This is a genomic window from Campylobacter sp. IFREMER_LSEM_CL2101 (assembly GCF_025771825.1).
GTDB classification, from domain to species: Bacteria; Campylobacterota; Campylobacteria; order Campylobacterales; family Campylobacteraceae; genus Campylobacter_D; species Campylobacter_D lari_C.
The window spans coordinates 112,572-153,482 of the sequence record NZ_JAKMQZ010000003.1 but is presented as its reverse complement, the minus strand read 5'-3'; the positions used below and the strand labels follow the sequence as shown (position 1 = coordinate 153,482).

Genomic DNA, 40,911 nt, shown 5'->3' with positions numbered 1-40,911 from the left:
GCTAAACCCTTAATGGGTTTAGTTTAAGCGATTAATCATCAAATTTTTGACCTAAAATATTACCTTTAAAATCTGTATAAATTTCCATCATATTGTTTGTTCTGAATTTATAACCATTGATTTTTTTATCTACTTCTACAATAGCTGCATTTGGTTGTGCTGCTTGTACTTTAGCAATAACTTCTTTTGGGATAAATCCTGTTGGAATTGCTTTATATTTTCCATCAACTTCTTTCCAGTCTCCATTAATGATAAAATCAATTTCAGTTCCATCAACCAAATTTACTTCATAAGAATCTACATCTTGTTTTACATAACCTACATTTACGCCTTTAAAATGAGTATTTAAAAACTCTTGAGCCTTTTGAGGTAAAGCATTTGGGCTAACAACCATATCTGCAAACATAGAACTTGCACAAACTAAACTAGCTACCATTAATTTCATTTTCATTTTTTCTCCTTTAAATAAAAGTTGAAAGAATGATATTGTTTGCTTGTGAAATTTGTGTGAATTTTAATTTTTAAAGCCAACTATCTTATTTTTATCAAATGAAGATTCTATTTCCTTTTCTATAGTATGTAAAAAATCGCTCATTTTAAAAACACCATCTTTAGAAATAGCCGCTTTTAAAGCTGTGTTTTTAACTACCATTACAATTTGAGCTCCACTTAATTCATGCGAAGCTAAATTTTTTAAATCAAAACTATCATCAAATTTAGCATTTTTAGGCAAGGCTTTTTGCCATATCATTAAGCGTTGTTCATAATTTGGCTTTTTAAATTCAATTTTATACTCAAATCTTCTTGAAAAAGCCACATCTAAACTTTCTAAAAAATTAGTTGTTGCTATGATAACTCCGCTAAAACGCTCAATTTGCTCTAAAAAAATATTTTGCATTTGATTATGCATTTTATCAGCACCAGCGCTACTTTCTACTCTAGTACTTAAAAACTGATCTGCTTCATTTAAAAGCAAAATAGGACTTTGCTTACTTGTTTGACAAAGCTCTTTATAAGTATCAAAAATCTTTCTTACATTTTGCTCACTCTCGCCCACATATTTACTTAAAATTTTCGAGCAATCAAAACTCAAAATGGATTTTTTCATAGCTTTTGCCATACTTAATGCACTCATAGTCTTACCTGTACCAGCAGGACCATAGAAAATTATCTTGGCTTCTATGTTTTTATTAGTTTTTATACCCCATTTATTTAATCTTTCTAAAACCTTTTTATCTTGTTGTTTTAATATACTTTCTAACAAATCTTTAGTACTTTGGGGCATAATAACATCATCTATATTGATATTTGGCTCGATTAGCTCAAAAATATCTTGCTCTTTAACTAAATTTTGAAGTTTAATTTTTTTATTTTTCTTTGGCTCTTTAAAATTAATAATTCTTTGTAAAATATCATCACTTAAATAAAAAATCTTAGTTATATCACCCAAAGAATTAATAAATTCATCATATTCTAAAAGATTTGAACTAAGTAGCTTAGAATCTTCTTCTAGTAAAGCTTTATTTTCTTGCTTTTGAGCCTCATCCTCGCTAATTAAATGAAGTAAAAAATTAAAATCTCTACTATAAGAATTTTCAGCATTTAGCAAATACTCTTCTTTTAACAAACTAATAAATATCAAACATTCTTTATCATTTAAAGCATATTCTTTAAAAATATCTGCTAAAACATTAGAAATTTTACTTTTCTTTAAACGCTCTTTAATGTATGCTTCAAAGGTGGTTATATCTTTTTTAATATTCTTACTTTGAGAGCTTTTAGCAAAAAAACGCAATCTTTGATAAAGCTCGATTTTAAAAAATTCATCTTTTAAATACGCAATATGATCTTCATAAATTTGATCTTGCATATAATCTTGTATGGTTTTATTTTCTAAAACTTGTAAGAAAACTTCACTTAAACTTAACTCACATTGCAATAAATTTAAAAGCAAACTTGAGTTTTTACTCGATTTAAAATCAGAAAAAATTTGAACAATAAAACCTTTTTCTATAAGATTTTTAAGATCTTTTAAATGATCTAAATACTCATACTCATCATTTTTAAAAACTTCGCTAAGAAGATTATAAGCATTAATGCTTGCATTTGCCTGCAAATAATTTTTGCATAAGTGTTTTAAAATTAAAATTTCATCTTCACTGCATTGTAAGTTTTTATAAATATTGCTTTTAAAAGTATCATTAAGAAAAAGTTTTAAATCTTTCATATTTTCCTTTATATTGATTTTATGCTAAATTTGATTTTGGATTTTTTATCATTAAAACTCATATTTTTATCACAAACCTCATAAAAAATATCATAATTTTTACTTATAATCTTTTGAGTAAAACCACAAGAGGTAGCTTGTTTATTTTTTCCATAAAAAATAGGCTTTTTATAGATTAGATCTTGTAAAAAATCATCATAATATTCATTATTAAAAAATCTTTTATTAAAAAAAGTTTTTGCATAACAAACACCATTAACGCAAATTTTATCGCTAATTTTTAACTCAAGCAAGGCTTTAGAAGCGCTATAAAGCTCTAAACTTGTAAAATTTTTCCCCTCATATAAAAAGCCATAATCAGCAAATTTAAACTCTGGAGTTTTTAAAATAACATAAGCACTTTGTGCTTGTGTTTTGCTTTTTAAAGCACAAGAGCTTAAAAAAACACACACAAAACACAAAAAAACTATTTGAAGTAAAGTTTTCATTTAAGGTTTTTAAAACTAAGATTAAGTTCTAAATTGAGTTCTTTTACTATTTTCATCACGCTTTGTAAATCATCAATTTGCTTACCAACTACGCGAATTTCATTACCTCTAATGCTTGAAGTTACCTTTAACTTACTATCTTTTATAGCTTTGTTAATCTTCTTAGCACTATCAGCATCAATAGCGTCATTAACTTTTAAATTTAGTTTAAAATTTGCCCCACTTTCTCTGCTTAACTCCTTAATACCATTAGGGTTTATCCCTCTTTTAATAAGCTTTGAAATAACAATATCTTTTAACACTTCAAGCTTTGCTTCGCTAGAGCAAATAAGCTTATAAACACTTTCTTTTTCATTTAACTCTATTTCACTTTTAATGCCTTTTAAATCATATCTGCTATCAAGCTCTTTTTTAGCTTGCTCTAAAGCATTTTTTAACTCTTGCTTATCAATTTCCCCACTAATATCAAAACTATGTTCACTTGCCATTTTCTATAAACTCCTTAAGATTATTAAATACAATTTGGACTAAATTTTGTATGGATTCTTCACTTGCCCATGCCACATGTGGAGTGATGATTAAATTTTCTTTATTTTTTATACTAAGCAAAGGATGATTTTTAATCATAGGTTCTATTTCAAGCACATCAAGCCCTGCTTTGATATTTTTCTCATTCATAACTTGAGCTAATTCTGCTTCATTGATGATTCCACCACGCCCTACATTAATCAAAATAGCCTCATCTTTTAAAAGCATTAGTTCTTTTTTACTTAATAAATTTTTTGTCTTATCATTTAAAGGCGCATGTATGCTAATTACATCACAAGTTTTTAAAAGCTCTTCAAGGCTTACTTTTTCATACTCATCATTATTATTAATCCCTGAGGTAGAATAATAACAAATTTTAGAACCAAACATTTGAGAAACCCTAGCTACTTCTTTACCTATAGCTCCAAGTCCTATAATACCATGTTTTTTACCGGTTAAAGTATGCAAAGTCTTACTAAAATCACAAAACATTTTACTCTTACACCATTTGCCATCTTTACTCCATTTATCATAATATGGAATTTGATTTAAAAAAGCAAAAAGCAAGGCAAAGGTATGGCTTAAAACACTTTTTGTAGAATAACTAGCGGCATTTTTTACCACTATACCTTTAGAATTTGCATAAGCTACATCTATATTATTTACCCCTGTACCAAGTTGTAAAATAAGTTTTAGATTAGTGTTGTCAATCACTTCTTTATCAACGATGATTTTATTTATCATCACAACTTGTGCATTAGCTATTCTTGCAATAACCTCATCTTTAGAAGTTAAGTCATAACTTACAAACTCGCCAAGACTTTCAAAAACCGTTAAATCCGCTCCACCTAAGGTAGCAGCATCTAAGCATACTATTTTCATTAATCTTTTACTATATGTCCTACAAATTTAGAATAATTATCAAGCACCAAACCACCTTTTCTAAAACCTAATCCACAACCCTCATAAGCAAAGAAAACTCCTGCTTGATAATAATCATTTTCATTTTTATTAAACTCAGCAAATTCTTGATATACAAAGCGATTATTTTGATAATCTCCCTTTGTTTCAAAACTTACATCTCCATTAGCTTCTATAATGGAAACATTTGCTCCTTCTCTACCAAAAACAGGCTTTTTAACACATTTTTTACCCACTAAAGGCTTATCACTTGTTTCAAGTAATAAAGGATGATTTGGATAAAGCTCCCATAAAATTTTCATTATACCTTTGCTTTGAAAAAGTAAAGTATAAGCAGGGTTTAAAATGATTGCTTTTTGATTTTGCATGATTTGCGTTAAAAGCATAGCAAGCTCACCCTCTTCTATGGCTATACTTTCCCAAGGAATGAGTTTGAAAAAATACTCAAAATTTACATCATTTTTAAAAACACCTTCGGGCGAAAATTCTACTTCATCTATAAAAGAAAACTCACTCTCAAAACCTGCTTCACGAGCAATGTGTGCTAAAAGTTTGGTTGTAATCATATCCTCATCACTACCTGCGATTGAAGAAAATAATATCTTCCAACCCTCATAATACTTTTCAAACTCGCTTACATCTTCTTCTAAAGTGATAAGTCTTTTAAAATTATCTCTTAAGGCTTCATATATATTATTAAATTGCGAGCTTTCATCTAGGTTATTTTGCTTTAAAATAGCCCATTGTAAAATAGCACTTTCAAATAAAGATGTTGGAGTATCAGCATTAAATTCTATTAGCTTTATAGGCTTACCATCAAGCCCACCTGCTAAGTCAAACCTTCCATATAAATGCCAATGCACATCATTTTCCCAACTCATCTTAATCGCATCAACTAAATTAAAAGGAATTCCAAGCTCATCAAAACGATCATTATCAATCACTTCTTGCGCAGCAGCTACAAACATATCATAAAGTTCATTCACTGCTTCATAATATGCATTTGCTTCATTTTCTCTCACACAAACTAAATTAGAATCTAAATAATCACTCCCATCATTATCTGTATGCCATGAAAAGCCTATCTGTTCTAGGTAAGATTTTTCTAAAGGATTTACTTTTAAAAAATTCATTTTACACCCTTAAGATCCAAAAGAGCTAGAAGAACTTGAAGTGGCCTTAGAACCACCGCCAAAAAAGCCTGATTTTTTCGCGCTCGAGCTTGAAGTAGCACTTGTGCTTGCTTTATTAAAACTATTTACACTTCTTTGATAAGCGCTTTGGTTTGAAAATGCCCCCCTTTGTTGATTTGCAAAATTTTGGTTATTAAAAAGCTTTGAACCTATCCAGCTACCAAGTATAGCACCAGCTGCACTTGCAAGCAATGTTTCGCCTAAAGAAAGTCCTCCGCTACTCATTTGAGCGTTATTTGGATTTGTTAAATTTGAAGTACCATTGTCTATTTTAGCAGCTTCTTCTTGGATTAATTTATCCATTTCTTCTTTACTTAAAACTCTTTCTGTGCCATCAAGTTGTTTTAAAACTACCCTAGTTTCATCACTTGGAAATTGATCTTTGATTTTGTATTGATTTGGAGCAGTTTCTTCGATGATAACAAAAGCACCTTGAGTATTTGCTGCTTGACTTAATGCATTATTAGAATCACTTGCATTACTACTACATGCACTTAAAGCGCCTGCACTTATTGCAGCAATACCACTTATCATACTAAGTTTAAGTATAGTTTTAATGTGTTTCATAATCTTTCCTATAATTTAATAAGTTTAACTTAAATAAGATTTTAACAAAAAAAGTATTAATAAAAATTAATTGCTTTAATTTATCATAGTCATTAAATTACTACTTAAAATAAACACAGCAAAAGCAAAAAATATAAAAGCACTTAAATAATCAATGAGTTTTAAATTCTTTTGATAAATTCTTACCATGAAAGGTTTTGAAAATAATAAAGAAATTAAAGAAAAATAAATTATGGTTTCTAAAATCAAAACAAAAATTAAAACTATCAACATCCACCGCATTTGGGCAAAATCAAAACTTGCAAAAACGCTAGCAAAATAAAAAATAACTTTTGGATTAGATAAATTTGTAATCATCCCACTTAAAAATGCAGATATATGAGTTTTTTGGACTTTTATATTACCTATTTTTGCATTTTTATAAATCCCATAAGCTAAATACAAAAGATAGCAAGCTCCAAAACTTGATAAAGCAATTTGCAAAAATGGAAATTGATGAAAAATCACACTCAAACCAAGTATAGAAAGTATAATCCACACACTCATGGCCAAACTCACACCCAAACTTGCTTTTAAAGCACTCTTAATACCCTCTCTTAAGGCATAAGAACTTACTAAGAAAAAATCAGGTCCTGGTAAAATAAGTCCAAAAAAATGAATGATTAAAATCCAAAGAAACATAAAAATAATCGAAGAAAAGCCGAAAATTCGGCTTTTTGGTATTAGAGTCTTGACTCGTAGCGTCTAAGCATATAAAGTCTTTTAAGCATTTTTTTGCGAGCTGAAATTTTTTGTTTTTTGCGAATTTCAGTCATAGGCTCAAAAAATCTTCTTGCGCGAACTTCAGTAACAACTAGATTTCTATCTACTTGTTTTTTGAATTTTCTATACGCTTCATCAAAAGACTCATTAGGATGTACCTTAATTCCTGGCACGACCCTCACCACCTTTCTTAAATAAAATTAAAAAAAGGATTATATCACAATTTCACTTGAAAATAAAATTTATTTTTGTAATAATTACATAAATAAAAATTAAACATAAATTCTTAATTAAGACAAAGTTTGGTTTAATTTTTCTAGTACTACAATTAAAAAAACTTTTTTTAAGGAAAATAAAAATGAGTGCTTGTATTACCAACTATACTAAAAAAAGGTATATAGCTTATATCATTTCTATGATTATTTTCATAGCATTACCTTTTGTAAAAATCAATGGAAATCATTTCTTTTTATTAAGTTTTGATCATAAAAAACTTAATTTGTTTTTTATAGCTTTTGACACCCAAGAGCTTTATTTAATGCCTTTTGTTATCATGGGTATGTTTTTAACCATACTTTTTGTTACCACTCTAGCAGGAAGAATTTGGTGTGCATGGAGTTGTCCTCAAACTATTGCTAGAGTTATTTATAGAGATTTATTACAAACAAAAATCTTTAAAATTCACAAAAGCACTGCAAACAAACAAAAACAAGCTGAGGGATTTTTTGTTCAAAAAGCTTTAAGTATTGTGATTTTTTATCTTTTTTCTCTATTAATGATGAGTGCTTTTTTATGGTATTTTGTACCACCTGAAGATTTTTTTGTATATATTCAAAACCCTGCTGATCATTTATTGCTTTTAGGGATTTTATTTTGTGCCTCTTTGGCCTTTACTTTTGATATAGTGTATTTGGGTGAAAAATTTTGTGTTTATGTATGTCCTTATGCAAGAATTCAATCTGTAATGTTTGATAATAACACCGTTCAAGTTATCTATGATGACAAAAGAGGAGGTGTGGTTTATGATGGACATACCAAACTTTATCAAAAACCACCACAAGGTGAATGTATAGGTTGTGAAGCCTGTGTAAAAATTTGTCCCACACATATAGATATACGTCAAGGAATGCAACTTGAGTGTATTAACTGTCTTGAATGTGCTGATGCTTGTTCAAAAATTCAAGCCAAATTTGATCGCCCTAGTTTGATTAACTGGACTAGTGCAAAAGCTATTGAAACAAGAGAAAAAGTAAAATATTTTAGATTTAGAACTATCGGATATTTAGTGGTTTTATGTGGTGTTTTTGCAGCCTTAGTTTTAATGGGAAGTAAAAAGGAAAATATGCTTTTAAATATCAATCGCTCTAGTGAGCTTTACCAAATTAGAAAAGCCCATGATGGAGAATTAATCATTAGCAATGCTTATGTATTTTTATTTCAAAACACAGACAATAAAACTCATGAGTATTATTTTGATGTGAAATTACAAAGCATTGAAGATGGTTTAGAAATCATTAGACCAAAAAAACCTTTTAAATTAAAAGCTGGTGAAAAAGATAAACAAATAGTTGTTTTAAAAGCTACTAAAAAACTAGCTGATAATGATAGAAAAGATACCGTAATACCTTTAACTATCAAAGCTTATGCACTTGATGATAAAAACATCATAATCACAAGAGAAAGTAATTTTGTATATCCTAAAAATTCAATTATAGAACACAAAAAACATTAAAATGGAAAAAAGACTTTCTTTAAAATCTCAAGCAAGGCTTGAAAAAATCAAACAAATTGCTGCGGAGTCGTTTTTAGAAAACGGCTACGAAGCAACTAATCTTAAAGATATTATCAAGCAAGCTGGTGGTTCATTTTCTTGTGTGTATGAGCATTTTAAAAGCAAAGAAGGTTTATTTGAAGCAGTTTTAAATGATTTTGCAGAAAATCATTTTCTAGCTATTTTAAATAAAAATATGCGACTTTCACCCAATGCTAATTTAGAAGAATTTCTACATCAATTTGCAAAAGCTTATTTGGGAATTTTTAATGACGCTAAAACCATAGCCATAGTAAGACTTATCTATTCTGAAATTTATAATGAAAAATTTGATTTTGGCAAATGGTTTAAAGGAGATAATAGAAAAGAGGTAGAATATGTACTTCAAAAAAGATTTGAAGAAGAAAATGAAAATTTAGCCAAAAATGCTGAATTTTTAAGCTATACATTTTGCGCTATGCTTAGAGGAACCTTTTTTATACAAAGCACTTTTGAAAATAAGGTTTCGATGAGTAAAAAAGAACAAGAAAATCACGCAAAAAAAATCGTAAAGCTCTTCACTCAAGGACTTGTTAATTTTAATTAACTAAAGATTGATAAAATAGTAATCATACATTTTGTAATATAAATTACTTTTTTGTTTAGCTAAATAAATAATTTTAAGGAAACCAATGAAAACAAAACTTTTAACCCTAGCTTGTGCTTCACTTATATTTGTGGCATGCTCAGATGATAAAAACGCACAAGTTAAACAACTCCCTCCTCAACCTGTTAGCATTATGACTATGCAAAGTGCTAATTTACCTTTAGAATTTACTTATCCTGCAAGATTAAGCACTGAATTAGATGTGATAATCAAACCTAAAGTAAGTGGCGAAATCAAAGCAAAATATTTCAAAAGCGGTCAAGCTGTTAAAAAAGGCGATAAACTTTTTCTTATAGAGCCTGATAAATACCAAGCAAGTGTAAATATGGCTTATGGAGAAGCTTTGGTAGCAAGAGCTAGTTTTGATGATGCTGAAAAAAATTTCAAAAGAGATCAAATTTTAATAGAAAAAAATGCTATTTCACAAAAAGAATTTGATGCAAGTTTGGCTAAATTTAATTCTACCAAAGCTAATTTAGAAAGCGCTAGAGCAAAGCTTGCTAATGCGAGATTAGACTTAAAGTATACCGTAGTAAGCGCTCCATTTGATGGGGTTTTAGGAGATGCGCTAATGGATGTGGGCGATTATGTAAATGCTTCATCAACTGAGCTTGTGCGTATTACAAACATTAACCCTATCTTTGCAGACTTTTATATTTCTGATGTAGATAAAATCAATATGAATAAAAATATTCAAAGCGGTAACTGGCAATTAGAAAATATCCAAGTGCAAGCTAATGTTGGCGGAGAGCTTTTTAATGGAAAATTATATTTTATAGATAGCGTTATAGACACCCATAGTGGTGGGGTAAAAGCAAAGGCTATTTTTGACAATAACAGCTCAAGTTTAATGCCTGGTTCTTTTGCAAATGTTCATGTTGAAGGCTTTGTTCAAAAAGATGGTTTTGAAATTCCTCAGGTTGCACTTTTACAAGATGATAGTGCTACTTATGTTTATACTCTAGTAGATGGAAAAGTAGTTAAAACTGTTGTTAATGTTATTTATCAAACTTCTGATAAAGCAATCATTGATAAGGGCTTAAAAAATGGTGATAAAGTGATTTTAAATAACTTCAAAAAAATCCGTCCTGGTGCAAGTGTTAGCGTAATGGAGAATAAATAATGTTTTCTAAATTTTTTATAGAAAGACCTGTATTTGCTTCTGTTGTAGCTATTATCATTTCTTTAGCAGGGATTATAGGCCTTTATTCTTTGCCTGTAGAGCAATATCCTTCTCTAACTCCACCTGTTGTAAAAGTAAGTGCAAATTACTCAGGTGCTGATGCTCAAACGGTGGCTCAAACGGTGGCTATTCCTCTTGAAGATGCAATCAATGGGGTTGAAAATATGATTTATATGGATTCAACCTCAAGTTCTTCAGGTGATATGAGTTTAAGTGTGTATTTTAACATAGGTACAGATCCTGACCAAGCAACAGTTGATGTTAACAATAGAATTTCAGCTGCTATGGCAAGACTTCCTGAAGATGTTAAAAAAACCGGTGTTAGTGTAAGAAAAACCGGCTCAAGTATTTTAGAAGTTGCTACTTTATATTCCCCTGATGGTTCTATGGATTCACTTGAAGTATATAACTATGCTGCATTAAATATCTTAGATGATCTTGCTAGGGTTCCTGGCGTGGGTAATGCTGTAGCTATTGGCTCAAGAAATTATTCTATGAGAATTTGGCTTAATCCTGATTTATTAAACAAATACCAAGTTACTGCAACGGATGTTATTGCTGCAGTTAGTGAGCAAAATGCTCAATATGCTACTGGTAAGATAGGTCAAGAGCCTGTGGTAGAAAGATCTCCTTATGTGTATTCAGTAACTATGCAAGGAAGATTAAAAAACACTAAAGAATTTGAAAACATCATCATAAGAGCAAATAGTGATGGTTCTTTTTTGAGGCTTAAAGATGTAGCTGAAGTTTCTTTAGGTTCAAGAGAATATACCTTTAAAGGTAGATTAAACGGAAATGACGCTACTCCTATTTTGATTTTCTTACAAACTGGAGCAAATGCAGTAAGTACAGCTGAATTAGTGCAGAAAAAATTTGAAGAATTAGCAAAAAGTTTTCCTGAGGGTTTAACTTATAAAGTGCCTTATGATACAACCGTATTTATTAAAGCTTCTATTAAAGAAGTAGTAAAAACTTTCTTTGAAGCACTCATTTTGGTTGTGATTGTAATGTATTTATTCTTAAAAAATTTCCGCTCAACCATTATACCTATGATTGCTGTGCCTGTTTCTATTTTAGGAACTTTTGCAGGATTATATGTCTTAGGCTTTAGTATTAACTTACTTACACTTTTTGCCTTAGTACTTGCCATTGGTATTGTTGTTGATGATGCAATTATCGTGGTTGAAAATATTGACAGAATCATGCATGAAGATCCAAATATAAGCATAAAAGAAGCAGCTATTAAAGCTATGGATGAAGTTGCTGCGCCTGTTGTATCTATCGTTCTTGTGCTTTGTGCGGTGTTTATACCTGTTTCATTTATATCCGGTTTTGTGGGAGAAATTCAAAAACAATTTGCTATAACCCTTGCAATTTCAGTTGCAATCTCAGGTTTTGTAGCCTTAACACTAACCCCATCTTTATGTGCGATTTTTTTAAGAAGAAATGAGGGTGAGCCATTTTATTTAGTTAAAAAATTTAATGATATTTTTGATTGGTCTACTGAAGTTTTTGGAGCCGGTGTAGCTTATATACTTAAAAGAACCGTGCGATTTGTATTGATTTTTATAATCTTTTTAGGTGGTTTATATGGACTTTTCAAACTTGTACCTAATTCACTCGTTCCACCTGAAGATCAAGGAAACTTCTTAACTATTGTTAACTTACCTGCAGCATCTTCGCTTAATAGAACCACTCAGTCAATGGATGCCATGGCAGATGAAATTCGTAAAAATGAAAATGTAACAAATGTAGTAGGACTTATAGGTTATGATCTTTTCACAGGTTCTTTAAAAGAAAACGCCGGTGCAATGTTTGTAAATTTGAAAAATTGGAATGATAGAGATACTAGTAGTTTTGATTTAACTAGTATGTATAATAAACAATATTTCTTAAATCCAAATTTCCAAACTTTCTTTGTTAATCCACCACCAATCCAAGGTTTAAGCTTAACCGGTGGTTTTGAAATGTATGCGCAAAATCGTGGTGGTAAAAGCTATGATGAAATTCAAGTTGATGTAAATAGATTAGTTGAAGCAGCAAACAAACGTCCTGAACTTAGCAATGTAAGAACAACGCTTGATACTAATTTCCCACAATTAAAATTAGAAATTGATCGTGATAAGGTAAAACTTTATGGTTTAAATTTAGCAGATGTATTTAGCACATTAAATGCTACCATAGGAACTTATTATGTGAATGATTTTTCTATGCTTGGGAAAAATTATCGTGTAAATATTAGTGCCATTGGAGATTTTAGAAATACTCAAAATGCCTTAAAAAACATCTTTGTTAGAGCAAAAGATGGTTCTATGATAGCCCTAGATAGTGTTTTAACACTTCATAGAGGGGTTGGGCCTGATGATGTAAAACGCTTTAATATGTTCCCATCAGCACTAGTGCAAGGCGATCCTGCTCCGGGTTATACTTCAGGACAAGCAATTGATGCTATTGCTCAAGTTGCTAAAGAAACTTTGGGAGAGGATTATTCTATTGCTTGGTCAGGCTCAGCTTATCAAGAAGTTACAAGTAGTGGTGCAGGTCAAGTAGCTTTTGTACTAGGGCTTTTATTTGTATTTTTAATCCTAGCAGCTCAGTATGAAAGATGGCTTATGCCTTTAGCAGTAATCACTGCTGTGCCTTTTGCGGTGTTTGGTTCTTTGCTTCTTGTATGGCTTAGAGGCTTAGAAAATGATATATATTTTCAAACAGGACTTTTACTTTTAATAGGTCTTTCAGCTAAAAATGCCATTTTGATTGTTGAGTTTGCCATGGAAGAACACCTTAAAAAAGGAAAAAGTATTTTTGAAGCTTCTATTAGTGCAGCAAAATTAAGATTTAGACCTATTGTAATGACTTCATTAGCATTTATTTGTGGTATTTTACCTTTATATTTTGCTTATGGAGCAGGAAGCGCAAGCCGTCATGCAATAGGCACAGGTGTTATAGGGGGTATGATAGCAGCTTCTACTATAGCCATTTTCTTTGTACCTTTATTTTTCTATTTACTAGAAAGTTTTAATAAATGGCTTGATAAAAAAAGAGGTAAAACCAATGCGTAAGTTAATAATTTTTGCAAGTTGTTTTTTAATAACAGCTTGCAGTTTAAAACCAAATTTAGAAATCAAAGATGTAAATTACACTAAAAGTTTAGATCAAAACATTAGCATTAATAAACAATGGTGGAAAGCTTTTGATGATAATTATTTAAACACCTTAGTCGATCAAGCTTTAAAAAACAATAACGACTTGCAAATTGCATATATGAATTTACAAAAAGCTTATGAAACTTTAGGTATAGCAAGAAGTGATTTACTTCCTAAGCTTGATGGAAGTGCTAGCGGAGCAAGAGGAAAAACTAGCATTAATGCTCCAAGCAATAAAAGCAATGAATTTGCTTATGGTAATGATTTTAACATGGGTTTAAATTTAAGCTATGAAGTAGATTTATGGGGCAAATACAGAGATACTTATGGCGCTTCAAAAGCAAAATTACAAGCTAGTGAGTTTGACTATGAAAGTGCGAGATTAAGCTTAATTTCTAATGTAGTAAAAACTTATTTTAACCTAGCAAGCCTAAGCGAGCAAGTAAAAATTTTAGAAGAAACAACCCAAAGTTATCAAAAAACTTATGAGTTAAAATTAGAGCATTTTAAACTTGGAGTAATTAGTGAGTATGAGCTTAATAAATTTAAAGCTGAGCTTGAAAATTCAAGAGTTTTACTCACAAATGCTAAAATTCAAAAAGAAGCTAATACCAAAGCTTTAAAAATCTTAACTTCAAATGATATTGATGATATACTTTATAATAGCATAGAGTATAAAAAAATAGGACAATACGAACTTAGCATACCTGAGGGCATTGGCAGTGAAATTTTACTTCAAAGACCTGATGTACAAGCTAGTTTAAAAACTTTAGAAGAAAAAAACTATCTTGTTGGAGTAGCTAGAACTGCATTTTTACCAAACCTTTCTTTAACAGGACTTTTGGGCTTTCAAAGTAATGATTTAGATCTTTTAGTCAAACATGGAAGCAATACTTGGAATGTAGCTGGAAATTTTGCAATGCCGATTTTTCATTGGGGTGAGATTATGAATAATGTTAATATCGCAAAACTTACCAAAGATGAAGCATTTTTACAATATGAAAATACCTTAAAAACAGCCTTTGGAGAAATAAGACTTGCTTTATTTAACCGCCAAAGCTATTATGAAAATGAGCAAAATTATAAAAATTTATTTCTAGCTCAAAGTAAAATTTATGAAATTTCTACCTTAAGATATGAAAATGGTGTGATTAACTTAGCTGATTTTTTACAAGATCAAAGAAATTATTTAAATGCTAAACTTTCTTATACTAACTCATCTTATGAGCTTGCAAATTCCATTGTAGATGTTATGAAAGCTTTTGGTGGAGGATTTAATGCTAAAGAAGAATCAAAAGAAAACATCAAAGCTATGGAAGAAAACTTAAAGGAAAACTTTTATAACAACTAAGTCTTTAAGGCTTAGTTGTTAATGCATTTGAATTTGAATTCTTTGATTAAAATTATTATTTCCTCTATCTTTTGGGCTATTATGCTCAAAGCGATAACGCATACTACCTGAAACATTAACATCTTGGAAAATTTCATCTAAAGGCGCAGAATTTGACACGCTTATAAGCCCTAATAAAAATACAAAAAATGCTATAAAAATCTTTTTCATTATAAAGCCTTTGTAAAAATATGATACAATTATAGTCTTTTTAAATAACTACAAAATGAAATTTTTAGGAAAAATATGAATTTTTTACAAAACTTAGCTCTTTCTTACTCACACAAGGCTATGCAAAAATCTTTAGAGAATGGTTTTAATGTTAAACTTTTAAAAAAAGGACAAGAAAAAAAAGTTAATCCAAAAAAATCTTATATGCTTTATGCTCACATACCATTTTGTCATACTTTTTGCCCATATTGTAGTTTTCATAAGTATTATTACAATGAAGATTTAGCAAAAAGATATTTTGAAAGTTTAAGAGAAGAAATCAAACAAATCAAAGACAAAGGATTTGATTTTACTTCTATGTATGTGGGTGGTGGTACTACTTTAATCAACGAAGAAGAGCTTGCTAAAACTTTAGAACTTTGCAAAAAATTATTTAATATCAAAGAAATTTCTTGCGAGAGCGACCCAAACCATATCGAACCTAAAAAATTAGAAATGTTTAAAGGGCTAATAGATCGCTTAAGCTGTGGTATACAAAGTTTTGACGATGATACCTTAAAAAAAGTAGCAAGATATCATAAATTTGGCTCTAGCAAAGAACTTCAAGAAAAACTCTCTAAAGCCATAGGTGTGCTTCCTATTATGAGTCTTGATTTGATTTTTAATTTTCCTTCTCAAACTAAAGAGCAATTGCTCAATGATTTAGAAATAGCCAAAAGTTTAAAACCTCAACAAATCACAACTTATCCTTTGATGAAATCAAACCTCACAAAAGATAATATCGCAAAAACTTTAGGAGTAAGTTTTAAAGATAATGAATTTGAGTTTTATAAAATCATTGTAGATTTTTTCAAAGATTATGAAAGAAATAACGCATGGTCATTTTCTTTAGAAAAAAGTAGCTTTAATGATGAGTATGTAAGTAGCCATCATGAGTATTTAGGCGTTGGAAGTGGGGCTTTTAGCTTTTTAGATGGAGAACTTTTAATCAATGCTTTTAATTTAAATGATTATTCTAAACTCATCAAAGAAAAACAAAATGCAAATATTGCTAAAGCTAATTTTGGCAAAAAAGAAATCATCAAATATGTCTTTTTAACCGAAATGTTTACTGGTAAAATCGAAATTGATAAATTTAACAAAACTTTAGATTGTAATTTAGAAAAAGATCTTTTCATCGAACTTTTAGGCCTTAAACTAAGTAAAGCTATAAAAAAAGAAAACAATACTTTATATACAAGTGAATTTGGACGTTATTTGTTTATGGTCTTGATGAAAGATTTTTACACAGGTATGGATTTGGTGCGTGCTGTATTTAGAGATGATAAACGCTTACAAGATAAAGAACGCATTAATATCATGCAAGAAAATGTTGATCCACTTGATTTTAAAAGTATGGAGTTTAAAGGATAAAAAGCCTTAAAAAAAGGCTTTTTACTAAAACGGTCTTACCACCATCATAATAGCGATGATTATAAATAATATCGTTGGAATTTCATTATAAGCTCTAAAGAATTTTCCACTTTTTTGGCAAGTATCATTTTGAAGTTGTCTATAATAATAATAATTTTGCAAATGATAAATGATCAAAAGTAAAGCACAGGTTAATTTAGCATGCATATATCCACCTACCATTAACACATCTTTATTAGCCATCATCATTAAGCTTCCAGTGATTGCAGCAGCTATCATAGCAGGAGTTTGGATATAAAAATACAATTTTCTTTCTTGAATTTTCACCACTTCCACAAAGCCTTTATTGTCTTTATGCTCTGTGTGATAGACAAAAAGTCTTGGTAAATAAAACATTCCAGCCATCCATGAAACAAAAGCCAAATAATGCACCATTTTAATCCATAAATACCATTCATTCAAAAAATCTAACATTTTTCTCCTTTTTTATTAAAAATTTCTTTTATTAAAATCAAAGCTACGCTAATGTTTATCATCACATCAGCAAAATTAAACACAGCAAATTCAAACCACTTATGCCAAAATACAAAATCCACCACGCCTATATGCACAAAGCGATCAAGTAAATTTGAACAGCCAGCAGATAGCATAATAGCAAAAGCGATCAAATGCGTTTTAAAAAACTCTTTTTGATAAAGTAAATACCCAAACAAAGCCAAAATAAAAACAAGCTGTATGTATTTTAAATACTCTCCCAAAAATGCAAACATTGAAAAGGCCACACCGGTATTATAGGTTAAAACTAAATCAAAAAATTCACCCTTATACTCAAGCCCTTGTAAAAACAAATACTTGCTTGCTTGATCTAATATAAAAATCAAAGCAAAAACAAGCCAAAATTTTAAAGACAAGATTTTAAGCATTCAATGCTTTCATAAAAAAGCTTTCTACAGCTTTCATTTCTTTTTCTAAAAGCTTAATATCTTTTGCTTCAAGCAATAAGCGTATTAAATTTTCTGTACCTGAATACCTAAACAAACTAGCAATTCCTTTTTTTTCTAAATCTTTTTTCAATTCATCTAAACCTGCAAGCTTACTTAAGTCTTTTTTCTCTGAAATTTTAAGATTATGTAAAAGTTGTGGATAAGGCTTAACTTGATTTAAAATTTCACTTGCACTTTTTGCTTCACTAAGCATTAAAGCGCTAAATTGTAAAGCAGCTACCAAACCATCTCCAGTTTTTGCATAGTCACTAAAGATAATATGCCCACTTTGCTCTCCGCCAAAATTTCCACCGCATTCTTTGAGTTTTTCAAGTACATATTTATCGCCTACATTGCAAGTTTCATGTGTGATTTTGTGTTTAGTTAAAAACTCTTTTAAAGCACCATTACTCATTATAGTGCTAACTACGCTTGATTTTAGCTTGCCTTGTTTTTTTAAAAATAAAGCTAAAACACCCAAAAGACTATCTCCATGGGCTACTTCGCCTTTTTCATCCACAACAACCAAACGATCCGCATCCCCATCAAAAGCAAAACCCACATCTGCTCTAAATTTCTTTACTTCTAAAGCTAAATTTAAAGGATGTAAAGCCCCACAATTTTCATTGATATTTAAACCATTTGGCTTATCATTGATCACAATCACATCTGCACCAAGTTCTTTAAAAACCGTAGGTGCTACCTTATAAGAAGCTCCATGAGCCACATCTAATACAACGCGTAAAGATTTTAAAGTCAGTTCTTTAGGAAAAGAATTTTTTATAGAAACAATATATCTTCCTATCACATCATCAATTCTTTTTGCTTGACCAATTTGTGATTTTGTTGTTCTTGCTTCTTCTATGAGTTTATCATTAAAATAAATTTCTTCTATTTTTGCTTCTGCTTGCTCATCAAGTTTATTTCCATGTGCATCAAAAAATTTAATGCCATTATCATAGTAAGGATTATGCGAAGCTGATATCATAATCCCTGCATCACAACGCATATCTTCAGTTAAAAACGCAATAGCAGGTGTTGGCATAGGACCTATTTCTATAACATTATATCCTATAGAAGTAAGTCCTGAAACGATAGCATTTTCTATCATATAACCGCTTCTTCTTGTATCTTTTCCTACTAAGATATTATTTGTAAGGGCTTTGTCTTTAAAATAAATTCCAGCAGCCATAGCCAAACGCATAGCTAAAAATGAATCCAAAAACTCCCCTGCTTTACCGCGTACTCCATCTGTTCCAAAAAGTTTCATTTTTTTTACCTTTGATTTTAAATAGTGCAATTATAAGAAAAAAAGTTAAGTAATGTATAAATGTAAGAATTTTATAAACATTAGTTAGTAATAAAAATATATAATTTTTAAAATTTCACTTAAGGAAAATGAATGAAAAAAATCATCGCAGGGGTTGTAGTAGTAGTTTTACTAGCTATAGGGTTTTTTGCCTCAGCTTCTTACATTAACTCAATCAATGGAAAAATATTTGCTCAAATGAGCCAAGATACAGCATATTATAGTGTTGAAGATGCTAACTACACCAAAGGACTTTTAAATTCCAAAGGAAGTTTTATAGCTACACTGAATGACTTGCCTTATAGTTTTAAAGTGAATGTGGATTTTTCTAATAATTTTTTTGCAAGTAACAATGCTATCGTTTCTATTTTAAATGAAAATGAAGACTTAAAAGGCATTTTCCCAAATGAAGAAATCTTTAAAATCTTAGTTAGTGCAAAAGGTGGAGACATTAACATCAATGCAAAAATAAATGATATTAATTTTACGCGCAATGATACAAATTTAGTTTTAAATAACACATCTTTTAAGATTACAGGTTCTGAGGAATTTGTAAAAAATATGGAACTTAATCTAGGTTATGTTTTGTTAGAACAACTATCTCATGAAGAAAAATTAGAAGCAAAAAATATCAAAATTTCTGAATTTCCTATACAAAAATTAAGTTTTAGTGATATTTTTAGCCCTAGTAGAAATAGTGAGCAAAATATAAGCATTGATAGTGCTAATTTTATAAGTTCCATTGCTTTTGACTTTGATAAATTAAAAATTTTTGCAAAAACAGCTCAAAATGCTCAAAATGATTATGATAGTGTTTTAAAACTAGATTTAGCTAAATTTAACCTTGCAAATGAAAACTTTATGCTAAATAACATTAACTTAGATATGAATTTTAATAATCTTTCTAAAAAAGCTTATGATAGTTTAGTGCAAAACTCAAACACTGATATTTTCTCTATGATGCTTTTAGCAAGTCAGTTTTTAAAAGCAAACCCGCAAATCATCTTAAATAACCTAAGCTTTGAAAAAGAAGGTAAAAAATTTGACGCAAATGGGCAAACTATTTTCACTGAAAATAATATAAAATCACAATTTCACGCAAACACTGAAATTCTTCCTAGTCAATTTTGGCCTGATTTTGCAAATTTTGATACTTATTTTGTAGATAATAATGGCTCTTATGTACTTGATTTTATCTATGATGATTCTAATAAAAGTGATGTTACAACTATCATTAATGGTGAAAGACTTACCATAAATCCACAATGACAAATTTAAGCTTAACTTTTCGTCCTAAAACTTTAGATGAGGTTTTAGGACAAGAAAATTTAGTAGAAATTTTTAAAAAATTCATACAAGTTTCAAAACTCCCTCATAGTGTATTTTTTGGGCCAGCAGGTTGTGGAAAAACCTCTTTTGCAAGGGCTATAGCGTATGAGTATAAACTAGACTTTTATGAGTTTGATGGAGGAAATTTTAAGCTTGAAGAACTTAGAAAAATACTAAGTAATTATGAAAATTCTTTATATAAACCTTTGATATTTATCGATGAGGTACATAGGCTTTCAAAAACTCAACAAGAAATGCTTTTAATCCCTTTGGAAAATCAAAAATGCCTTTTCATAGGTGCAAGCACTGAAAACCCTTATTTTACTTTAACTTCAGGTATAAGAAGTAGAAGCATGCTTTTTGAATTTAAAGGTTTAGAGTATAAAGACTTAGAAAAACTTGCCACAAAGGTACAAGAAAAACTCCAATGTAAAATCGATGATGATGCCAAAGACTTTTTAATCACTTCTAGTGCAAATGATGCAAGAAGCTTTTTAAATTTATGTGAGTTTGCTTTGGCTTTAGATAGCACTCATATCACGCTTGAAACTTTAAAAAAATTAAGAGCAAATGTTTTAAGCGATGGTACTTCAAGTAAAGACACACACTATAAACTAGCTAGTTCTATGATAAAAAGCTTAAGGGGAAGTGATGTAGATGCGAGCTTGTATTATCTTGCAAGGTTGATCGATGGGGGTGAAAGTGCAGATTTCATCGCTAGAAGATTAGTGATATTTGCAAGTGAAGATATCTCAAATGCAAACCCACAAGCACTTAATCTAGCCACAAGCACACTCATAGCAGTAAAAAACATAGGCTATCCTGAAGCTAGAATCATCTTAGCTCAATGTGTGGTATTTTTAGCAAGTTCGCCCAAGTCAAACTCAAGCTATCTTGCTATAAATGAAGCGCTAAATTATGTGCAAAACAACCCCGCATTAAAAATACTCCCTTATCTTGATAATAACAACCCTCAAAGAAAAAACTACCTTTACCCGCATGATTTTGGTGGTTGGGTTAAGCAAAGATATCTAGAAAAAGATTTGAAATTTTATCATAGCAAAGGCATAGGCTTTGAAGCACAGCTAGACTTATGGCTAAATGATATGAAAAAAGTTAAAAAGTGATTTTAAGCACAATGTAAAAATATTTTTATATAATTTTCATTTTTTGGTTCCGTAGCTCAGTTGGTAGAGCACCACCTTGACATGGTGGTGGTCGTTGGTTCAAGTCCAATCGGAGCCACCATTTTTTATTTCTTTCGATTTCTTTAATTTCCAAAAAATGCTTTCAAAATGCTATATATAAACAAACTAAATGATCTTTGATTTCAATTAATTTCTTTTGTGTTATAATTATTTTCAATTAATTAAGGTCATTATTAGGGTTCTTTATAAGGAAAATAATGGCAAACATAGCAAAACAAAGCTTACAAGATAAATATATTAAAAATTTAAAATCTAGTGATAAACGATACAAAAAAGCTGTAGGTAATCCAAAAGAGCTTTATATTTTTGTATATCCTAGTGGTCAATATCGCTAATTGCTGTAATTAATTGTTCTTTATGTGTAGAACCAATCTTATCATAATTATAAATTAAAAATCTAGTATCTACTAAGAGGCCTTGAATTTCTGTGTAGCTTTTGCTGTTTTTCCATTCAATAGTAGCTTTTCCAATATTTTCAAAAATACCATTTATTTTAACTTCAAAATTATTATTTTGTTTGTTATACGGCATCAAAAAAATATTATATATCTTATTATTTTTTGTTTTATATTCTGTATATTCACCATAAGCTACCTGTTTAATTATATCACTACTTTGCGGCAATCCTTTTAATTTTACACCATATTTGTAGTATTTTGCATCTAATATATAGATTTTGCCATCATCAATCATAATAGTATCAGGTTGTAATGAGCTATTATCTTTATTATCTGTATATTTTAATTTCCACTGAGTTTTTGGAAAATATTCATCCTTATCTGTAGCACCAAATGCTCTATCTATCATCTTTTCCCAAATAGTATGAAAAGCCGTTGTTCCAAATTTAAACTCGCTCTCTTTTAAGGATTTATCACTTTGTAAAAGCATATCTCTCATAGAACTAAAAAGTAATCGTTTTTTATCATCAAATGTATTATCTAATTTACTTTGCAAAACATAAAGACATTGATTTTTATTTATTGGTAAGTTGTATTTTGGTGGCATAAATGAATTGTAAGCAAAACCAAATTTGCAAAATGCCTCATAAACACAATATCTATTTATAGCTGTAATTAACCCATTTTTATTGGCTTGATTTTTTTTAGCTTGAAACTGCATATAAATTACAGAATTATTATTTTGGATGTTAGGGCGATTTTTATTAATCGTTCTAGCAAAGTTTATCTTACCTTTTGTAGTGGTTTGATAGATATTTTCTCGCTCGGTATAGTAACCGTGAGAAAGAAAATATTCTATGATATTTTTATACGCAATAAGTGGAAATGATTGCTCGATCTGTTCGTTTTTATTATCTACAAAATAAGATTTTGTATGAGATTTGTTAAATTTTAAAAGTACAGATATTAGTTTTCTAATATCTGTTCTTATATTCTTGTCATCACAATCTAAGTTAATCCCTAGTGGAAAGCAAATTTGAAGCTTATTTTCTTTACTTCTAATACCAACAAAATTATCGTCTAATTCATTGTCCATAAAGCAATGCTCCCTTAAATTAAACATATAACATAGCCTTAACATCATCGATAAAAATATCAAATTGAGATTTTCCATCTTCATTAACAAATCTTTCAATGACTTCTTCTAGTGTGTGGTATTTATTTTTATTAAAAAGTTTATCTTTGTCAAATTTAAAAACATCATCCCAAAGATATTTTAAAACTTTGTGAGCAAATTTTTCTTTACTTTCTAGGTCATCATTTCTTACAAAAAATACACCAAGTCTTTTATCTTCCATGGAGTTAACATCATTATCGCTTTTGGATATGATCGAATTTATAGTTTTACAAAATTTTTGCCAAGTAACATCGGTATTTAAAATTTTCTTATCTATAAAATTTTTATATTCATTGTATTTTTCTTCACTTTCAAACTCTTTTTTATTTTTATCAAAAGAATTTCTAATAAGTTGCATAGAAAATCTACGCTGAAAAGCAGTATCAAGTGTAAAGACATTTTGATCACTTGTATTCATTGTGGCAATTATCCATAAGTTTGATGGAATCTTTATATGTCTTTGTGTATTACCTTTATAAACTATTTTTGCTATATTATCATTATTTATAGCATAATTACTATTTCCATCTTCATCTCTATCAAGTAGTTGAAAAACTTCACCAAATATTGCAGGAGCATTGCCACGATTTATTTCATCAATAACTAAAATATATTTACCACTTGGGTTATTGTATGCTTTTTTTAAAATATTTGTAAAAGGTCCAGGTATAAAATCATAACTTACGATTTCATCTTTTACAATAGGCATTATTTGTCCTACAAAATCACTATATGAATAGTCAGGATGAAAAACTAATTTTTCAAAGATATATTCATTTTGTGGATACTTTATTTTTATAGTATGACTTTTACCACTACCTGGCACACCATACAAGATGATATTTTCTCCACCTTTTTCTCTTAAATTTTCATCAATTTCTACACTGTTGTTATTGCTAGTATTGTTAAGAAAATTTGGCTCTTCATTATCACTATAAGCGAGTAAGTGTAAATTATCCCATCCGTTTCTAGTCTTAAATTGTGGATTATTTACCAAATCTAATAAAACTTGATATCTTGCATCATTTTTTGTAATAATTTCAAGCATATATTTTTTTGATCCAATATATGCAAACAGTAATATATCATTAATACTAAGTTGATAACTAGGCTCAGTTTGGACAATTTCAGCAACTTCTGCATTTATAATCTTTTTAATATCCCCGCCAAGTCGTGGATCTGTTGATGTTAGTATTTTTACCTCACCACTTTCGTTTGATAAAGTACCTTTCATTGATATTATTTCTTGATCTTTTGCACTACCAAAAAAACTATGTAATATATATTGCTTTATACTGATTTGTTTTTCAATACACTGTTTATCTACTTTTCTTAAATAAATTTTCACTTTTTATCCTTTTTATTTAATTCATTTTTTATAAATTTGCCCCATTGTTCAGCTATTGCCTTAGCAAATCCAGGAAAAGTTTTACTTCGCCAAATTTGTCTTTCTTTGGCTGATTTTGTTTTAGTTAATCCATCACTATACCATTTGGCTATACGTTTACCACTTTTAAACTCTATAAATTCACCTGGTTCAACTATATTTGTATATTTAAGCAGTGGTAGATTTTTTAGCCAAAGACAAGTCTTTTTACTTGCACTGTCACCAAAGTGATATGGTTGAACTATTTGGTCTGCTTTACGGTAACGAGTATTCATAATACCTATAGGATTTTCTATAGCAATATATGGGATTTCCACCTTTGTTAAGTCAATGAAAAATTTAACTGCTATTTCTCTATCTTTTGCTCTATTTGGAAATTTTGGATGTGGTCTGCGCTTTGCTATCGGTAAATCTTTATCATCAGGATGATAATACCATTTTGCACCACTAACTGCTAAAAAAGTACAAGGTGGATGTGCTATCATCATATCCCACTTTTTTACATTAATATTTATTCCACTTTGTGTTATGCCACCTTTATTTTTTATAATACTAAAAATATCATGATTAAAATGCCATTCTGGATGATTACCACTGCACTCTAAAAGGTCACAACTATAAGCATTAAAACCAAGTTTACGAAATTCGATACATACCCTTTGACTCTCTTCACAAGCCACTATTATATTAATTTCTCTCATCTAAAACCTTTGCCACTGCTAGTGCTATATGTTTTGCAAAATTCACAGGGACTGCATTACCTATCATTTTAAAACAAGATCCTTGTGAACCTATAAACTCAAAATCATTTGGAAAAGTTTGTAAAATAGCAGCTTCTCTTATCGTAATAGAACGATTTTGTTTTGGACTAGGATGAATAAACATAAAACCATCTTTTTGTAAATGTGATACAAGTGTAGGACTTGGTTTATCCCATTCTAAATTTCGATATTTATTATGTTTTGAGATTTTCCCTGTAATTTTAGTATAAAAATCAAGTTTTTCTTTTGTAGTAGCATTATTCATACTATTTTCTACCCAAAATTTCATAGCTTTTAAATCACGCTGGTTATTAAATCGAGGAAAATTTTGAGTTAAATTAAAATTACTAACTAATTCATGAGATATATTTTTACCATCTATTTTAATTGGTATTTTTAATGGTTTAAATTTAGGAAGATTTTTTAACACATCTTTTAGCATAAGTGGTGGATTTTTTGATTTTAGATTATTGAGTATTGTGTAAAAATCTGTCAGTTTTTGTTTTTTTTCATTATTTTTTTTAACACCAAAAATTATTACACGATTTCTAATTTGTGGTACATCATAATCATTACTATTGTAAATTATATCTTTCATTTGATTTGGATTTTTTATATCATAGCCAATTTTAGCAAAAGCACTATAAATTCTATGTGTTATAAATTTATTACCAGGTTTAGCACTTAACATACCAGGCACATTTTCAAAAACAAAGCACTTTGGCTTATAATAATCTACAATTTTTGCAAAACTCTCAAAAAGATAATTTCTGTAATCATTTTTCATAGAATTTTTATCTTGAGCTCGACCTGCAATAGAATAAGCTTGACAAGGTGGACCTCCAATGATTATATCAATGTTTTTACCATTTAATAAACCATTTAATCCATATTTTGCAATATTTTCATCATTATCATTAATATAATTTTTTAATGATTCTTCACTCCATGAGCCATTTATTAATTCATCAACCTTTTGAATGTCAAATCTAATAACTCTTTTTTTAGCTTCTTTTAAAGTAAAATTAAAACGCTTTACTAAATCATTTCTAAGAGTTTCAACCATAGGCTTTTCCCATTCAATGTGGGCTAATATATCAAATCTATTTGTTTGTTTAAAACCTAATGATAATCCACCAGCACCAGCAAATAAGTCGATACAAGTATATTTTTCATTTTGCTTTTCCACTATTTATGCTCTCTCATATTTAATAATAATTATCATTTTTTATTACAATAACATACTTAATACTAATTTTATAACAAGTGATTTGTTAGTTTCTACAAATACTCTTATATAAACTTTTTAAAATTCTCTTTTTTATAATATTTTTAATTCTCTTATTTTCATATACTTAATGAATTTTATGAATAATTTGTACTAAATTTTATATTTTATAATTTTGTGATTATACATTACAAATTATAAAAAAACATAAATTATGTAAATATTAGTATGTTATATCAATTTTATAACTTATTTGTTTTGTAATTATCAATTAATTGAAAACTATTATAAAAGTTATTTAAATTAATAATTTTAAAGACAAAATAGCCAACACAATGTTTAATATGATCTATGAAAATGCAAAATGATATCTAGGTAGTTTTACCAAACTACCTATTTTTACATATATTTTAACAAATTCGTAAATTCTTGAATTTCTTTTTCTTGATCTAAAATAATTTTTTTCGCTATATCAGTGATAGTTTTGTCTTTAGAGTAAAATAAAATTTGTTTTGAAGCATCTACCGCGCCTTGATGATGTGCTATCATCGCTTCTAGAAAGTCTTTATTGATGTTTTTGCTTTCTTTAACCGAACTCATTAAAATCATCATTTTTTGCATTAACTCTTTTTCTTCTTGAACGAATTTTTTATAAGTTTCTTCATCAATTTGAGTTTTTGTATAAAGATTTTTATCTAGAATTTCTTGAAATTCTTGAATTTCTTTTTCTTGAGCTTTGATGATATTTTGAGCGATTTTTTTCATCTCTTCACTTTTTGTATGTTCTAACAAAATCTTAGATGAGTCAATAGCACCTTGATGATGTGGAATCATATTAGCTAAAAAATCTCTTTCTATATCATTACTTTGTACTAAAGGATTTTTCATCATAGGTTCATGCATACTCATCATGATTTGTGATGAAATACTTCCAGAAGCTCCATGATGAGCATGGTGAGAATTTGCAGCAAATAAAGCACTTGCTAAAACTAAACTTGAAACTATAGTTTTTATTTTCATTTTTTTCCTTAAACTTTTAATTTAAAATCAAAAATATATAAAAATATCACAAACTAAAATTAACAAAAAAATTCAATTTTTTTTTGTTATAATTTATTTAAAAATACACAAGGATGGAAAATGCTTAGAGAACTACTTGAGATAAAAAAAGAAATGGAACCTATAATTCATGATTGTTCAGTAAAAATTCAAGTAGCCGCAAGAGAAGTAATCGTAAGAAAAAGAGAATATGAAATTTATGGGCCTATGATAGATAGAGTATATCTTGATAATGCCATTTATATTAAAATTTTTGGTAGTGGGCGTGATACAAAAAGTACTAAAGTAGATATTAAAAACGGCCTATATATGGTGTATGTAGCTCCTGATAAACCAACCAATCAAGAAATCATGAATAAATTAAAAATCGCATTTGAAAGTATAGATAATAAATTCATTTCAAGAATTTTAGAACTCAATAGAAGAATGAAAGAAGTGATTAATAAAACCCAAGCAACCCTAGCAAAAGCATCTAATATGAATGTTTTAATAGAAACTAACCTAGGCGAAGCAAGTGCTGCACATAAGTTTGTAATCACTATCAAATATTTAAAAGATAATCAAAAATTAGAATTAAAAAATTCAAAATCTGCAGGAAGCTTTAGAGATACTAAAAATCACATTAACCTAGTAGTAGAAAAAAGTACTGATTCAGCTATATGTGAAAAACTTTTACATGATGTTGAAATTTATTTTATAGGAAATGGAAAATAAAATTACTTTTTTACTCTCAAATTTGCTAAATGTGTCAAAGCCACCGCAATAGCATCTGTAATATCAAGTGGCTTAATATCTTTTGAAATTCCAAGCAATCTTTTTACCATGAAAGCTACTTGCTCTTTAGTAGCTTTTGCTTTACCTGTTACGGTTTTTTTCACTTGCAAAGGTGTATATTCTGCAAATTCTCCATGAGTTTGTAAAATTTTTAAACTCAAAGCTCCACGAAATTGAGCTAGTTTTAAAACCGTTTTTGGATTATAAGCAAAAAATATATCTTCTATAGCTACCTCATCAAATTGATGATTTTTAAAGATTAAATCAAGTCCTTCACATAATTCTGTGATTTGATACTGCAAATCATTAGGTTTGATTTTGATAAGCCCTGCTTCTATGAGTTGATTTTTATTATTAATTCTTTCTACAATAGCATATCCACAATACCTAGAACCAGGATCTATCCCTAAAACTTTCAAACTTTTCACCTTTTTATTCACATAGATGTGAAATTTAAATTTTTATGTGAATAATTTTAACCATTTTTTATAAAAAATAAGCTAGAATTTTAAGTTTTACATCATAATTTATAAGAAAAATAATGAATATAAAAGATTTTTTACTTGAATTTAAAACTGAAATTAGCAATAACGAATATAATACTTACATTTCTCACTTACAATTTAGTGAAAAATTAAGTAAAAATAATATCTTAGTATTTATCGCACCAAATCATTTTTTGGCTAAATTTATACAAACAAAATACGCACAAAAATTAGCTTATTTTTATGAAGTAAAAACAGGGATTAATCCTCAAGTTAAAATCATCACAAATGATCAAAAGGTAGAGAAAAAACATTTTTCTACAGATATTTCACAGATTAAATTTCAAAGTACTATTTTAAATCCTTCTTTTACTTTTGAAAGTTTTGTTGTAGGAGATTCTAATCAATTTGCCTATGCAACCTGCAAAGCCATTACCGATAAAAGCAAACTTGGAAAATTATATAACCCTATCTTTATCTATGGCCCTACAGGACTTGGAAAAACTCACTTGCTTCAAGCTGTCGGAAATGTGTGTTTGGATAATGGATATAAGGTTATTTATGCTACAAGTGATAATTTTATCAATGATTTTACCATGCATTTAAATAACAAAACCATGAGTAAATTCCATGAAAAATACAAAAATTGCGATGTTTTACTCATCGATGATGTGCAGTTTTTAGGTAAAACAGACAAAATTCAAGAAGAATTCTTCTTTACTTTTAATGAAATCAAAGAAAAATTTGGACAAATCATCATGACAAGTGATAATCCTCCAAATATGTTAAAAGGTATAACAGAACGCTTAAAAAGCCGTTTTGCAAATGGGATCATTGCAGATATCACTCCACCTCAACTTGATACAAAAATCGCAATTATCAAGAAAAAATGCGAATTTAATGCTATTTATCTCAAACCTGAAGTCATAAGCTACATCGCTACTTCAATGGGAGATAATATCCGAGAAATAGAAGGCATGATTACAAATCTAAATGCCCAAGCAAGGCTTTTTAACCAAGAAATCACTTTAGAAATTGTTAAAAGCTTTATGAAAGATCACATTAAAGAAACAAAAGAAAATATCAGTGTTGAAGATATACTTGCCGATGTTTCAAAAAGCTATAATCTTAAACCTAATGATATAAAATCAAATAAAAAAACACAAAATATCGTTATGGCAAGAAGGGTTGTGATATATTTAGCAAGAGAACTTACAACTATGTCTATGCCTCAACTTGCTAGATTTTTTAATATGAAAGATCATACGGCCATTTCACATAATATTAAAAAAATTCAAGAGCTAATGAGTGAAAATGAAAACTTAAAAGCCATAGTAGAAGAATTAAGAAATAAAATTTTGACAAAAATAAAAAGCACCCTGTGAATAAAAGTGAAAAACAAAAAATTTTATTCTATGAGTAAAATTTCTATAAAAAAAGACTTTTAAAAAGCATTTCACATTTTCACATTGCTTATTATTATGATAAAATAAATTTAAAAAAACAAAGGAAGTAAAAATGAAAATTAGCATTAATAAAAACACTTTAGAATCTGCCATAGTTTTAACTAATTCTTATGTAGATAAAAAAGACTCAAGCAATATCGCTTCTCACTTACTTTTTGAAGTAGTTGAAGATAAACTAATCATAAGAGCAAGTGATTATGAAATAGGTATTAATTATAAAATCAAAAAAATCAAAGTTGAAAGTGCAGGTTTTGCAACTGCTAATGCTAAAAGTATTTTAGATATTATAAAAAGTTTAAATAACGAAGATGTAGTCTTAGAAACCATAGAAAATTTCCTTTTTATTAGACAAAAAGGAACTAAATATAAACTTCCTATGTTTAATTATGAAGATTTCCCAAATTTCCCAAGTACTGAAGGAAAAGATAAATTTGATATTGATTCAAGTGATTTAAGTAGATCTTTGAAAAAAATTCTACCTGCAGTTGATACAAATAATCCAAAGTATTCTTTAAATGGTGCTTTACTTGATATAAAAACTACTCATATTAGTTTCGTAGGGACAGATACTAAACGCTTAGCAGTTTTCACGCTAAATAAAACAAATGAAAAAGAATTTAACCTTTGTATTCCTAAAAAAGCTATTTTAGAAATGCAAAAAATCTTTTTTGAAAAAATTGAAATTTATTATGATGAAAATATATTGATTGCAAAAAATGATAATTTTGAGTTTTTTACAAAACTTATTAATGATAAATTCCCTGATTATGAAAGAGTAATTCCAAAAAATATCACAAAAGAATTCATTTTTAAAACTGAGGAATTTATGGATGCATTGAAAAAAATCAATGTAATCACTGAAAAAATGAAATTAAATTTCCATAAAGATAAACTTGTATTTGAAGGTATTAGTTTAGATAATATGGAAGCAAAAACTGAACTTGAAATGGAACTTAATATAGATGAGGAATTTAATCTTTGCATTAAAAATAAATTTATTACTGACTTTTTAAATTCTATTGAAAGTGAAACATTCAAACTTAGCATAAATGAACCTCATATGGCGTTTTTAGTTTCAAGTGAAGAATTACAAACTGTAATTATGCCAGTTATTTTATAAGGAAAATAAATGCAAGAAAATCAAAATTACGGCGCAGGAAATATTAAAGTTTTAAAAGGCTTAGAAGCTGTTAGAAAACGCCCTGGTATGTACATAGGTGATACCAATATAGGCGGTCTTCATCATATGATTTATGAAGTAGTAGATAATTCTATCGATGAAGCTATGGCAGGTTTTTGTGACACGATTAATGTAGAAATTACCACAGAAGGTTCTTGTATAGTAAGTGATAATGGTAGAGGAATTCCTGTAGGAATTCACCCTACTGAAAATATCCCTACTTTAACTGTAGTTTTAACCGTACTTCATGCAGGTGGAAAATTTGATAAAGATACTTATAAAGTTTCAGGTGGTTTACACGGGGTTGGTGTGAGCGTTGTAAATGCTTTATCAAAAAAATTAGTTGCTACAGTACATAGAGATGGAGAAATTTATCGCCAAGAATTTTCAGAAGGTAAAGTCACAAGCAATTTTGAAACCATAGGTAAAAGTAAAAAAACAGGAACAATCATAGAATTTTGGCCAGATGATCAAATTTTTGAAGTGACTGATTTTGATTATGAAATTTTAGCTAAAAGATTTCGTGAACTTGCATATTTAAATCCAAAAATTACTATAAATTTTAAAGATAACCGCGTAGGAAAAGCAGAAAGTTTTCATTTTGAAGGTGGTATAAGCCAGTTTGTTACAGATTTAAATAAAAAACAAGCTTTAACTAAGGCAATATTTTTCAATGTAGATGAAGAAGATGTAAATGTTGAAGTAGCATTGCTTTATAATGATAGTTATAGTGAAAATTTACTTTCTTTTGTAAATAATATTAAAACTCCAGATGGTGGAACGCACGAAGCAGGTTTTAGAATGGGCTTAACTCGTGTTATTAGTAATTACATTGAAGCAAATGCTAGTGCTAGAGAAAAAGACTCTAAAATCACAGGTGATGATGTAAGAGAAGGTTTGATAGCAGTTGTAAGTGTAAAAGTGCCTGAGCCACAATTTGAAGGACAAACTAAAGGAAAATTAGGTTCAAGTTATGTTAGACCTATAGTTTCTAAGGCTTCTTTTGAGTATTTGACAAAATATTTTGAAGAAAATCCTATCGAAGCAAAAGCTATCATGAATAAAGCTTTAATGGCAGCTCGTGGTAGAGAGGCAGCTAAAAAAGCTAGAGAATTAACCCGTAAAAAAGAAAGTTCAAGTGTAGGAACTTTACCAGGAAAATTAGCTGATTGTCAAAGTAAAGATCCAAGTGAAAGTGAAATTTATTTAGTTGAGGGTGATAGTGCAGGAGGTTCTGCAAAACAAGGTAGAGAAAGAACTTTCCAAGCGATTTTACCTTTAAGAGGTAAAATACTCAATGTTGAAAAAGCAAGACTAGATAAAATTTTAAAAAGTGAACAAATTCAAAATATGATCACAGCCTTTGGTTGTGGGATCGGTGATGAGTTTGATATAGAAAAACTAAGATATCATAAAATCATTATCATGACAGATGCTGATGTAGATGGTTCTCACATACAAACTTTGCTTTTGACATTTTTCTTCCGTTTTATGAATGATCTTGTAACAAATGGACATATTTATTTAGCTCAACCACCTTTATATCGTTATAAAAAAGGACAGAAAAAAGAAATTTATCTAAAAGATGAAAAAGCTTTAAATGATTATTTGATCGAAACAGGTATAGAAAGTTCTACTTATGAGGGCATAGGATTAAATGATTTAAAAGATTTTCTAAAAATCGTTGCAGCTTATAGAAGTGTTTTAAAAGAATTAGAAAAAAGATTTAATGTGATTTCAGTGATTAGATATTTGATAGAAAATCCTGATTTGATAAAAGCTTCTAATGAAGAATTATTTAAAGTCATAAAAGAATTTTTAGAAAAACAAAATCATAATATATTAAATTCATATATCAATGAAAATGAAATTCGTGTTTATGTGCAAACTGAAAATGGTTTAGAAGAGCTTATCATCAATGATGATTTATTTGCTAATCCTTTATATGAAGAGGCAAATTATATTTATCAAAAAATCAAAGATAGAGATTTAAAATTTGATAAAGATATTTTAGAAATTTTAGATGAAGTTGAAAAAAATGCTAAAAAAGGTGCTTATATACAACGCTATAAAGGTCTTGGTGAGATGAATCCTGAACAACTTTGGGAAACAACTATGGATCCAAGTAATCGTCGTTTATTAAAAATCACCATAGAAGATGCTCAAAGAGCAAATGATACTTTTAACCTTTTTATGGGTGATGATGTAGAACCACGCCGTGAGTATATACAAGCTCATGCTAAAGATGTTAAACATTTAGATGTTTGATTTTTAAAATGAAAACTTTTTTACAAAATATTCCAAAAGTAGAATTGCACTTACACATTGAAGGCTCATTAGAGCCTAAAATGATGTTTGAATTAGCTAAAAGAAATAATATTGTTTTAAAATATAAAAGTGAAGATGAGATACAAAAAGCTTATGATTTTTCAAATTTACAAGATTTTTTAGATATATATTATCAAGGTGCAAATGTCTTACAAACTAGGCAAGATTTTTATGATTTAACCTTTGCTTATATGAAAAAATGTAAAGAGCAAAATGTAGTTCATACTGAAATTTTCTTTGATCCTCAAACTCATACTGCTAGAAATATAGCTTTAAAAGATGTTATAGAAGGAATTTGGCAAGCTTTGCAAAAAGCAAAAGAAGAATTTGGAATTTCAAGTTTTTTAATTGCTTGTATTTTAAGGCATTTAAGTGAGGATGAGGGTTTAAAAACTTTAGATGAGCTTTGTTTATATAAAGATAAGATTAAAGCCATAGGACTTGATAGTTCTGAAATCAATAATCCTCCTTTTAAATTTAAAAATTTATTTCAAAAAGCTAAAGAAGAAGGCTTTTTGTTAGTTATGCATGCGGGTGAAGAAGGAAGTAGTGAGTATATCAAACAAGCTTTAGAGCTTGGTGTAAGTAGAATAGATCATGGCGTAAGGTGTGAAGAAGATTTAGAACTTGTAAAACAATTAGTAAAAAGTCAAATTCCACTAACAATGTGCCCTTTATCGAATGTAAAATTAAAAGTTTTTCAAAATATGCAAGAACATAATATTTTAAAACTTTTAAAACAAAATTTCTGTGTTTGTGTAAATTCAGATGATCCAGCGTATTTTGGAGGATATATTTTAGAAAATTTTATAGCCTTAGATGAAGCTTTTAAACTTAGTAAAGATGAGGTTAAAAAACTTTGTATTAATGCCATTAATGCTTCTTTTTTACAAGAAAATGAAAAAGAAAATTTAAGAAAGCTAATTTTTAATTTTCAAGGATGATTTTTTTACTTGGGGGAGAAAGTCACACAGGTAAGACCTTGCTTGCTCAAAAACTTCTTGAAAAATTTTCTTATCCTTATTTGAGTTTAGATCATATAAAAATGGGTTTGATTAAAGGAATGAAAAATTTTCCTTTTAAAGTAGATGAGGATGAAAAAATAGCTGAGTTTTTATTTCCTATTGTAGATGGTATAATTCAAACTTGTATAGAAAATAAACAAAATTTAATCATTGAAGGAATTTATCTTACTCCAAAAAAGCTACAAAAATTTCAAAATCATTCTGATGTTAAAATACTTTATATCATTTTTTCAAAAGAATATATTTTACAAAATTATGAATTAATCTATCAAAATGAAAATGCTATAGAAAAGCGTTTATTTAGTGAAAAAGAAGAAATAAACACTCTTATTTTAGATCATCAAAAACTTAAAACTCAATGTGAAAATTTAAATCTTCCTTTTATAGAAATTCAAAAAGACTATGAAACTGAATTAAAAAATGCAATAGAATTTTTTGCCTAAAAGCAAGTAAATAGTTATATAATATCTAAAAAATTATAAGGATTAAAATGCATTTTACTCAGCAGCAATTGCAACGATTAATGCTTCATTATGCAGGGAAAATCGCTAAAGATAGAAAAGAGCAAAAAATAAAATTAAATTACAATGAAGCTTTAGCTTATATATGTTATGAATTAATGGAACTTGCAAGAAAAAATTTAAGTGTAAGTGAATTGATGAGCATAGGAAAAACTTTACTTACAAGTGAAGATGTGATAGATGGTGTTGCAAGTATGCTTGATGAAATTCAAATAGAACTTCCTTTTGAAGATGGTACAAAATTAGTTACTATACACGAACCTATAGCAAATGATGATAAAATAAAAGCTGGAGAGATATTTTTATCATCAGAATTTATTGTGCTTAATGAAAATAAAACTTCTATAGAAATCAAAGTAAGCAATAAAGGTGATCGTCCTATACAAGTTGGCTCGCATTTTCATTTCTTTGAAGTTAATCGCTTTTTGTCTTTTGATAGAGAAAAAGCTTATGGTAAAAGGTTAAATATCGCTTCAGGAACAAGTGTGAGATTTGAACCAGGTGAAGAAAAAACAGTAAGTTTAATAGAATTTGGTGGTTTAAAAAAGGTTTTAGGTTTTAATAATCTTTGTGATGATTTTATCAATGATGAAAATAAAACTAAAGCTTTATCAAAAGCAAAAGAGAAAGGATTTCTTTGATTAAGATTAGCAAAAAAGACTATGTGAATATGTATGGTCCAACAACTAATGATAGAGTAAGATTAGCAGATACAGATTTAATTTTAAGAGTAGAAAAAGATTATACTTTATATGGTGAAGAAGTTAAATTTGGTGGTGGTAAAAATATCAGAGATGGTATGGCTCAAAGTGTGAGTGAGGGAGACTTTCCGGATTTAGTTTTAACTAATGCTTTGATTGTTGATTATACTGGTATTTATAAAGCAGATATTGGGATAAAAAATGGTTATATAGTAGGTATAGGAAAAGCAGGCAATCCTGATATACAAGATGGAGTTGATCCTAGTTTAGTTATAGGTACAAGTACAGATATTATCGGTGCAGAAGGTTTAATAGTAACTGCAGGTGGTATTGATACTCATATACATTTTATTTCTCCAACTCAAATTGAATGTGCTTTATATAGTGGTGTTACTACTATGATAGGAGGTGGCATAGGACCAAGTGAGGGAACAAATGCTACAACTTGTACAAGTGGGGTTTATCATATACATTCTATGTTAAAAGCTACGCAAAATTACCCTATGAATTTTGGCTTTTTAGGTAAAGGAAATTCAAGTAATAAAAATGCTTTAAAAGAGCAAATTATAGCTGGTGCATGTGGCTTAAAAATTCATGAAGACTGGGGTGCTACTTCTAGTGTGATTGATGCTAGTTTAAATATAGCTGATGAAATGGATATACAAGTAGCCATTCATACAGATACTTTAAATGAAGCAGGTTTTGTAGAAGATACGATTAAAGCTATTAATGGTAGAGTTATCCATACTTTTCACACTGAAGGTGCAGGTGGTGGCCATGCTCCTGATATTATTAAAATGGCAGGTTTTGAAAATGTTTTACCTGCAAGTACTAATCCTACTATGCCTTTTACTAAAAATACCATTGATGAGCATTTAGATATGCTTATGGTTTGCCATCATTTAGATAATAAAATCAAAGAAGATGTTGAATTTGCAGATAGTAGAATTCGTCCTGAAACTATAGCAGCAGAAGATAAACTTCATGATATGGGTGTTTTTAGCATTATGAGTAGTGATTCTCAAGCTATGGGACGCGTAGGTGAGGTGATTTTAAGAACATGGCAAAGTGCTGATAAATGTAAAAAAGAATTTGGTGCTTTGAAAGAAGATAATGATTTAGATGATAATTTCCGTATTAAACGCTACATAGCAAAATACACTATAAATCCTGCTATTGCACATGGGATTGATAGTTATGTTGGTTCTATTGAAGTAGGAAAATTTGCTGATTTAGTGCTTTGGCAACCTAAATTTTTTGGAGTAAAACCAAAGCTTATTTTAAAAGGTGGCTTGATAGTAGGTGCAAAAATAGGCGATGCTAATGCTTCTATCCCAACACCTGAGCCTATTATCTATGAAAAAATGTTTGGTGCAAATTTAAATGAAAATGCCTTACATTTTGTTTCTAAAGTTTCTTTAGAAGCTAATATTCCTGAAAAATTAAGCTTAAAAAGAAAATGTGTTGCAGTAAAAAATTGTAGAAATATCACTAAAAAAGACTTGAAATTTAATGATAAAGTTCAAGATATAGAAGTAAATCCACAAACTTATGAAGTAAAAATAAATGGTGAGCTTATTAGCTCTAAGAGTGTTGATTCTTTAGCTTTAGCTAGAAAATATTTTATGATTTAATGATTTTACTTCAAAATAAAATAACGCATTATGATTTAAACAAAGAATGCGATTTTTTAGAGCTTAGTTGGTTTGATACTTTTAAAAAGATATTAAGAACAACGACTTTAAAAGGACTAGATGTCGCTATAAAAATGCCTGATAATAAAGGTTTAAATCATAATGATTGTTTATATGATGAGGATTTTTTGATTTTAGTAAAAATTAAACCTGAAAAGGTTTTAAAAATTCACATAGAAAATGAATACAACCTTGCTTTAATAAGTTATCAAGTGGGTAATATGCACTTAAATTTATTTTATAAAGATCATAAACTCATTACTTTAGAGCAAAACTCTATCATAAGGTTTTTAGAAAAATTTAATATAAAATACGAAAAATGTGAGGAAATTTTAGAACCAAAATATATGCTTGATATGCCAAGTTTTATCCAAGTTGATCCAAATTTTAAACTTATCAAAGAGTAAAGATGAATAAATTAAATTTTTTACTTTTACAAATTAGTGATTCTTCTTTTCCTATAGGAGCTTTTTCACATTCTTTTGGTTTAGAATCTTATGTGAATTTTGCTTATATAAAAAATATAGAAGATGCTAAAAAAGTTTTAAAAACTCAGCTTTATTCTAATATTTTGTATTTTGAGCTTTTAGCTTTGAAAATAGCTTATGAAAATGCAAATGATGTAAAAAAATTACTAGTCTTTCAAAGAAAATTTTTATCAAGTATAGTTGCAAAAGAACAAAGTCAAGCTTATGTTTTTTTAGCTAAACGCTTTGTAAAAAATGTAAGTCTTTATGGATTATCAAATCCTTTATTAAATCAATACATTAAAGAAAATCAAACTCCTATTTATCCTTTTGTGTATGCTTTATTTTGCAAAGATAATGAACTTGATTTTATGTATGAAAGTTTTTTGTTTGCTTTAATGAGTAATTTTGTTAATATTCTTGTAAAAATCGTGCCTTTATCACAAAATGAAGGGCAGATTTTACTTTTTCAATTACAGCAAGATTTTCAAAAGGTTCTTTCTAAATTACAAAATTTAACTTTAAAAGATTGGTGTGAAAATCACAATATCTTAAATGATTATTTGGGTATAAAACACCAAAATTTAGCATTTAAAATTTATATTTCTTAAAAGGGTTCTAATGGTTAAAATAGGCATAGGTGGTCCTGTGGGTAGTGGTAAAACAGCTTTAGTATTAAATTTATGTCAAGCTTTAAAAGATGAGCTTTCTTTGGCTGTGATTACAAATGATATTTATACAAATGAAGATGCAAATTTTTTAATCAAACAAGGCGTTCTTGAAAAAGAAAGAATCATAGGAGTGCAAACTGGAGGTTGTCCTCATACAGCCATTAGAGAAGATGCTTCTTGTAATCTTGAAGCCGTTGAACTTTTACAAGAGCGTTTTAGTGATTTAGATCTTATTTTTATAGAAAGCGGTGGAGATAATTTATCAATGACTTTTTCACCTGAACTTGTGGATTTTTTTATCTTTGTTATAGATGTTGCTCAAGGAGAAAAAATTCCACGCAAAGGTGGTCCTGCTATTTGTAGGTCTGATTTAATGATTATCAACAAAATAGACTTAGCTCCTTATGTGAATGCTTCTTTAAAAATCATGCAAGAAGATACTTTAAAAATGCGTGGAGATAGACCTTTTATTATGAGTAATCTTCAAACTAAAGATGGCTTAGAAGAAATCATTACTTGGATTAAAAAATACACACTTTTAAAGGATTGATTTGTTTGCTCAAAAGAGTGTTTTTAAACTTACATTAGATACTATCAATGAAAAAACTATCATAAAAAATTCTTTTTTTACTCCTCCTTTTAAGCTTATGAGGAATTTTTATGATAAAAAATTAACTAGTATATATGTTCTAAATTCTAGTGCTGGAATTTTTAAAGAGGATCATTTAAGTTTTGAAATCATATGTAAGGAAAATACAAACACAGCTATACTTACACAAAGTTATGAAAAGGTATATGATACTAAAGATTCTTTTGCGAGTAAAAATATTGATTTTACTCTTGAAGAAAATGCAAGCTTTTTTTATATGCCAAAACCACTTTTGCTTCAAGAGAATGCAAATTTTATACAAAATACAAAGATTAATCTAGCTTCTTTTTCAAGATTAGTTTATGTTGATTTTGTCATTTTTGGTAGAGTGGCTATGGATGAAAAATTTGCTTTTAAAAATTATGAGAGTTTAACTCAAATTTATAGAAATGATATTTTAATTTTAAATGATAAAATTAAAATCAATCCTTCTTATATGAAAGAAAATGATTTAAATTTTTTTGCAAATCATACGCATTATTTGAGTATTTATCTTTTTGGATATGATGAGTTTTATGAAGAATTAAAAGCTTCATTTGACGATATAAATCAACTTTTTTATGAGGGTTTGTGCATAAAAATTCTTAGCAATGAAAGTGAAAAATTACTTTTACTTCAAGATAAGCTTTTTAAATTTTGTCAAAATAAAATATAAAATATTGTGGTATTATAAAGTTTTAAAAACAAACTAAGGATTATAAATGCGATATGGTGAAAAAGAAATCAAAGAATTTAGTGTAGAAAATATGGAAGTTTGGCCAAATGATGCTAAAAATGATTATGTGATTAAAATCACTTTGCCTGAATTTATGTGTTGTTGTCCGCGTAGTGGGTATCCTGATTTTGCTACAATTTACTTAGAATACATTCCAAATAAATTAGTAGTAGAACTTAAAGCAATTAAACTTTATATCAATACCTTTATGTATAGAAATGTTTCACATGAAGCAAGCATTAATGAAATTTATAATACTTTAAAAGAAAAACTTGATCCAAAATGGATAAAAGTAGTAGGCGATTTTAATCCTCGTGGTAATGTGCATACTGTGATTGAATGTAGATCTGACTTAGTAGTGCCACAAAATTAAATTTTTATTAAAAATAAAAGGATATATTAAGTCTTATTTTAAAGGAGGAAAATATGAAATTAAAATTATTTAGTTTAGTAGCAAGTGTTGCTTTGGTTTCAAATTTAGCTTTAGCTGATGAAAATTCAGGTTTGCTTTTAGGTATTGATGCGGGATGGTTTCATACTAAGGTAAAATCTGATCTTGATCATAGTAAAACAAAAAATATTAAATATAACGGTGATTTAGAAGGTGATGTTCCTGTTTTTGGTTTAAGAGTTGGTTATCGTTTTAATGAAAACCATAGAATTTATGGTGCTTATAATTATTCAAGTGAATTTAGTGATGTAATCAATACCACAAGATTAAAAATTGATGGAGAATTTACTACACATAAGTTTTTGCTTGGTTATGATTTTACTCCAAAAATCTTTGAAAAAACAAGAGCGGTTTTAGGTGTATATGGTGGTTATGCAAGAACGGATATTACTTTAAAAACAAGCTTTTTATCATTATCTCAAGACTTTGATGGTTATACTTATGGGGCAAAAATAGGTGCTTTATATGAGTTAAATCAAGCAAATGAAATTGAGTTTGGTTTTAAAGCCGAGCAAACTCATTATAATACAAGAAATTTT

General features: G+C 28.7%; 41 protein-coding genes, 1 tRNA gene and 1 pseudogene (1 of these 43 cut by a window edge). 24 read left to right on the top strand and 19 right to left on the bottom strand.

Features of this window, described 5'->3' with window-relative positions; translation table 11 throughout:
* Nucleotides 1–31: 31 nt before the first annotated feature.
* From L8V88_RS03335 to rpsU, 9 genes are all read right to left on the bottom strand, one after another.
* On the bottom strand, nt 32–451 hold the full coding sequence (locus L8V88_RS03335) for a PepSY-like domain-containing protein (protein WP_039619466.1): 420 nt from the start codon (nt 449–451) through the stop codon (nt 32–34).
* A 63-nt stretch (nt 452–514) separates the two neighbouring features.
* Nucleotides 515–2,227 carry an ATP-binding protein gene (locus L8V88_RS03330; RefSeq protein WP_263726770.1) on the bottom strand — a complete coding sequence of 571 codons (1,713 nt, stop codon included), beginning with the start codon at nt 2,225–2,227 and terminating at the stop codon, nt 515–517.
* Between the two features lie 8 nt (nt 2,228–2,235).
* On the bottom strand, nt 2,236–2,715 hold the full coding sequence (locus L8V88_RS03325; RefSeq protein WP_263726769.1) for a hypothetical protein: 480 nt from the start codon (nt 2,713–2,715) through the stop codon (nt 2,236–2,238).
* Nucleotides 2,712–3,203 carry a YajQ family cyclic di-GMP-binding protein gene (locus L8V88_RS03320; RefSeq protein WP_263675379.1) on the bottom strand — a complete coding sequence of 164 codons (492 nt, stop codon included), beginning with the start codon at nt 3,201–3,203 and terminating at the stop codon, nt 2,712–2,714. Before L8V88_RS03320 ends, L8V88_RS03325 begins: the two co-directional genes overlap by 4 nt.
* On the bottom strand, nt 3,193–4,125 hold the full coding sequence (locus tag L8V88_RS03315; protein ID WP_263726767.1) for a D-2-hydroxyacid dehydrogenase: 933 nt from the start codon (nt 4,123–4,125) through the stop codon (nt 3,193–3,195). Before L8V88_RS03315 ends, L8V88_RS03320 begins: the two co-directional genes overlap by 11 nt.
* Nucleotides 4,125–5,297, bottom strand: coding sequence for a glutathionylspermidine synthase family protein (locus tag L8V88_RS03310; protein ID WP_263726766.1), 1,173 nt, complete (start codon nt 5,295–5,297; stop codon nt 4,125–4,127). The genes L8V88_RS03315 and L8V88_RS03310 overlap by 1 nt, the downstream gene beginning before the upstream one ends.
* Nucleotides 5,298–5,306: 9 nt before the next feature.
* The gene (locus L8V88_RS03305; RefSeq protein WP_258108466.1) at nt 5,307–5,924 is read right to left on the bottom strand and encodes a UPF0323 family lipoprotein; all 618 of its coding nucleotides are present in this window, start codon (nt 5,922–5,924) and stop codon (nt 5,307–5,309) included.
* A 75-nt stretch (nt 5,925–5,999) separates the two neighbouring features.
* Nucleotides 6,000–6,605, bottom strand: a complete 606-nt coding sequence (locus L8V88_RS03300; RefSeq protein WP_263675383.1) for a LysE family transporter — start codon at nt 6,603–6,605, stop codon at nt 6,000–6,002.
* Nucleotides 6,606–6,646: 41 nt separating this feature from the next.
* Nucleotides 6,647–6,859: a 30S ribosomal protein S21 gene (rpsU, locus tag L8V88_RS03295; RefSeq protein ID WP_002780697.1), complete on the bottom strand. Its 213-nt coding sequence runs from the start codon at nt 6,857–6,859 to the stop codon at nt 6,647–6,649.
* 185 nt (nt 6,860–7,044) lie between these two features.
* Between rpsU and ccoG the strand changes: the two genes are divergently transcribed.
* The 5 genes from ccoG (at nt 7,045) to L8V88_RS03270 (ending at nt 14,783) form a co-directional block, all read left to right on the top strand.
* On the top strand, nt 7,045–8,418 hold the full coding sequence (ccoG, locus tag L8V88_RS03290; protein ID WP_263726765.1) for a cytochrome c oxidase accessory protein CcoG: 1,374 nt from the start codon (nt 7,045–7,047) through the stop codon (nt 8,416–8,418).
* A gap of 1 nt (nt 8,419) precedes the next feature.
* Nucleotides 8,420–9,043: a TetR/AcrR family transcriptional regulator gene (locus L8V88_RS03285; protein ID WP_263726763.1), complete on the top strand. Its 624-nt coding sequence runs from the start codon at nt 8,420–8,422 to the stop codon at nt 9,041–9,043.
* Nucleotides 9,044–9,128: 85 nt separating this feature from the next.
* On the top strand, nt 9,129–10,226 hold the full coding sequence (locus L8V88_RS03280; protein WP_263726762.1) for an efflux RND transporter periplasmic adaptor subunit: 1,098 nt from the start codon (nt 9,129–9,131) through the stop codon (nt 10,224–10,226).
* Nucleotides 10,226–13,348 carry an efflux RND transporter permease subunit gene (locus tag L8V88_RS03275; RefSeq protein ID WP_263726760.1) on the top strand — a complete coding sequence of 1,041 codons (3,123 nt, stop codon included), beginning with the start codon at nt 10,226–10,228 and terminating at the stop codon, nt 13,346–13,348. The genes L8V88_RS03280 and L8V88_RS03275 overlap by 1 nt, the downstream gene beginning before the upstream one ends.
* Nucleotides 13,341–14,783: an efflux transporter outer membrane subunit gene (locus L8V88_RS03270; RefSeq protein ID WP_263663667.1), complete on the top strand. Its 1,443-nt coding sequence runs from the start codon at nt 13,341–13,343 to the stop codon at nt 14,781–14,783. Before L8V88_RS03275 ends, L8V88_RS03270 begins: the two co-directional genes overlap by 8 nt.
* A gap of 18 nt (nt 14,784–14,801) precedes the next feature.
* Here the strand turns inward: L8V88_RS03270 and L8V88_RS03265 are convergent, their stop codons facing one another.
* Entirely contained in the window at nt 14,802–14,993 is a 192-nt protein-coding gene (locus L8V88_RS03265; protein ID WP_039627274.1) for a mini-MOMP protein, read from the bottom strand.
* A 75-nt stretch (nt 14,994–15,068) separates the two neighbouring features.
* Here L8V88_RS03265 and L8V88_RS03260 point away from each other — a divergent pair, with 75 nt between their 5' ends.
* On the top strand, nt 15,069–16,406 hold the full coding sequence (locus L8V88_RS03260; protein ID WP_263726759.1) for a coproporphyrinogen III oxidase family protein: 1,338 nt from the start codon (nt 15,069–15,071) through the stop codon (nt 16,404–16,406).
* A 24-nt stretch (nt 16,407–16,430) separates the two neighbouring features.
* On the opposite strand, the gene hemJ is transcribed toward L8V88_RS03260, so the two are convergent.
* The 3 genes from hemJ to glmM are packed head-to-tail and all read right to left on the bottom strand — an operon-like array spanning nt 16,431 to nt 18,659.
* A complete protein-coding gene (hemJ, locus tag L8V88_RS03255) occupies nt 16,431–16,880 on the bottom strand; it encodes a protoporphyrinogen oxidase HemJ (protein WP_263726758.1) in 450 nt (149 codons plus the stop codon).
* Entirely contained in the window at nt 16,874–17,329 is a 456-nt protein-coding gene (gene lspA / locus L8V88_RS03250; RefSeq protein WP_263726757.1) for a signal peptidase II, read from the bottom strand. The genes hemJ and lspA overlap by 7 nt, the downstream gene beginning before the upstream one ends.
* Nucleotides 17,322–18,659: a phosphoglucosamine mutase gene (gene glmM / locus L8V88_RS03245; RefSeq protein WP_214116308.1), complete on the bottom strand. Its 1,338-nt coding sequence runs from the start codon at nt 18,657–18,659 to the stop codon at nt 17,322–17,324. The genes lspA and glmM overlap by 8 nt, the downstream gene beginning before the upstream one ends.
* A 132-nt stretch (nt 18,660–18,791) precedes the next feature.
* On the opposite strand from glmM, the gene L8V88_RS03240 reads away from it, so the two are divergent.
* The 4 genes from L8V88_RS03240 (at nt 18,792) to L8V88_RS03225 (ending at nt 21,570) form a co-directional block, all read left to right on the top strand.
* Entirely contained in the window at nt 18,792–19,967 is a 1,176-nt protein-coding gene (locus L8V88_RS03240; RefSeq protein ID WP_263726755.1) for a YdgA family protein, read from the top strand.
* Entirely contained in the window at nt 19,964–21,154 is a 1,191-nt protein-coding gene (locus tag L8V88_RS03235) for a replication-associated recombination protein A (protein WP_114640745.1), read from the top strand. The genes L8V88_RS03240 and L8V88_RS03235 overlap by 4 nt, the downstream gene beginning before the upstream one ends.
* 45 nt (nt 21,155–21,199) lie before the next feature.
* Nucleotides 21,200–21,275, top strand: a tRNA-Val gene (locus tag L8V88_RS03230).
* Between the two features lie 157 nt (nt 21,276–21,432).
* Entirely contained in the window at nt 21,433–21,570 is a 138-nt protein-coding gene (locus L8V88_RS03225) for a hypothetical protein (RefSeq protein ID WP_263724155.1), read from the top strand.
* On the opposite strand, the gene L8V88_RS03220 is transcribed toward L8V88_RS03225, so the two are convergent.
* From L8V88_RS03220 to L8V88_RS03200, 5 genes and pseudogenes are all read right to left on the bottom strand, one after another.
* Nucleotides 21,551–22,756: an LlaJI family restriction endonuclease gene (locus L8V88_RS03220; protein ID WP_263724154.1), complete on the bottom strand. Its 1,206-nt coding sequence runs from the start codon at nt 22,754–22,756 to the stop codon at nt 21,551–21,553. The genes L8V88_RS03225 and L8V88_RS03220 overlap by 20 nt on opposite strands.
* Nucleotides 22,749–24,158 (bottom strand): McrB family protein, encoded by a 1,410-nt coding sequence (locus L8V88_RS03215; RefSeq protein WP_263724153.1) that lies wholly within the window; start codon nt 24,156–24,158, stop codon nt 22,749–22,751. The genes L8V88_RS03220 and L8V88_RS03215 overlap by 8 nt, the downstream gene beginning before the upstream one ends.
* Nucleotides 24,130–24,898 (bottom strand): annotated as a pseudogene (locus L8V88_RS03210) (hypothetical protein). Before L8V88_RS03210 ends, L8V88_RS03215 begins: the two are co-directional and overlap by 29 nt.
* Entirely contained in the window at nt 24,885–26,147 is a 1,263-nt protein-coding gene (locus L8V88_RS03205; protein WP_263724152.1) for a DNA cytosine methyltransferase, read from the bottom strand. The pseudogene L8V88_RS03210 and the gene L8V88_RS03205 overlap by 14 nt, the downstream one beginning before the upstream one ends.
* 438 nt (nt 26,148–26,585) lie before the next feature.
* A complete protein-coding gene (locus L8V88_RS03200; RefSeq protein ID WP_214115518.1) occupies nt 26,586–27,206 on the bottom strand; it encodes a DUF305 domain-containing protein in 621 nt (206 codons plus the stop codon).
* A gap of 120 nt (nt 27,207–27,326) precedes the next feature.
* Between L8V88_RS03200 and L8V88_RS03195 the strand changes: the two genes are divergently transcribed.
* Complete coding sequence (locus tag L8V88_RS03195; RefSeq protein WP_257938969.1) at nt 27,327–27,959, top strand: hypothetical protein; 633 nt, start codon at nt 27,327–27,329, stop codon at nt 27,957–27,959.
* Nucleotides 27,960–27,961: 2 nt separating this feature from the next.
* Here L8V88_RS03195 and ruvC read toward each other — a convergent pair whose 3' ends face one another.
* Entirely contained in the window at nt 27,962–28,438 is a 477-nt protein-coding gene (gene ruvC, locus L8V88_RS03190) for a crossover junction endodeoxyribonuclease RuvC (RefSeq protein ID WP_039619511.1), read from the bottom strand.
* A gap of 122 nt (nt 28,439–28,560) precedes the next feature.
* Between ruvC and dnaA the strand changes: the two genes are divergently transcribed.
* The 13 genes from dnaA to L8V88_RS03125 all read left to right on the top strand — a co-directional run.
* Nucleotides 28,561–29,889: a chromosomal replication initiator protein DnaA gene (dnaA, locus tag L8V88_RS03185; RefSeq protein WP_039617029.1), complete on the top strand. Its 1,329-nt coding sequence runs from the start codon at nt 28,561–28,563 to the stop codon at nt 29,887–29,889.
* 133 nt (nt 29,890–30,022) lie between these two features.
* Nucleotides 30,023–31,090, top strand: coding sequence for a DNA polymerase III subunit beta (dnaN, locus tag L8V88_RS03180; protein ID WP_039617031.1), 1,068 nt, complete (start codon nt 30,023–30,025; stop codon nt 31,088–31,090).
* A gap of 9 nt (nt 31,091–31,099) precedes the next feature.
* The gene (gyrB, locus tag L8V88_RS03175; protein WP_115644741.1) at nt 31,100–33,418 is read left to right on the top strand and encodes a DNA topoisomerase (ATP-hydrolyzing) subunit B; all 2,319 of its coding nucleotides are present in this window, start codon (nt 31,100–31,102) and stop codon (nt 33,416–33,418) included.
* Between the two features lie 8 nt (nt 33,419–33,426).
* The gene (locus tag L8V88_RS03170; RefSeq protein WP_263726753.1) at nt 33,427–34,422 is read left to right on the top strand and encodes an adenosine deaminase; all 996 of its coding nucleotides are present in this window, start codon (nt 33,427–33,429) and stop codon (nt 34,420–34,422) included.
* Nucleotides 34,419–34,946: a hypothetical protein gene (locus L8V88_RS03165; protein WP_263726751.1), complete on the top strand. Its 528-nt coding sequence runs from the start codon at nt 34,419–34,421 to the stop codon at nt 34,944–34,946. Before L8V88_RS03170 ends, L8V88_RS03165 begins: the two co-directional genes overlap by 4 nt.
* A gap of 47 nt (nt 34,947–34,993) precedes the next feature.
* On the top strand, nt 34,994–35,665 hold the full coding sequence (ureB, locus tag L8V88_RS03160) for an urease subunit beta (protein ID WP_039617037.1): 672 nt from the start codon (nt 34,994–34,996) through the stop codon (nt 35,663–35,665).
* On the top strand, nt 35,662–37,359 hold the full coding sequence (gene ureC / locus L8V88_RS03155; protein ID WP_263726750.1) for an urease subunit alpha: 1,698 nt from the start codon (nt 35,662–35,664) through the stop codon (nt 37,357–37,359). The genes ureB and ureC overlap by 4 nt, the downstream gene beginning before the upstream one ends.
* Nucleotides 37,359–37,826, top strand: coding sequence for an urease accessory protein UreE (locus L8V88_RS03150; protein ID WP_039624994.1), 468 nt, complete (start codon nt 37,359–37,361; stop codon nt 37,824–37,826). Before ureC ends, L8V88_RS03150 begins: the two co-directional genes overlap by 1 nt.
* A 2-nt stretch (nt 37,827–37,828) precedes the next feature.
* Complete coding sequence (locus tag L8V88_RS03145; RefSeq protein WP_263672934.1) at nt 37,829–38,497, top strand: urease accessory protein UreF; 669 nt, start codon at nt 37,829–37,831, stop codon at nt 38,495–38,497.
* Between the two features lie 10 nt (nt 38,498–38,507).
* Nucleotides 38,508–39,107: an urease accessory protein UreG gene (gene ureG, locus L8V88_RS03140; RefSeq protein WP_263726748.1), complete on the top strand. Its 600-nt coding sequence runs from the start codon at nt 38,508–38,510 to the stop codon at nt 39,105–39,107.
* A gap of 1 nt (nt 39,108) precedes the next feature.
* Nucleotides 39,109–39,861, top strand: a complete 753-nt coding sequence (locus L8V88_RS03135; protein WP_263726746.1) for an urease accessory protein UreD — start codon at nt 39,109–39,111, stop codon at nt 39,859–39,861.
* A 46-nt stretch (nt 39,862–39,907) separates the two neighbouring features.
* The gene (gene queF / locus L8V88_RS03130; protein ID WP_039617048.1) at nt 39,908–40,294 is read left to right on the top strand and encodes a preQ(1) synthase; all 387 of its coding nucleotides are present in this window, start codon (nt 39,908–39,910) and stop codon (nt 40,292–40,294) included.
* A gap of 53 nt (nt 40,295–40,347) precedes the next feature.
* On the top strand, nt 40,348–40,911 hold the 5' portion of the coding sequence (locus tag L8V88_RS03125; protein WP_263726744.1) for a porin family protein. The gene runs 84 nt beyond the window's last position; only the first 564 of its 648 coding nucleotides appear in the window; the start codon lies at nt 40,348–40,350; the stop codon falls past the right edge of the window.

Excerpts from the sequence above, each read along its gene's own strand:
- L8V88_RS03335 (WP_039619466.1), bottom strand. The coding sequence starts at position 451 with ATGAAAATGAAATTAATGGTAGCTAGTTTAGTTTGTGCAAGTTCTATG.
- L8V88_RS03330 (WP_263726770.1), bottom strand. The coding sequence starts at position 2,227 with ATGAAAGATTTAAAACTTTTTCTTAATGATACTTTTAAAAGCAATATT.
- L8V88_RS03325 (WP_263726769.1), bottom strand. The coding sequence starts at position 2,715 with ATGAAAACTTTACTTCAAATAGTTTTTTTGTGTTTTGTGTGTGTTTTT.
- L8V88_RS03320 (WP_263675379.1), bottom strand. The coding sequence starts at position 3,203 with ATGGCAAGTGAACATAGTTTTGATATTAGTGGGGAAATTGATAAGCAA.
- L8V88_RS03315 (WP_263726767.1), bottom strand. The coding sequence starts at position 4,125 with ATGAAAATAGTATGCTTAGATGCTGCTACCTTAGGTGGAGCGGATTTA.
- L8V88_RS03310 (WP_263726766.1), bottom strand. The coding sequence starts at position 5,297 with ATGAATTTTTTAAAAGTAAATCCTTTAGAAAAATCTTACCTAGAACAG.
- L8V88_RS03305 (WP_258108466.1), bottom strand. The coding sequence starts at position 5,924 with ATGAAACACATTAAAACTATACTTAAACTTAGTATGATAAGTGGTATT.
- L8V88_RS03300 (WP_263675383.1), bottom strand. The coding sequence starts at position 6,605 with ATGTTTCTTTGGATTTTAATCATTCATTTTTTTGGACTTATTTTACCA.
- ccoG (WP_263726765.1), top strand. The coding sequence starts at position 7,045 with ATGAGTGCTTGTATTACCAACTATACTAAAAAAAGGTATATAGCTTAT.
- L8V88_RS03285 (WP_263726763.1), top strand. The coding sequence starts at position 8,420 with ATGGAAAAAAGACTTTCTTTAAAATCTCAAGCAAGGCTTGAAAAAATC.
- L8V88_RS03280 (WP_263726762.1), top strand. The coding sequence starts at position 9,129 with ATGAAAACAAAACTTTTAACCCTAGCTTGTGCTTCACTTATATTTGTG.
- L8V88_RS03275 (WP_263726760.1), top strand. The coding sequence starts at position 10,226 with ATGTTTTCTAAATTTTTTATAGAAAGACCTGTATTTGCTTCTGTTGTA.
- L8V88_RS03270 (WP_263663667.1), top strand. The coding sequence starts at position 13,341 with ATGCGTAAGTTAATAATTTTTGCAAGTTGTTTTTTAATAACAGCTTGC.
- L8V88_RS03265 (WP_039627274.1), bottom strand. The coding sequence starts at position 14,993 with ATGAAAAAGATTTTTATAGCATTTTTTGTATTTTTATTAGGGCTTATA.
- L8V88_RS03260 (WP_263726759.1), top strand. The coding sequence starts at position 15,069 with ATGAATTTTTTACAAAACTTAGCTCTTTCTTACTCACACAAGGCTATG.
- hemJ (WP_263726758.1), bottom strand. The coding sequence starts at position 16,880 with ATGTTAGATTTTTTGAATGAATGGTATTTATGGATTAAAATGGTGCAT.
- lspA (WP_263726757.1), bottom strand. The coding sequence starts at position 17,329 with ATGCTTAAAATCTTGTCTTTAAAATTTTGGCTTGTTTTTGCTTTGATT.
- glmM (WP_214116308.1), bottom strand. The coding sequence starts at position 18,659 with ATGAAACTTTTTGGAACAGATGGAGTACGCGGTAAAGCAGGGGAGTTT.
- L8V88_RS03240 (WP_263726755.1), top strand. The coding sequence starts at position 18,792 with ATGAAAAAAATCATCGCAGGGGTTGTAGTAGTAGTTTTACTAGCTATA.
- L8V88_RS03235 (WP_114640745.1), top strand. The coding sequence starts at position 19,964 with ATGACAAATTTAAGCTTAACTTTTCGTCCTAAAACTTTAGATGAGGTT.
- L8V88_RS03225 (WP_263724155.1), top strand. The coding sequence starts at position 21,433 with ATGGCAAACATAGCAAAACAAAGCTTACAAGATAAATATATTAAAAAT.
- L8V88_RS03220 (WP_263724154.1), bottom strand. The coding sequence starts at position 22,756 with ATGTTTAATTTAAGGGAGCATTGCTTTATGGACAATGAATTAGACGAT.
- L8V88_RS03200 (WP_214115518.1), bottom strand. The coding sequence starts at position 27,206 with ATGAAAATAAAAACTATAGTTTCAAGTTTAGTTTTAGCAAGTGCTTTA.
- L8V88_RS03195 (WP_257938969.1), top strand. The coding sequence starts at position 27,327 with ATGCTTAGAGAACTACTTGAGATAAAAAAAGAAATGGAACCTATAATT.
- dnaA (WP_039617029.1), top strand. The coding sequence starts at position 28,561 with ATGAATATAAAAGATTTTTTACTTGAATTTAAAACTGAAATTAGCAAT.
- dnaN (WP_039617031.1), top strand. The coding sequence starts at position 30,023 with ATGAAAATTAGCATTAATAAAAACACTTTAGAATCTGCCATAGTTTTA.
- gyrB (WP_115644741.1), top strand. The coding sequence starts at position 31,100 with ATGCAAGAAAATCAAAATTACGGCGCAGGAAATATTAAAGTTTTAAAA.
- L8V88_RS03170 (WP_263726753.1), top strand. The coding sequence starts at position 33,427 with ATGAAAACTTTTTTACAAAATATTCCAAAAGTAGAATTGCACTTACAC.
- L8V88_RS03165 (WP_263726751.1), top strand. The coding sequence starts at position 34,419 with ATGATTTTTTTACTTGGGGGAGAAAGTCACACAGGTAAGACCTTGCTT.
- ureB (WP_039617037.1), top strand. The coding sequence starts at position 34,994 with ATGCATTTTACTCAGCAGCAATTGCAACGATTAATGCTTCATTATGCA.
- L8V88_RS03150 (WP_039624994.1), top strand. The coding sequence starts at position 37,359 with ATGATTTTACTTCAAAATAAAATAACGCATTATGATTTAAACAAAGAA.
- L8V88_RS03145 (WP_263672934.1), top strand. The coding sequence starts at position 37,829 with ATGAATAAATTAAATTTTTTACTTTTACAAATTAGTGATTCTTCTTTT.
- ureG (WP_263726748.1), top strand. The coding sequence starts at position 38,508 with ATGGTTAAAATAGGCATAGGTGGTCCTGTGGGTAGTGGTAAAACAGCT.
- queF (WP_039617048.1), top strand. The coding sequence starts at position 39,908 with ATGCGATATGGTGAAAAAGAAATCAAAGAATTTAGTGTAGAAAATATG.